The sequence below is a fragment of the Thermaerobacillus caldiproteolyticus genome (assembly GCF_013761245.1).
Lineage (GTDB): Bacteria > Bacillota > Bacilli > Bacillales > Anoxybacillaceae > Thermaerobacillus > Thermaerobacillus caldiproteolyticus.
In genome coordinates this window covers 172661-230331 of record NZ_JACDUT010000001.1, presented here as the reverse complement: position 1 = coordinate 230331, position 57671 = coordinate 172661, and the positions used below count along the sequence as shown (strand labels likewise).

The following is a 57671-nucleotide window of genomic DNA, read 5'->3' as shown; positions in this document are numbered from 1 at the left end:
CGCTGCTTAATGTTTATATATAGGAATTTTGTACGTTTTTCCGATTTGTAGCGAATTCGCCTTTGTTCCGGGATTCAATGCTTCGAAATCTTTGATTAATTGTTCGATGGAAACGGGAAGGGGAGCATTTTGTTGCTTTTCCGCGATAGATAAAAGGGTGTCTCCTGCTTTGACCGTCACCGTTTGATAGTTTATGTTCATTTTTGCTCTTAATTTCGGTTCATGGATGTGGAGCGTTTTTATTTTAGTGGTTGTCGGTAACGTTCCTTTTATTAAATCGTGGGAAACCACGTATAGACATAAGCATAAGACAAGAAAGAGTACGAATTTTTTCATTTTTGTCCTCCAAAATCGTTCTTGTTATAAGTATGTATGCTTGTCCGAGCGAAATATGTCTTATGTGCGAGGCAATCGTTAGATAAAACACCAACGTCTTTACTGAAAATTAACATTGTCTTAATAAAGGCATAAAAATTGTCAGCTACAATGAGCTTGTAGTGAGGCAAAGAAAAATATATGGAGGGTAAAAGGATGCTAAAAAGAAATGTAAAATTAGCTATTGCTGCACTATTCATTACGGGGTCACTTGCTGGATGTGGAACATCTAACAAGACTAACGAAGAAAATGCCGGTACAAAAGATACAAAACAAGAAGCGTATTCCGGTACTATTACATTAGCGGGATCTACAGCCCTTCAGCCACTTGCCGAAGAAGCAGCCAATGAGTTTATGGGGAAATATCCAGATGTTTCTATTACGGTACAAGGTGGTGGAAGCGGTACGGGGGTAAACCAAGTAGCAGCTGGTGCGGTACAAATCGGTAACTCCGATGTTCCATCAGCGGAAAAATTAGAAGATAAAACAAAAGCAGGAGAATTAGTGGATAATAAAGTAGCGGGTATCGCGTTCGCCTTAGTTGTAAATAAAGATGTAAAAGTAGATTCCTTAACAGTACAACAAATTCAAGACATCTTTTCCGGAAAAATCACAAACTGGAAAGAAGTTGGCGGGAACGATGAAAAAATTAATGTCATTAATAGACCTGCCTCCTCTGGTACACGCGCTACATTTGAAAAGACATTAATGAAAGATGTGAAAATCAACGATAGCATTGGTACGGTACAAGACTCTAACGGTGCAGTCGAACAAGCGATTAACTCGACACCAGGTTCGATTAGCTATGTAGCGATGTCTTATTTAGTCGGAGACAAAGCGAACGCGTTAACGACATTAAAAATTGATGGAGTCGAGCCAACGGTAGAAAACATCAAATCACAAAAATATCCATTCTGGTCTTATGAATATATGATCACAAAGGGCGAACCGAAAGATGCGGTAAAAGGGTTTGTAGATTATGTAAAGAGTGAGGAGTTTGCTCCGAAGGTAAAAGAAATGGGCTATATTCCAATGTCTGAATTAGAGTAATTTTATGTTGGGCTGGCTATCGTTAGCCAGTCTTCTTCATTGAAAGCTTCGAGGTGGTGAATTTGATGATGAAGGGGAAAAAAAAGCTCAATTATTGGAAAAGCGAATATATCGGAAGAACGGTTGTTACGTTTTGCGGTTTGTTAATTGTGTTTATTACGCTTTCGATTATTGCGTTTATTTGTAGTAAAGGGATTCAATCGTTTACCCAAAGTCACATTTCTTTAAAGGAAATGTTGTTTTCAACACAATGGCAACCAAATCATTCTGAACCGAAATATGGAGCGGTGATCTTTATTGTCGGTTCCACACTCGTGTCGCTTGGGGCCGTCATTTTGAGCACTCCTATTGCGATTGCATTAGCGATCTTTGTCAATTATATTTCACCGAAATTGGGGTCGAAAGTGTTAAAACCCGTATTAGAATTGCTTGTCGGGATTCCGTCTGTCGTCTATGGATTATTAGGAGTGACGATTCTTGTTCCTTTGCTCAGAGAGTGGTTTGGTGGAGTAGGATTTAGTTTGATTGCGGGCATTATTGTGCTAAGTATTATGATTTTGCCAACGATCGCAAGTATTGCTTCAGACGCGATTGCTGGGGTTCCATTTGCCTATTTAGAAGCATCGTATGGACTAGGATCAACAAGATGGCAAGCGATTAGTCGAGTGATGGTTCCAGCAGCTCGAAAAGGAATTTTAACGGGAATTGTATTGGGATTAGCAAGAGCATTTGGCGAGGCGTTAGCAGTTCAAATGGTGATTGGAAACACCGTAAAATTGCCTTCTGGATTATATAGCCCAACGGCCACATTAACAGGAATTTTAACGATGGATATGTCAAATACGTTAAATGGGACAGCTTGGAATAACGCGTTATGGACATTAGCGATGATTTTGCTGTTTATTTCCTTTTTGTTTATTTTATTGATTCGAGTTATTGCGCAAAGAGGTGAAAACTAAGATGAAGGCAAGAACGGTTGACGCCATTTGGACGGGAATTTTATATACGATTGCTATCTTTGTCGTTGCTTTATTAGTATTTTTGATTGCAGCCATTATTTCAAAAGGATGGGGATTTTGGGATCCTAACTTTCTCTTTGGAAAGCCGAGCAATACGCAGGCAGGGGGAGGAATCGGTCCTCAATTATTTAACTCCCTTTACATGCTAGTTATTACATTGCTTATTTCGGTTCCATTAGGTCTAGGAGCGGGAATTTATTTGGCCGAATATGCCAAACAGGGGAGACTGTTAAACTTTATTCGATTATGTATTGAAACGATGGCGTCTCTTCCTTCCATCGTTGTCGGGTTGTTTGGACTTTTAGTATTTGTTACGTTGACCGGTTGGGGATATACGTTAATTGGCGGTGCTTTGGCAATCACCATTTTAAACTTACCTAGTTTAACAAGAGTTTGTGAGAACGCTATTTTGGATGTTCCCCATAGTGTGAAGGAAGCGAGTCTTGGATTAGGGGCGACGAGATGGCAAACGCTAGTAAGAGTCATCATTCCAGCAGCGTTACCACAAATCATTACTGGAGTGATTTTAGCAGCAGGAAGAATTTTTGGAGAAGCAGCAGCGTTGATTTATACGTCAGGTTTGACTACTCCGTTCTTAAATCCTTCTGCTGATTTATCAAGCAAGTTACATCCGTTGAATCTTTTTCGCCCTGCTGAAACCCTTACCGTACACATTTGGAAACTAAATTCGGAAGGGATTGTTCCAGATGCAAAGTTAATTGCAGCAAAATCAGCGGCCGTCTTAATTATCATGGTTCTTTTGTTTAATATTATCGCCCGCTTTATCTCTATGCTATTACAAAATTATTTTGCGGGAAGTAAGCGGAAAACAAAAAAAAGAATGAAGGCTGCTGCTTAATTGAAGAAGGCCAATAAGCTACAAGTCGTAGCTTATTGGCCTTATCTTTATTCACGGTGAATTTTTGCTGAGGGAATTTCTTTAATAGCTAAAAATAGCACGGTAATGGAAACAAACCAATGAATGAATGGAGCATACGGAACAACAGCTTGCAGCGCTTCCATAATCGCAAAAAAGACAGTTGATAGCGTCACTGCATAAGCGGACATCACCCATGTATGACGATACGTAATTTTTTTGTCGAGTGTGCTTCGCAAAATAAGACCGATGAAGGCAAGAACGGAAACACCGACAAATTTACTGGCACTTGTAAAAAGATACAAAAGGAGAAACGTTAAAGGAACAAGAACAGGCAGTAATGATTGGAGCGTTTCGATAAACGTATGAACATCTTGATTCGTTAATGTTATTTCAGGCAACATCGCATAACTGTAATATTGTGTTTGGTTGTTCGCGACGAGTACCGCCTCATGTTTCAGCAATCCGATAGCATTGCCAGAACGCTCAACCTCTTCTTTCGTAACTTGTCCAGTGCTATCAAAAACGATGGTCAATCCGTGCTCGTCGATGACAATGGGCTGAGTCGCTGAAGAATGGAGTTCGCCGTTTTCAATCGTAAAAGCTGGAATTTCGTTTTTAAGTAACGAGCTTGTATAGCGAATTCCTTCAAGAAAGCTTGTTGTAAAATGATAGGTAAGCGGCAAGGTGAAAATGAGCGCCAGCAAGAATACATATAAAATCGCTTTTCCGATTTTTTGAAAACGAAATCGTGCAATATCCTTTGGAGAATATAAGCTTTTCCATAACTGTATAAACATATTCATCTCTTACACATCCTTCCCTGTCCTCCATGCTCATTGTATATTGTCTAGCTCAATAATTCAACTTCAAGAAAAAAGACTAAACTCCTACACGCGAAAATGATAAATCATATATCGCTATTGAATATGGTCGATCGATTGTCAAAGAGAAAGAACCCTCCTAAGATAAGATGTTCTATCTCAGGAGGGAAATGACGCTTAGACTTTAAATGTTTGGAGCACCTCATTTAATTGTTTAACTAATTCGTTTAAAGATTGGGCTGCATGCGAAACCTCATCCATAGAGGTACTTTGCTGCTGTGCTATTGCGGCCACATGTTCCATATTTCCGGCAATCTGTTGAGAAATCGAAGCTATTTCCTCCATATTCGTAGACATTTGTTTCGTTTGTACACTGACTTGGTGGACAATGGTGGAAACCTCTTTCGATTCTTTCGAGACATTTGTCACAGCCTGTACAATATCCTTAAAGGCTGTATCTGTTTGATGAACCATTTTGATTCCGCCTTGTAACACTTCAGCGCCGCGGGCCATCGATTGAACAGTTTGTTCCACTTCATGTTGGATTTCTTCAATAATTTTTTGAATTTGTTTAGCTGCTTGTCCACTTTGAGCAGCTAGCTTTCTTATTTCGTTGGCCACCACTGAAAATCCTTTTCCATGTTCTCCAGCCCTTGCTGCTTCGATAGCTGCATTTAAAGAAAGCAGGTTCGTTTGACTAGCAATTTGACTGATTAAGTTCACGATTTGATCAATTCGCTTCGATTTTTGACCGAGTAAATATACTATTTCTGCTGTTTCGCCTACGGTTTTTTGCACTAAATTCATTTGTTTCACGGTTTTGTCCACTAATTCATTTCCTATATATGCTTGATGATTGGCTTTGTTCGTCGAGACTTCCACGTCTGCCATGGAAACGGCTGCTTGCTCCATTCCTCTAGCGATTTCATGAAAAAATTGCGAAATTTGAATCGCGGAATTGGCCTGTTTCTCTGTTCCGATCGCCACTTCACTTATTGCTATCGCAATTTGTTCAGAAGCCTGCTTCGACTCGTGTGCTGTGAGACGCAATGTCTCAGAGGAGAGCGTTACATGTTTAGAACTGGCATCCAAATGTCCAATTAGAGTAGTAAGGCTATCAACCATTTGATTAAAGCCGTAAGCCAATGCCTGAATATCTTTACTTGAACCAGTTAATTGTATCCTTGTTTGTAAATTGCCTTGTCCTACTTGTTGCATGGAGTGTTTTAAAAAAGCAATCGGTTTGATAACTTGACGAATGATAAAAAAGCCGATGAGACTTGCAAAAAATATTGTAATAAGAGAGATTTGAATACTTATACGTCCATAGTCAAAAACCGGTTGCAAATACTCTTGTTCTTTAAGAGCTAAAACATATAATTCTCCATTTAGATCCATTGAATAGGCATAAGATAAAGTGAGTCCTTGAAAGTGAAAAATCCCTCGTTTTTGTCTATACATTTTATCGATTACTGAATGAGGTAAAGAAGGTAAAGGACTATCAAATCCTGCCAGCTTTTTGATTGCTTTTTCTTTTGTAATTGTAAACTGCATCGGTTGTAACTGAAGGGCTTTAAATTTCTGTTGGTTTAATGCTAACACATAGGATAACTTTTTATTAAATTCTTCATTCGTAGCCGTTGCCTTTAACATAGAAATTTTTTCGATCATTACTTCAGTCGATAACTGCATTTGTTGCTCTACTGCTCGAATGACAATCTGTTTGTTTTTTTCGTAGCCGACATAAGCAATCATTGCGGAAGATATACATGTAATAAAAATAATGACCAGCACTAATATTGTTTGCAGATTCAATTTGTTTATAAAAGGAAGATGAGAAAAGGTGTAGGGACGTTTTGTTTTTGCTTTCTTTTTCGTTGAACTTTGCAGAACAAAAAAACTTCTCAATAAGCTTAATGAGACTGACCATGATCGTTCTCGTTTTTTCATTTTTTACTCTCCTTTGAGCTTCCTGAGCCATGTATGTAATGGTATTACTTCCAATTTATTCGATGATTTTTATGTTTTTGTTAAGCCAATGTATGAAAAGTGTTAATATAGTGTATGGAAATTGTTAAGCTTCTCTATAAACTTCATTGACCGTTTTCCATTGTATATGTTAAAATCGGAAATACCTAAAGGGTACGGTTTCAGCGATAAATGCAGCTAGAAATTGGGCGAGATGTCCCTTTTTTGAGGAGAGGTCTCGTTCAAATGGGCTTCATCGGGACAACTTTAATACACCGCTGGAGTTAAGCTGAGAGCGGGACAAATGGAACACCAAAATAATTTATGTAACTTGGACCCTTAGCTCAGCTGGTTAGAGCGGACGGCTCATAACCGTCTGGTCGCAGGTTCGAATCCTGCAGGGTCCATCCAAATCTCTATGATGATGAGTTCTACGCTTTCATATGGCTGTCCGATCATTTTTAGGACAGTCTAATTTTTATGAGTGAAAAAGCAAATAAATTGAAACATTGTGGCAATTTTGATAAGCTAATTTTAAACGAACGCAAAGATAGATATACTATCTTGCGTTCGAATACATAAACGATGATAAAGGAGGAGTTTGTATGGCATTTGAATTACCGCAATTACCTTATGCATATGACGCACTTGAGCCACACATTGACAAAGAAACAATGAACATCCATCACACAAAACACCATAACACATATGTTACGAACTTAAACGCAGCTTTAGAAGGGCATGCAGATTTACAAAACAAAACGATCGAGGAATTGCTCAGCAATTTGGAAGCACTTCCAGAAAGCATTCGTACAGCAGTTCGCAACAATGGTGGCGGACATGCTAACCACTCTCTTTTCTGGACAATTCTTTCACCGAACGGCGGTGGCGAGCCAACAGGCGAATTAGCAGAAGCGATCAATAAAAAATTCGGTAGCTTTGCAGCATTTAAAGAAGAATTTACGAAAGCAGCAACAACTCGTTTCGGTTCTGGTTGGGCATGGCTTGTTGTGAATAACGGCGAGCTTGAAATTACAAGCACACCAAACCAAGACTCACCTCTTATGGAAGGGAAAACACCAATTCTTGGCTTAGACGTTTGGGAACATGCGTATTACTTAAGATATCAAAACCGTCGTCCTGAATACATTGCAGCATTCTGGAATGTCGTGAACTGGGACGAAGTGGCAAAACGCTATAGTGCGGCGAAATAATCAATGAGAAATCAAAGATGGCTTCATAAGTGAGGCCATCTTTTTTTAGCATATCAGAATTTATAATTTTTTAAGGAGAAGCATCTAGCTCGGTTCGCAACGTATCTCCTGCTTGAATCCACTTCTTCGCTGCACCGAGTCATCGCAGGCGCGGCATCTGTAAATAACCTTTCTCCGTCGTTTTGTCCAGCTCTCTTATGACAAAATCACCTTTTCCTTTGAGGTGCAATGTTCTTTTCGGAAACACCCAGTCCTTCTAAGTAACCTTGGTATTTCTGCTTTTCTTCATAAGAAAGCGTATAGGATGGCGAAAATTTGCCAAACTACCCTTTAGATGAAAAGGGGAGTTTATAATGGCAATAGTAAAAAAAATGATTGGAAATGTTCATGTGAATCGGGAATTGCTTTTATTGTTATTCATTGGCGGCTTTTACTCTCTGAGCGTGTCGCTTTCCAACACGTTCGTTAATATCTATTTGTGGAAGCAGTCAGGAGAATTTCGTGATTTAGCGTTATACAATCTAGCAGTTGTTATATTGCAGCCTATCACGTTCATTGTAGCAGGGCGATTGGCGAAAAAAATTGACCGCATTATTGTGCTGCGTCTCGGTGTTTCGTTTTTAGCGATTTTTTTTGTGACTGTGTTACTGGTCGGAAATCGAGCACACGATTATTTGTTGCTGCTTGGGGCATTGCTTGGGATCGGGTACGGATTTTACTGGCTGGCGTTTAATGTGTTAACATTTGAAATTACGGAACCAGATACACGTGATTTTTTTAACGGGTTTCTCGGAATTTTATCTTCTGTTGCTGGGATGATTGGTCCAATAATTGCTGGCTATATTATCTCTTCGTTCGTCAAATTCAAAGGATATACGCTTATTTTCTCCATTTCGCTTGGACTGTTCATTGTTGCGATCATCTTAAGCTTTTTTTTGCATCGCCGAGGAGCGGAAGGAAATTATTTATTTCTTCGCATTTTAAAAGAAAGAAGCTATAATAAAAATTGGCGACTCATTACGAATGCTCACTTTTTCCAAGGATTACGAGAAGGAACGTTTGTTTTTGTCATCTCCGTATTAGTTTATATTACGACGGGAAGCGAACTAGCGCTCGGAACGTTTGGATTAGTCAATTCAGCTACTTCATTTGTTGTTTATTATCTTGCTTCTCGTTTTATTGAACGGAAACATCGAAAAAAAGCGATTTTATGGGGTGGTTTGTTATTATACGGAGCGATTTTTTTAATTGTTTTTGATGTTTCATACATGCGGCTCATATTATACGCAATAGCGATTGCAATTGCGTATCCGATTTTATTAGTTCCATACTCTTCACTTACCTTTGATGTTATAGGAATAAGTTGGAAATCAACGCAAATGCGGATTGAGTATATAGTCGTTCGCGAGTTGTTTTTAAATAGCGGCCGCATCGTATCGATTCTTTCCTTTTTCGTGGCCGTTACCTATTTTGACACAGAGAAGAGTCTTCCTGTTTTAATGCTATTGCTTGGAGCGGGACATGCGATGATTTACTTCTTTGTTCGTCGCATTCATTTCGTGGCCAAAAAGGCGAATGAACCAGATTCATCATTTATTCGTCCAAAGTTAGCAAACGAGGAAGGGGGCTCCCCAGTGTAGGAGTCTCCTTTTTCCATGTCGATTTTCTAGAAAAATGGCGTTGTTTCTTTTAAAATAAAAATAAATGTAGTAAACGGGCTGTGGAGAAATAGGAGGTTTTTATCTTGAAGAAAAGGAAAAAAGCGCAAGTACCGTTTCGCTTAAATATGTTATTTTTCTTTGTGTTTTTACTCTTTTCTGCGCTTATTTTGCGCCTAGGCGTTGTGCAAATTGTATACGGTGAACAATATCGGAAAGAAGTAGAGCGGACGGAGGATGAAATTGTCAGCACTCCTGTACCGCGCGGAAAAATTTATGATCGCTATCATCGAGTCATTGTCGATAACGTTCCACTCAATGCGATTACATATACGCGCACGAAAACGACGACTCCTGAAGATACGCTTAAGGTGGCTCGTCAATTGGCGAAATATATCGATAAACCGGTCGAGAAGGTAACTGAGCGCGATATGAAAGATTATTGGATTTTAACGCGACGGGATAAAGCAGAAAAAAAAGTAAGCAAAAAAGAGCGAAAACAGTTTGCAAAACAAGGATTATCGGAAAAAGAAATCGACCAAAAAGTGTACAAGCTTACATTGGAGCGAATTACTCCTGAAGATTTAAAGGAGATTACAAAAGATGAACTTGAAGTCATTGCCATTAAACGAGAATTGGATAGCGGTTATGCATTAACACCGCAAATTGTCAAAAACAAAGGAGTAACCAATAAAGAATACGCAGTAGTGAGCGAACATTTGGAGGAGCTTCCGGGCGTAAGTACAACAACAGATTGGGAACGACATTATGTATATGGAAATACATTTCGTTCCGTTCTCGGTAACATCACCAAAGATGATGAAGGGCTGCCGCGCGAACGTCTAGATCATTTTTTAGCGCGCGACTATAGCCGAAATGACCGCGTCGGCAAAAGTTATATCGAGGCGCAATACGAAGATGTGTTGCATGGGAAAAAAGCGAAAATCAAAAACATTGTAGACAAATCAGGGAACGTCATTTCGACGGAGCAAATTTATGAAGGCCAACGTGGGAAAGACCTCGTTTTAACGATTGATATTGAACTTCAACAGCGCGTCGAAAAAATTATTGAAGAGGAGCTAAAAGCAGCGAAACGAAGCGGTGGAACACCATTGTTAGATCGCGCTTTTGTTGTGATGATGAATCCGAAGACGGGCGAAATTTTAGCGATGGCAGGAAAGATGTTTACAAAAAATGAACAAGGGAAAGTCGAACTGAGGGATTATGCACTTGGTACGATGACATCCGCCTATGCGATGGGCTCTGCCGTTAAAGGAGCAACCGTATTAACTGGATTCCAAACAGGAGTGCTTCACCCGAATACGTATATTAGAGACGAGCCGTTATATATTAAAGGAACTCCGGTGAAAAAATCATACCAGACAATGGGCACAATTAATGAGTTAACCGCCTTGCAGCGTTCCTCGAACGTCTATATGTTTAAAACGGCCATTGCGATCGGCGGCGGCAAGTACCAGCCGCATGCACCGCTCTCGATTGATCCTGATGCATTTACGACGATACGGAAATATTTCAGCCAGTTTGGTCTAGGAGTGAAAACTGGGATTGATTTGCCGAATGAAATTATCGGATTTCAAGGAACAAGTAAACTTCCGGGATTTTTATTGGACCTTGCGATTGGACAGTATGATATGTATACGCCGCTTCAACTGGCACAATACGTCTCGACGATTGCCAATGGGGGCTATCGGATGAAGCCACAAATTGTCAAAGAAATTCATGAACCAAGCAACGACGAAAAACAATTAGGTCCAGTTATTAGCGAGTTCGAACCTGTTGTATTAAATCGCATTGACATGAAAACAGAATACATTAAGAGAGTGCAAGAAGGATTCCGCCGCGTGATGCAGGAAACAGGTGGAACAGCAGCAGCCTTTTTCGCTGACGCCCCATATAAACCGGCTGGAAAAACTGGAACAGCGCAGGCATTTTATGATGGACCTATAAAAAGTAAAAGAAATGCAGAAACCTATAATTTAACATTGGTAGGTTATGCCCCTTACAATGATCCGGAAATTGCTTTTTCCGTCGTTGTTCCTTGGGCGTATCAACACGAACCGCACTATCCGATTAACAACAAAATTGGCAGAAAAATTTTAGATACTTATTTCGAATTGAAAAAAGAGCGGATGAATCATGATTCCGAGCAAACCGATTCCAATTTATCGACTGAACAATCAAATGAACAATAACAAGTAGGACAGTTTAACCGCGAACTAGCTTAAGTACGGCATGAGTTCGATTTTCAACCGGAACTCATGCCGTATTTCATTTATATCATTTTTTGTTAACTAGCTTATTGAACTTCGTCGACGGTTGATAGAGAATCCAATGGCATTTTCCTGTTCCATTTCAAATGATCGAAGAAGGTTTTGAGAGACAAGGTTCTGGCAGTTGTTCTTCTAGATCATATAAACAAATGCAAGAAGAGACTGCGTTTCTTTTCGATGGTACAAGATGAAAAAAGCAAGATACGTGCTTACTTGGCAAGCCATCATTTCATAGTGAAAAATCTTTCACTGATATGTTTCATTCCATTTTTGTTCCGCGCTTATCCTTTACACTGATTATGGTAATGGAACAGAAGCGTTTCCATTTTCAGCTCAAAGGGAAAATGTATGTTATGGGTTATGCAGAGATCTTCACATACAGCTTCTTCTTCGTCTGTAATCGAAAGATGCTCATTTACAAAAGCTTAACATTTATTTAAAACCTTATTAATAGTTCCATAGTAATCTATAAATGTATACCTAATGACTGTTCTTGCAGTTATTTGATATTTGTTGTTGGCATCTCGATAGTTGACATTTTTATGTTAGAACAACGGTGACTGTGAAGAAATTCACATAACAGGCCGTAAAGAGATTTATTCAGAACTGTACGGGTGTGAAAGTGCTCTTAGTTCGCATGGATGAAGGAGGGCGTTTTATGGAATTAACGGTTATAAAGGAAAAAGTAGAACCGCAAAAGATTGTTGAAGTGGGGACAGAAAAGGCGGTTGTCTATCGTACGAATCAATTAAACTTATGGTATGGGGAACACCACGCCTTAAAAGAGATTAATTTGGATATTTATGAAAATGAAGTCATGGCGATTATCGGTCCTTCCGGTTGTGGGAAATCCACATATATCAAAACATTAAACCGGATGATTGAATTAGTGCCAAATGTTCGAACATCTGGAGAAATTACGTATCGCGGGCGCAACATTTTTGATCCTTCCTATCGCGTTGAAGAGTTGCGTACACAAGTCGGAATGGTTTTCCAAAAGCCAAATCCGTTTCCGAAATCGATCTATGACAATGTCGCTTACGGACCGCGTATCCATGGAATTCGCGATAAAAAGATTTTAGATGAAATTGTTGAAAAAAGTTTACGTGGAGCGGCGATTTGGGACGAAGTGAAAGACCGTCTGCATGATCATGCTTACGGGTTATCAGGTGGGCAACAACAGCGTCTATGTATCGCCCGCTGTCTCGCCATTGAGCCAGATGTGATTTTAATGGACGAACCGACTTCTGCGCTTGATCCAATTTCGACATTAAAGATTGAAGAGCTCGTTCAAGAATTAAAGAAACGTTACAGCATTATTATCGTTACCCATAATATGCAACAGGCAGCGCGTATTTCTGATAAAACAGCGTTTTTCCTCAACGGAGAAGTCATTGAATGTAGCGACACGGATCAGCTGTTTTCCAATCCAGCTGACAAGCGTACAGAAGACTACATTACCGGGCGATTTGGTTAAGTCAAGAAAGCGAGCGAGAGGAGACAAAGATGATTGTGCGCGAAAAATTCCAGTATGATTTGCATACATTGCGACAAAAATTGCTTAAAATTGGTCATTTGACAGAAACCGCATTACGCGAGGCACTCGAGGCGCTGCAAACAAAGAACGTAGATCAAGCATTGGCCATGATTGAGCGCGATAGCGATATAGATGTGCTTGAAGAAGAAATCAATGACTTTGCGATTTTGCTCATTGCCAAGCAACAGCCGGTCGCGATTGATTTACGAAGAATTATTGTCGCGATTAAAATTGCAACGGACATCGAGAGAATTGCGGACTTTGCGGTCAATATAGCAAAGGCAAGCATTCGTATTGGTGATCAGCCATTTCTCATCAATGTCGAAAAACTTGTGCGTATGCATCATATCGCGCTAGAAATGGTGTCATTAGGGTTAAAATCGTACTATGAGGAAGATGTTGCGCTGGCAAGACAGCTCGCTGAAATGGATGATGAAGTGGACCATTTATACGGACAGATGATGAAAGAATTGTTGCAAATGACGCAAACGAGCAAAGAGGCACTTTCGCAAATGACTCAGCTTTCGTTAGTGGCTCGTTATATCGAACGAATCGCTGATCATGCAACGAATCTTGCTGAACATGTGTTTTATCTTGTCAAAGGAAGACATTATACGCTGAACGATTAATAATTAGGCTGCTTTCGTAAAAGAAAGCAGCCTAATTTGTTTTTCCTGTAATGATGTTGCCGATGTTTTCATAGCTCATATCGCTACGTACTTCATATGTACCAATGCGAATCTCGTGTGTCAATTGATGCTGTTCTAAATAGTTCATAAACGCTTTCGCACTCGGAATAATCTGTGCAGCTTCTAGTTCTTTTGCAAATTGTGCCGGAACATCTCCTTTTTTAATGACGAGCCGATATATATGAACAGTTTTCAACTGTGATGACATCGCTGGAGATGGAGAGGAAGGTTGTTTAGATCGCTTAGACATTTCTTTGAGATGTTCATATTCCTTTTTCGGGATTGCGACGAGCCCTTGATCATTAAGCTCGGAGTTGAGTTGAGATTTTGTCAATGTATGCGGTTGACTATAGTAAACGGTGCCGATAATCGCCGTAGCAAGTAACAGTCCGATGGAAAATGCCCGAATTACCGCTCGATTCATCGAGTCATTCCCCGCAATATCATTTTCACTTCTTCCAAGGTGAGTCCGCTTTCCCGGGCAATTTGCTCATAAGAAAGTCCTTGCTTATAAAGAGCCAGTATGCGCTCTTTCTCCGAAGAAAAGGAATTTGCAGGCCATTTGCGGGCAATTTCCACCACTTCTTCCTCGTTCATTAATAATTCTTCCTCTAGCACCTTTAATCGTTTTTTTATTTGATACGTTTCTTGGGCAAGCGAAAGCGTCAAATGATCGAGCTGCTCTTCTATGTTTTTCATGTGATCTTTAGCAAAAAAAGAAAAAATAAAAAGAACGAACGCGATGCCGATGAGTGCGATCATCGTATATTCCATCATCTATTATCACCCTTTTTCACTATATCACAGCTTTGTTTCACAAATAAATACAAAAATATACACATTCTCACAATGAAGAGCGAAATAAAATCGTGTCTTGAAAAATATGATGGTAATAGTGATTGGCACGGAAAATGGTCAAAAAGGAGTGAATCGTTAATGAAAGGTGTGATTATGGCAGGAGGGAAAGGAACGCGCCTGCGCCCGCTCACGTGTCATCTGCCAAAGCCGATGGTTCCGCTTGTCGAAAAACCAATGATGGAATATACAATCGAATGGCTTAAGCGTTTTGGAATTACTGACATTGCGGTGACAATTCATTATTTAAGGGATTGCATTAAAGACTATTTTGGGGATGGGCGGCGTTTCGGTGTACATATTTCCTATTTTGAAGAACAGGAGCCGCTCGGAACGGCCGGGAGTATAAAAAATGCCTCGAGCTTTATTGATGATACGTTTATTGTCATCAGCGGTGATGCCTTAACCGATTTTCATTTATCGGAGGCGCTCGAATTCCATCAACAGCGGGGCGCTCTTGCGACGATTCTTATGTCCCGTGAGCGTGAGCCTCTCGATTACGGAGAAATGATTATTGATCAAGCAGGACGGGTAAAACAGTTATTGGAAAAACCTAGATGGGATGAAGTATATAGTGATTTTGTGAATACAGGAATTTATATTTTTGAGCCGGAGATTTTACACTATATCGAGGCCGATACTCCGTCTGATTTCAGCAGTGATGTATTTCCGCACTTATTACAATATGAAAAGCCGCTCTATGGCTACGCGGCAAAAGGATATTGGCTCGATATTGGAACGTTTCAACAATATCGTCAGGCGCATATTGACATATTAAATAAAAAAGTAAATGTTTCATTGAAAGGAGAAGAATTATTTCCGCATGTATGGGTCGGTGAACACGTGCAAATTGAAGACGGAGCTATGATTATAGGGCCCGCTTTTATTGGCGACGGAGCAGTCATTCGAAAACATGTAAAAGTGGAACCGTACTCTGTTATTGGGGAACATGTACAAGTAAATGAATATACGTCGATTAAACGCAGCATTATTTGCAGTCATGGATATATTGGGAAACACTGTGAACTGCGCGGGAGCATCGTCGCTAACGGGACGTATATGGCGAATAGCGTCGAACTATTAGATGATTCCGTCATCGGAAGTCGCTGTGTGGTTCAATCGCATGTTCGCGTAAAACCTAACGTAAAAATTTGGCCGAAAAAAGTGATTTTCGAAGGAGCTACTGTCCATTCTTCTATTTTTTGGGGAAAACAAATTCGTCGGTCTTTATTTACGGATTATGGAATTTGCGGTATTGCAAATATCGAAATCTCACCTGAGTCAGCTTCGAAATTGGCTTGTGCCTATGGAAGCACCTTGCCGCTTAAAAGTAAGGTGATCGTAGCTAGTGACGGTCAACCATTTGCCGATATGATAAAGCAATCGATCATTCAAGGATTGCATTCCACAGGGATTAACACGATAGATTGCCTCGATCCCATCACGGCCCCGATCGTCCGCTATCAACTGTCGCAATCTTCATATGATGGGGGGATTTTTATTTCGATAAACGAACAGGAGAGAAAAGTATATATTGATGTTTATGATCAATATGGATATCCAATCGATCGAAAGCAAGAACGGAATATTGAAATGACGCTGGCCCAAGAACAACTTCGTCGCGTGCCAGTGGAACAACTAGGAGAAAGTGAGTATCATCAACGTGCCTTTTCGCGATATACAGAAGCGCTGTGTAAGCATATTTACGTTCCACTTAATGGTTGCAAAGTAATTCTTGCTGCCAATGCACATATTCATCATATTGCAAAAGAACTAGTTTCCCATGTCGGTGAAGGGATGATCTCGATTCATGATACGAATATCGATTCTATACGTGAATATGTACGCACGATGAACGTCAAATTTGCTTTTGTTATCCAAAACAACGGAGAACAATTTACTGTTATAGATGAAAAGGGAGATGTTTTAACAGAGATGCAGCTTCTTTGCATGTATACAATGACGACGTTATTATTTCAATCTGGCATGATCGTTCCTATTCCGAACTATGCCCCTTCTTCATTAGAAACAATTGCAAGAGAGCTAAACGGGAACGTACGGCGAATGAATGGAAAACGGCGAGACATGCTGCTTGCCCTTTCCCACCCCTTTCATTTTTGTTATGATGCGTTATATGCTTTTATTCAACTTTTTCAACTTTTATCATTTGACACACGTTCGTTATCTGAGCTTCTTGCTTCGTTCCCACATGTTCATTGGTTGTATGATTATGTATCATGCTCTTGGAGTGCGCGCGGGATAGTGATGCGGAAACTGATTGAAGAAGCGTTGGAAAAAAGAATCGATATTGATGGCGGCATTAAAGTGTATCACTCCGATGACAGTTGGGCATTTATTTTACCGAAGCTCGATGAACCGGCATTTACGATTTATTCACAAGCTTCTGATTTTCAAAAGGCGAAGGAGACGATGGCATATTATATAAACAAAATACGACAATATCAAAATGCATAAATTAAATATGGAAATTGCCGCGAAAAAGTGCTATCATAGAAAAGTCTGATTATAAGTTTATCAAAGTTTGGAGGGAATAATAATGCGCGTAAACATTACATTAGCTTGCACAGAATGCGGCGAACGTAACTATATTACGACAAAAAATAAACGCAACAATCCAGATCGTCTTGAGCTAAAAAAATATTGCCCAAGAGATAAAAAGGCAACTCTTCATCGTGAGACGAAGTAAGCAGTAGGAACGAATTTCCTGCTGCTTTTTTATTAATCATGAAGAAGGTGTGAGCTATGGAAGATAAAAAGACAATACGCCAGCAAATGAAAGCACGATTACAACAATTAACTGATGAACAAAAACAAGCATATGATAAAGAAATCGCTAGAAATTTATATGCTCTCCCGCTATGGCAAAACGCAACCACCATCGGAATTACCATTTCAAGAGGAATAGAAGTCAATACAAAACCAATTATCGAAAAAGCATGGCAAGCTGGAAAAGCGGTTGCTGTGCCAAAATGTGACCCGGTCACAAAAACGATGAGGTTTCGAGAAATTTGTTCGTTTTCTCAATTGGAATCGGTTTATTTTGATTTATGGGAACCGATAGCAGCAGTGACCAGGGAGGTGGCGGCAGACGATATCGATGTAATGATCGTTCCAGGGATTTGTTTTTCAAGAAACGGCTATCGAATCGGTTACGGTGGGGGATATTACGATCGATATTTACAACATTTTTCGCAAACAACAATTTCTTTAGCGTATACATTCCAAGTGATTGACGATATTCCATCTGAGCCGCATGATATTCCTGTACAACAAATTATTACGAATGATGAGGTTATTGTGTGTGATGAATGAATGGGTATATGTTGCAGCTATTATTGCTGTAGCGATTGGTGGTTGGTGGATTCGTTCTCTTTCAGTTTCTGGGGCTGTGGCGACTGTCTTCGTCGGACTTGCGGTTGTATTGGGTTTTTCTTGGAAAGGATTGTTGATATTAGGGGCATTTTTTGTTAGCTCCAGCTGTTGGAGTCAATTTCAACAGAAGAGAAAAACAAAAATGCTTGAAAAAATTGAAAAAGGCGCGCAACGCGATTATATACAAGTATTAGCCAATGGAAGTATTCCTGCGGCGCTTAGTCTTCTTTCTATTTATTTTCCTTCTCCACATTGGTTAGATATGTTTATCATTTCAATTGCTGCAGCGAATGCGGACACGTGGGCGTCGGAAATCGGTAGTTTAGGTCGTCGCCCTCCGCGGTTGTTGACGACATGGGAGAAAGTAGAAGCAGGAACATCTGGGGCAGTCACAATGCTGGGAACATGTGCTGCGTTAGCCGGAGCGTTTTTTATTGCTGTAGTAGGCTCGTTTTTATGGCCGAATATACCGGTTGTCACAGTTAGCTTTTTTGGATTGCTAGGCAGCTTTTTTGACACATGGTTCGGTGCGGTTTGGCAAACGACATATCGCTGCCAAATATGTGGAATAGATACAGAGAAAAAGGAACATTGCGGACAAAAAACCGTGCGAATAAAAGGCTATCGCTTGATCAATAATGATGTTGTCAATTGGTTGTCCATTCTATGTTCAATAATTGTTTATCTATTTGTCACGAAGTTGCCATAAATGATAGCGAAAATGGAAAAGAATTTGGTTGGATACAATGTAGGCAGGATGCGTTAAAGTGAAGAAAGGTGGAACTTGATGGCAAATCGTGTCAATCGCGTTACGTTAATCAGGACGGGTTTTGTTGGATCAAGTTATGCTTTTGATTTACTGAATCAAGGGGAACGGAAGAACTTGTGCTCATTTGATATAAGGTAAGGAACAAGCATAAGGTCGATAGGTTTAAATTATGGATTGTCGTTTGTTCCTTCCCCGACAAAAAATTGGATTTGGTGATGACAGTGAGAGAGAGAACCAAAAGCCAGGAGAAACGCGCTTAGATTTAGTTCATAAAAATATGTACATTTCCTGAACGATTGTTTCTCAGGTAACGGAGAGGTTGATGTCTTTTTCCTTGTAGCGACGTATGCTACGTGGAAATTTCCCGGATTACCAAAAGTGAGGGGGAGCGGTTCTGGAACGATTTTAGATACGCTGCGGTTTCGCTATTTGTTGGGGGAAGATTTTCAAGTTGGCGCGCAAAATGTGTACGCCTATATGATTGGAGAGCATAGGGAGAGTTACCGGCTTGGAGCCATGCTGATATTAGCGGAAGATTGGTGCTAGATTTAGTGCGTGAAAGAGAAAAATTACAAAAGGGGAGTTTTAGAATAATCGTTTTACACTGTCCGCGATGCCGATTGAACGATAATTACTATTGGGGCTTGTTTGGTTGACAAGGGCGATTTTACAAAATGACAATTCCTTGTTCACTTGTTTCTGCTTATTAGATGAAGAATTATGGACAAAGTGATCTTTATATCGAAGTGCTAACGATCGTGAATGATAGAATTTCAGTTAGCAGGCGAGGAACAAGCGAATTTTGTTCATTCCGCAACAGTGCCAAAGCAGATTATGAAGCCATTTTTCAATGAATAGATGCCACCGATTAACGGTGTCTTTTTTCTTGTTAAGACTTGGCCTATTTCATAATTTGTAAAACGATTGGACAAAAGAATAAAGAAGCACTGATAAAGTAAAAGGAGGAAACAGGGATGAATCGATTCGTTTATTCCATCGTAGCCGTTGTGACAGGGCTGCTTCTTTATCGTTATCGTTATCAAGTCATTAATTCGATATTCCGTATTCGCTTGTTACAAAAGGGGCTTGTTCGTTTCGCAATGAACATTCCGTTCGTTCGTAATGCAATTGTTTCCCAAGTATTCCGATAATTATGGTACAATGATGAATACATGGGATCTCATTTGTTTTGATCTCGATGATACACTCATCGATTACGAACGGACGTTTCAAGCAGCAATTCATCATTGTTTTACAACCTTTTTCGGGCAGCAATTCGATTTTTCCTCTTGGTTTATCACCTTTAAGCAATGTTGTGATCGATACTGGAACGATTATGCATGTCGACGTTTGACAAGGACTGAATATCGGCGTCTCCGCTTTTTGGAGACAATGAGCGTATATAATAGAAAAGCAGATCATCAAATGGCTGATGCGTTCCAAGATTATTTCGATCAAGTGGTCGGACGTTTTTCCGTTCCAGTTGATGGGCTTATACCTTTATTGCATTGGCTGCGTAATCGTTCTGTTCCGCTTGGTGTTATTACCAATGGAACGGGTCGAATTCAGCGGGAAAAACTGTATTATGCTGGCCTCCACCCATTCTTTTCTGATGAGGCGATCATTATTTCAGAGGAAGTAGGAATGAAAAAACCAGATCGAGCGATTTTTTCTTACGCAAAACAACAACTCGCACCGCATTGTGATCAGCCGTTATTTATTGGTGATTCTTGGGAACTTGATGTTGTCGGAGCATTGCGAGCAAACTGGCAAGCCGTTTACTTTAATCCCCGCCAGAACGCTCCGACAACGTTTCATCAGCCGGTTGCGGTATGTAACAATGTTAACGAGCTGCTGGTTCTATTGCGGGAACCACCTGACGAAGGAAAGGGGTAGGAGAGATTGAATGGACATATGGAGCTTTTATATTGGCAACTTGTGTATTCATTTGTAAGGCGACAATATCGAATCATTAAAGTATCAAATGGCCCCAATGAAATTTGGTTAGAGTCATTTCATCATCAAAACATCCCGCTCATTCGAATTGTTCGCTATGACATTGATTGGAGCAGTTGGCTGAAACGTGATATCGAGTATGCGTGGCGCGTGGCGGAACAGGTAAAAAGGAGATATATGAAGCGAACAGTTCAAGTGCTGAACATTTATATTTCGACATATCCTCCTGTTGATGATTGGGAATTTCTTGTTGAAAAACCGTTGCCGTTTTCACGCGATGCTCGTGCCGCTTTACGAACCGTTTTTATTCATTCAGCAAATGTACCGCATTCGCTTCAACAAATAAGCGAGCAAATTCGGGAACCGATCACATTGCCTTCGCTTGAGAGGGATGAGGACCCGTTTCTTGCTGCGGAACATATAAAACGCCAAGCGCTGCAGTTAACAAGTGAACAACAAGAAAGAGAGAAGCGCTTGTTTGAATATGGAAGGCCCATTTTTACATACGCATTTATTGCCTTGCAAGTATTCATGTTTTTGCTTCTTGAATGGAAGGGTGGCAGCACCAATCCAGCTGTGTTAATTGAATATGGAGCGAAGTTTAACCCGCTCATTCAAGAAGGAGAATGGTGGCGCTTTTTTACACCGATTTTTTTACATATTGGTTTTTTACATTTGTTCATGAATACGTTTGCTCTTTATTATTTAGGAACGATGGTGGAACGCCTATATGGTTCATGGCGCTTTTTTGTCATCTATTTAACTGCGGGGTTTTTTGGAACGCTCGGTAGCTTTTTGTTTACCTCTTCTCTTTCTGCTGGAGCTTCGGGCGCGATTTTCGGATTGTTTGGTGCGCTTCTTTATTTTGGAACGGTCTATCGCCATCTTTTTTTACAAACGATCGGAATGAATGTCATTAGTTTAATTGTGATTAATTTAATATTTGGCTTGGTGATCCCGGGGATCGATAATGCGGGGCATATCGGCGGATTAATTGGCGGATTTTTAGCAGCGGGTGTTGTTCACTTACCCCGTCATCGAGCATGGAACAAACAGGTGGTTTCCCTGTTCTTCACGTCATGTATTGTTGCTGCTGCATTATATGTTGGATTCCGATAATCAAAAAGTTATGAAATCGTTTGAACGAGTTGAATTTTTTCCCCGTTTTTCGTTTCTGTTAAAACAATTAAGTGTGAATAGTCTTTGCTGAGCAAAATGAGCGGTACAGTGCTTCCGATCGGAGAGATGACCGAACCGTCTTCCCGTTTAATGCCCAAGAAATAATTTCTATATAGTCCTTCCCAAAGTTTTCCGATAATTTCTTGGGTCTTTTCGAAAGAAAGGTCGGGAAATGGCTGTTCATTGTAAACAATTAACTCTGGTAAGTATAAATGATAGTAGTTTTTTTCTTGAATCGAAAAATGATTGAACAATGTTTCGGCCGTATATTGAAGAGATTCATTCGTCGTTTTGGTTAAAACGCTTTGCCACTCTTTTTCTTCTGATGTTCTCGGGCGGCGGAAGGAAGTTAATGGACTATATGGGGAATCGATGACATATAGTTGATCGCCGCTCATTTTCTGACTGCTTCCAATCGTACTGCCCTTATGAATTTCTCCATAATGAAACGAAATTGCTTGAAAGAAGTGACTATCTTTTGTGCGAACGTCCTTTTTTTGCAGCAATGTTTGACTATTTTGTTTCCATTCCGATAACGTTCCGACTAAGCGCCCGTCGGCGAAAAGAAGAGAAATGTCTTGACGTAGATATACTTGTCTGTCTAAAGTGGAAGATACCATCCAAAGAAGTGGGTATTTCCCATTTTGTTTTGGGGGTTGGAGCTTGAGATTCGTTGTTGCTTTAGTGAATCGTACCGTCGGATCAAGAGGGAAAAAGATAATTGTTTCTTTTGTTGGTTGTGTTAAGGAAAAGGGAAACATGTATACAAATAGAAAAAATGCTGTTATCATCGTTCCGATTTGCCATATTCGTCTCATACTGCGCCTCCATCTATTTGGACAAGTTTTTCACCAATGTATGCACGCGCCTTGAAAAATATGTATGAATTTATTTTCCGTTGTCAAAGATGGAAGAGAAAACGGTTTTGTGGAGGGCAGGTGAAAGACGATGGCAAATGAAGCGACGCGACGGACGGTTTCAACGATTTTACAAGAGAATGTCTCTTACCTACGTGAACGACTCGGTGCAGGAAAAAGCTTTGATGTCATTCATTTAGATGTAGAGTATGCGGGGCGCTCCATGGCATTATTTATGATTGATGGATTTGTCAAAGATGATATTTTGCATTATCTGATGCGATTTTTAGCTTCGCTTGACGAAGAAACATTAACATCCCACCCGCTTGAAAAATTGTTTAAAACCTATGTTCCATATGTAGAGTTAGAAAAAACAAACGATTTAGATCGGGTTGTCGATGCGGTGTTGGCTGGCCCCACTGCTTTAGTTGTTGATGGGATCGATTATGTCATTTTAATTGATGCCCGTACCTATCCTGTTCGGGGGCCGCAGGAGCCGGATATTGAGCGGGTTGTCCGTGGCGCGCGTGATGGATTTGTCGAGACGATCGTCTTTAATACAGCACTAACACGGCGGCGTGTGCGTGACCGTTCATTGCGAATGGAATATTTGCAGGTCGGGCGTCGTTCAAAAACCGATATTTGCATTTGCTATATTGAGGATATTGCTGATCCTGAAATTGTCAAAAGTGTAAAAGAGGCGATTTTAAAAATCGATACAGACGGCTTACCGATGGGAGAAAAAACGGTGGAAGAATTCATTTCGGGGCGGCATTGGAATCCGTATCCAATCTTCCGTTATACGGAGCGCCCCGATACGGCGGCATCACATTTATATGAGGGACACGTCTTAGTGATTGTGGACGGCTCGCCAAGCGTATTAATTATGCCAACGACATTTTGGCATCATTTGCAACACGCGGAAGAGTACCGAAATAAACCAATTGTTGGCGCTTACTTACGTTTCGTCCGTTTTTTAGCAATTTGGGCTTCTATTTTTCTTCTGCCGCTTTGGTACTTAATGATGACGGAACCAGAGCGATTGCCTTCCGCTCTTTCTTTTTTGGCAAAGGCGAAGATGGGAGATATTCCATTATTTGCGCAAATTTTGATGATTGAGCTCGGTATTGACATGTTAAGAATGGCAGCGATTCATACGCCGTCTTCTTTGGCAACTGCGCTAGGATTAGTGGCGGCCCTTATGATCGGCGGCGTAGCGGTTGAGGTCGGTTTATTTTCCAACGAAGTAATTCTCTATTTTTCTATCGCTACAATCGGAACGTTTGCGACACCAAGCTATGAAATGGGCTTGGCTAACCGCTTAGTGCGAATGGGGTTGCTCGTTATGACAGCTCTGTTTGGTGTTTACGGTTATGTTATTGGAATTATGTTATGGCTTGTGATGCTTGCACGCATGAAGTCATTCAATGTTCCTTACCTATGGCCGTTTATTCCGTTTTCGTATCGGGCGATGCGTGATGTGCTTATTCGTTCACCGATTCCACTAAAAAATCGTCGACCGACCGTGCTGCATCCGCGTGACCCTGATCGGTAGCAAACAGGCTATCTCGTAATGATAAAGAGATATCCTGTTTGTTTTTTCATTTCTTGACGCTATCCCGATTTCTTTATACATTTATAATGTGTACATAACCGAAAAAAGATATGCGATAACATAGTGTAGGTGAAAAAATGAAAACGGTTTACGATGTACAGCAACTGTTAAAAAAGTTTGGTACGATTATTTATGTTGGAGATCGTTTAGCCGATCTAGAATTAATGGAAGAAGAATTAAAAGAATTATATCAGTCACAACTTGTCGATGTAAAAGACTATCAAATGGCGCTTCTCATTTTGCGTCACGAAGCGCAGTTGGAACGCGAAAAACGAATGAAAAAAGGATGAGAGAAGATGGCGGAAAAATGGTTAGTTGGTGTGGACTTAGGTGGAACAACAGTGAAAATAGCGTTCGTGACTAGTGATGGGGAATTGATTCATAAATGGGAAATAGACACAAACAATTCCGAAGATGGGAAATATATCGTTCCTGATATTGCGAAATCCATTGAGCGAAAGTTGGAAGAATGGGGACAAACAAAAGATAAGTTGATCGGTATTGGGATGGGAGCACCAGGGCCGGTTAATACAGAAACCGGAGTTATCTATCAAACGGTGAATTTACCATGGAAAAACTACCCACTGAAAGAGCGATTAGAATCGGAAACTTCACTTCCGGTCGTCGTTGATAATGACGCGAATATCGCTGCTATTGGTGAGATGTGGAAAGGGGCAGGAAACGGGGCAAAAAATTTAGTTTGTGTTACGCTTGGTACGGGGGTAGGCGGCGGTATTATTGCCAACGGTCAAATCATCCGCGGTATCAATGGGGCAGGAGGAGAAATCGGGCATATGACTTCTGTTCCGGAAGGAGGAGCACCTTGTAATTGCGGTAAGACCGGATGTTTGGAAACAATCGCGTCAGCGACGGGAATCGTTCGAATCGCCAAAGAGAAGTTAGCAAAAGATGAAAAGAAAAGCGTGTTACATCTCCGCACCGTGACTGCCAAAGACGTCTTTGACGCGGCGAGAGAAAACGATGAACTAGCATTGGAAATTGTTGATTATGTTACATTTCACCTCGGCTTAGCGTTAGCGAATGTAGCGAATGCTCTCAACCCAGAAAAAATCGTTATCGGCGGTGGTGTATCAAAGGCTGGGGATATTTTAGTCGAACGCGTTCGCAGATACTTTGACCGCTTTGCCTTTCCACGCGTAGCTGAAGGGGTAACAATTGCGATCGCTACGCTTGGTAACGACGCGGGAGTCATCGGCGGGGCATGGTTAGCAAAAACCGCTTTTTTACAGTAAAGTAGGGACAATTTTGCCCCTATTTTTTTGTAACCTTTTTTGCTTTGATTCGTCTATAAATGATGTACAAGACGGTGGCTTACGACAATTACTATTCTATCTTCCTACTTTTGAAAAAAGGTTGCTTTTTTGTAAAAAAAGTATTAAGATTGATGTTGGTTAATTGAAGATAAACCTAATTTATGTAAAAAATCAATATGTTACCAAAAAAGTGTATATGGTTCAGCTCTCTTTTGGAAAAAGGAGGTTAGAGAGACCATGAATCGAGCAACATTGAAAAAGTATCGTCTTTTGTTCATTGCAACGGTTCTGCTATGGCTGAAAACATATATTGTCTATAAAACTAGCTTTGATATAGAAATCGAGTCATGGAAACAAGAATTTATTTTATTTATTAATCCGTTAAGCTTCTTGCTTTTTGTTTTTGGTTTTTCTTTATTCATGAAGGAAAAAGCTCGCAATCGTTATATCGTGATCATGAGCTTTTTAATTACTGTCTTGTTGTATGTCAACGTGATGTTTTATCGGTTCTTTAATGATTTTATTACGCTCCCGGTCTTGTTTCAAACAAGCAATATGGGGGATTTAGGGAACAGCGTGTTTGAGTTGTTCCAGTTTAGTGATTTGCTTATGTTTGTTGACGTTGCATTTTTAACGTGGCTTGTATGGAAAAAGCCGTCCTTTGTTCCATTTGAGCCGATTGCGAAAAAGGAACGCCACGCTTATTTCTTAGCATTAGTGGTAGTCGCTTTATTGAACCTTGGTCTTGCTGAAACAGAGCGACCGGAATTATTAACGAGAACGTTTGACCGTAAAATGTTAGTGAAAAATATTGGAATGTATAACTATCTTGTTTATGATGCTGTCCTCCAATCGAAGTCAAAGGCGCAACGTGCATTGGCGGATAGCAGCGAGTTAGCAGATATTGGAAACTATATTCGCGCTAATGAAAAAGCACCAAATAAAGAGTTGTTTGGCATCGCGAAAAATCGCAATGTTATTATTGTCTCCATGGAGTCGTTGCAAAGTTTTGTGATTAATAACAAAGTAAACGGGCAGGAAATTACGCCGTTTTTAAACGACTTTATTAAGCAAAGTTACTACTTTGATAATTTATACCATCAAACCGGGCAAGGAAAGACATCGGATGCCGAGTTTTTGATTGAAAACTCATTGTATCCGCTAGGTCGTGGTGCGGTGTTTTTTACACACGCAACTAATGAGTATAATGCGACGCCAGAGATTTTGAAAAAGCATGGGTATTATACAGCTGTGTTCCATGCCAATAACAAAAGCTTTTGGAACCGCGATATTATGTATCAATCATTAGGATACGACCGTTACTTCTCTTTAACAGATTTTGATGTCAACGAAGAAAATTCTGTTGGTTGGGGCTTAAAGGATAAATATTTCTTTGAACAATCATTGCAGTATTTAAAAACATTGCAGCAACCGTTCTATACAAAGTTTATTACATTAACCAACCACTTCCCATTTGAACTTGAGGAAGAGGACCGATTAATTCCAGAGTATACGTCAGATGACCGTACAGTGAACCGCTATTTCCCGACGGTTCGTTACATGGATGAATCGTTGAAAGCGTTCATTGAAGGCTTGAAAAAAGAAGGGCTATATGACAATTCAATTATCATTTTATATGGCGATCATTATGGTATTTCTGAAAACCATAATGAAGCGATGGCACAATATTTAGGAAAAGAAAAGATTACGCCGTTTGATCATATACAATTACAACGCGTACCGCTTATTATTCATATCCCGGGTGTAACGGATAAGCATCCGGAAGTCATTTCCAAAGTATCAGGACAAATCGATGTTAAGCCAACTATTCTTCATCTACTAGGTATCGATACGAAAGACGATATTCACTTCGGTCAAGACTTATTCGCGAAAGATAAGATGGAATTTGTAGTATTGCGCGATGGTAGCTTTATTACAAAGGACTATATTTATAAAGACAACATTTGTTATGACAAAAAGACAGGATTAAAAACCGATATGTCTCATTGCGAGCCTTATATGGAAAAGGCAAAACAAGAATTGGATTACTCGGACAAAATCGTGTATGGTGATTTGTTGCGCTTTTACAACGATTAAACTGCAATGGGCGAGAAGTAAAACTAATGAAAAAACTGGCGTATAGGTAGCTAAGTGTAGTACCTATGAAGCCAGTTTTTTTATGTTCTCTCTCATTTTCTCCGCGAACATTTCATATGTTGGAGATAGATACAGCGGAGAGGGGAGACACAGTTGAATATACGTGCACGTCTTGGTGATACATTGACCATGTATAGCGAATGGTTTTCCGTTCCTTATGAGTTGATCGTTGATGCTAATCTCCACTTAACCGGGAAACAGCTTCAGCAAGGGGATGTCGTTATCATTCCCGGGTATGAGACCATTGACACGTTAGAGAATCTTGCTCGGTTTACTTCTGTACATGTGGAAGCGCTGAAACGAATGAATGGTGCGGCGTTTACGAATGGACAATTTCAAATTCCAAAGCGAATCGATACCCCTATTGTGAATGGAAAAAGACAGTATGATTTTGCAGCCTTGCAACAAGATATCGAGTGTTTATGTGATCATTATCCATTCATAAGAAAACGTGTGATTGGGAGCAGCGTATTAGGATTACCTTTGATTGAATTAAAAATCGGGCAAGGGTCGACGCATATTCATATCAATGGATCTTTTCATGCCAATGAATGGATTACAACTGCAATTATTATGACGTTTGTCAACGATTATTTGTTGGCGTTAACAAACGGGCGGCCCTTACGCGGTCATCGCATGCTCGATTATTATAAAAAAGTGACGTTATCGATTGTGCCGATGGTGAACCCGGACGGTGTCAATTTAGTATTGAATGGGCCGCCAGAAGCAGAATCATACCGTGATGAAGTGATCCGTATAAACAGCGGAAGTCTTGATTTTTCGCAATGGAAGGCAAACATTCGCGGCATTGATTTGAATAATCAATTTCCGGCTAAATGGGAAGTAGAGCAAGCACGTAAAATCCCGAAGGCGCCTGCTCCACGCGATTTTCCGGGAGTTGCCCCATTAACGGAACCAGAAACGAAAGCAATGGCTGCATTGACAAATGAAAGTGATTTTGCGATGATTTTGGCGTTCCATACACAAGGAAAAGAAATTTATTGGGGATATGAAGGATTCGAGCCGAGCGAAGCAGAAAAAACAGTCAATGAATTTGCAAACGTAAGCGGATATAAAGCAATACGTTATATTGATAGCCACGCTGGTTATCGTGATTGGTTCATTCAAACATGGAGGCGACAAGGATATACCATTGAATTAGGAGAAGGAGTCAACCCATTACCCATCGAACAATTTTCCGAAATCTACAAAGATAGTCTCGGTATTTTTCTAGCGGCATTGTATATGGCTTGAGGAAAAGAAGAAAACCAGTTTATAATCAAAGTAAAAAATAAAGGAGCAGAGAACATGGCAATCGTTGATGTTACTGTTATTCCTATTGGCACCGCTAGCCCTAGTGTGAGCGAATATGTTGCAGAAATACAAAAAGTATTAGAGGCGTATAAACGTGATGGGAAAATTGATTTCATGCTTACACCAATGAACACGATTATTGAAGGAGAGCTTTCGGTATTATTTGAAGTTATTCAAGCGATTCACGAAGTTCCGTTTTCTAGAGGAATACAGCGCGTAGCGACTAACATTCGCATTGATGACCGTCGCGACAAAGAGCGCCATATGGCGGATAAACTGGCTAGCGTGCAAGAAAAATTGCGATAAAAACAAAACAAGAGGCTGTTTAAGCCTCTTGTTTAGTGAGTACCAGTTGGAAAACCGTGATGCCATACAGTCATGACTGTAAACCAACCAAATACAGCAGCTGCTCCTAATCCGAAAAGTAAGCCAAGTATATTTTTCTCACGCAATGAACGCACGATTCCGTAAAGCGCTAACAATGTTACTAATGAAAAAATAATCACTAATCCCATTATATTTACCCCCTTTGCGAAATAGTACACAAGTCGGCTATGTAGAAATAACGAATTCTTTTCCATTTTAATCTTTTTTTATTGATTTGTCGAGGTCAAAAATGTGGACTGTAACATTGTAGGCAGCCGCTACTTTCATTAAGAGCTCCTCGTGATGGCGACCGATAAAATAAATCGTTTCTTTTTCGTTCTTTTCTTTAGCAATGAGATATTCATCGAGTTGGAGAATCATCATTTCGATTTCTGTTTGGTCACCATCAATAACCGAAAAGGCAGTGACAGCATTTTGGTAAATATACGCACGACCTTCTTCTGAGATGAATCCATAGTCATTAAAAAGATCGGTAAATTCAGTATTTTCCACTTCGATGAGACGTTCAATGTCCGTCCGTAAGTGAGAAGGAGGCTCAGTTGCAATAAGCCATTCTTCATCTTGGTCAATGACGTTGCTGTTATTGGTGAGTTCTGCCGAAAACGGAATTGCGTATCGTGTAATCATCGTATCCCTCTTTATCTTTTTTATTTCATTGTAGCATAAAGGGCAGCATTAGGATAAAATGGTGGCTATAGAGAAGTGAGTAAATGGAGGGATTTTTATGAAGTGGGAACGTATTCCGCTCGGACCATTACAAACGAACGCCTACATACTGTCTCATTCTGATGGTACATGCGTGATTTTTGATCCGGGTAGCGAAGGAGAAAAGCTTGTTCACTATATAGAGCAGCAAGGTTGGACGCCGCTGGCAATTTTATTGACACACGCTCATTTTGACCATATTGGCGCCATTAACGATGTGCAAAAAAAATGGAAAATTCCAATTTATATTCATGAACAGGAAAAAGAGTGGCTTGCGGATCCTCTTCTGAACGGTTCGGCGTATTTTATCGGCGAGCAAATTAAAGTGAATTATGCGCCACAATGCTTGAAACAAGAACAAACGCTAAAAATCGGAAATTTTACGTTTGAGCTGCTCGAAACGCCAGGGCATTCACCGGGAAGTATTTCTTACTATTTACGAGAAATGGAAGTGATTTTTTCTGGAGATGTATTGTTTGCGGGCAGTATCGGTCGCACGGATTTGCCGGGTGGCAATTACGATCAGCTTATGCGTAGCATTCATGACAAACTGCTTGGTTTACCGGAAGAAACCATTGTTTTACCGGGGCATGGTCGTGAAACAACCATCGGAGCGGAAATGGACTCGAATCCGTTTTTACATGGATTTTAAGAAAAGCGACGTCGTCGCAAACAGCTCTTGAAGCAGCTGTTCTTCGAGTGCGGAAGTGCTTGCGATTCCAGTGAGGAGATGATTGGTACAAAAAAGAAAAGTGGAGGCGTTCCGCCTAATCGCGACAGGCAAATGTTCTCTGCTTGTTCAGAGGGCTCTGTCACCCCGGAGGGCTGGTTTGCCTCCAGTGATCTCGAGCATTATGTTTTAATTATGATTTGTGCAAGTTTTGTATGGATAAATTGTTTGGTTGCCGGAGTAAGGCAATACGAAAAGCAGTGCCAAACGCGCAACGCCGTAAGAAAAATATTTTTCCAATTGAGAAATGATTTGCATGAAACGAAACGGAGAAGGTTATTTTAACAAGCGTTGCGATCCAAGCTGGGCAATGCAGAAAACTAGAAGTATCGCAGTTAGATTTTGGAGCTATGGCATAAGGAAGCTGGACAGCTTGAAAAATAGAGGCGACAAGCTCAAGTGCAATAGTAGTTTCTAGAAACCATTGCGAGTCATATATAAAAAACCCTTCTCAATTGAGAAGGGTTTTTTGGGGGATGTTCTATCCATATAATGGGAGGGGATATAGTTAAGCTACTATCATAACAATATAACAACATTTTTACTATGTCAATAGTGAAAACGTGATTAGGGGAGAAATTTGTCATGGGCCATGATATTTATACAGCTATTCGGTCAATGCCGCAACAACGTATGTCATATGCGGATTATATGAGGTTCACGTTGTATGATGAAAAATATGGATATTATATGCGGAACCGCATCAAAATTGGTCGGTTCGGTGATTTTATCACAAGCAGTCACCTTTCAAATGTATTTGGTAAACTGTTCGCCTCCTTGTTTATTCGCTTAGTGGAAACAGAGGAGATCCGTCCGTGTATTTGTGAGTTAGGGGGAGGCGATGGTAAATTCGCTCGCGCGGTTTTAGAGGAATGGAAAGAAACATCTTTAGATACTTACGAAACATTAACATATGTCATCATTGAAACGAGTCCATATCAGCGCAAAAAGCAAATGGAAACGCTTGGGGGTTTTAGCGAAAAAGTTGTTCAATATAAAGACATCAGCGAGTTTCAGCAATATGTTTCTCGATTTTCCGGCATAGTTTTTAGCAACGAATTTTTCGATGCTTTTCCAGTTCATGTAATTACAAAAGAAAACGGGAAATTATACGAGCTATTTGTAGCGCTTCATCATGGACAACTTATCGAAGAAAAACAACCGCTGCAAAATGAGGATATTCTTTGCTATTTACGCGAGCGGAACATTTCTTTGGTGGATGGACAGCGCTTTGAAGTGCCATTAGCGATGAAATCATTTATTATGGAAACGGCGTCGTTGTTTGAATCATGTGTCATGTTTACAGTCGATTACGGATATAGCGATGAGGAATGGCAGCTTCCGGCGAGACGGCATGGGAGTTTGCGCGGGTATTATCAACACCAATTAGTGCCGAATCCGCTTGCTTATCCCGGCGAGATGGATATAACAGCGCATGTTCAGTGGAATGCACTTCGGATGTATGGGGAACGAGCTGGATGGGAATGGGTGACAACGATGCGACAAGACCGTTTTTTATTGGCAGCAGGAATATTACACTATTTAGTGAACCATCACGATGTGAATCCATTTTCTGAGAGAAGCCGTCAAAACCGCGCGATTCGTTCGCTTATTACCGATGAGGGGATGAGCGTTGCCTTTCAAGTCATGGTGCAACAAAAAGGGATAAAAATAAATTGGGAGAACATATGGATAGAACCGAATTTTTTGTAAAACAAAAAGCGATGAACTGTCCATCGCTTTTTGTTTTGTTTCACCTCGACGACAGCGCTTCCATCCTGCTGCGCGTTAGCTCTGTTGGGCTTAAATCTCTGTGGGGGAAAAGCGAGAACTCCCCCCATCATCCCCGCTTTTTGTGTTACTCTCCCACTCCTAGGACCATCATAAACGTTGTCCAGTACGTAAACGCAGCGAAGAAAATGGTTAAGTATGCTCCAAAAATGTAAATATACATTCTTTCCGTTAATTTTAAATAGCCAAGCAACAAGAAAAATACTGTCTGACCAAAGAAAATTAACGAAGTCGTATGCATATGACCAAGATAAAACATTACCGCAAAAATGCCTGTCCAGAACGCTAAGACACGGAACATCCGGTCCATTATGTATCCCTCCTTTTTGCGCAAATCGTTGCCTTTACTTATTATAATGCACATTTTATAGCAATGTAAATAATTGCTTTTTACTTTGTCAGCATCGCGCGATACGAACAGCAATCACAGCCGCTTATCATATTTTCAAGTTCCATCAACTCGATTTTGTCAAATAAAACTTCGATCATGCCTTGTAAAAATGCATGATGCATGTGACAAACCATTTGCGGCTGTTGAAGCGCAATTTCTTTAAATGGGCAGTTAAAAATGTGAAGATATAATTTTTTTTCATTGTCATCGTATTCAGAGGTCAGATAAAGTCCAGCTGTTTCCGATGCTTCTTGCAATATCGTGATTTTCTCAGAGAATGAAAGCTGTTCAGGAATTTGATCGTGTGCAAGACGTTGTTTTATTAATTCTTTTCCAAAGGTTTTACCCGTTTCGTATAGAGCTTGCTTCCCTGCTTCTCCTAGTTTCGTCAGCGCTTGAATGGCCATCTTGGAAAGCAATTGGTAGTCACGAAACGGAAAATGAAGTTGAATGACATCGTTAGATAGGCGATAAAGGCGACTTGGTCGACCGCCTTTACCTGTTTTTTGTGTTTCGGAGACGAGCATATTCACATCCTCGAGTTTCGCTAAGTGAAGACGGGCGACGTTCGGATGAATGTTGAACGCTTCAGCAATTTCTTGCACGGATACTTCTTTATGTTTTTTGGTGATATATTCATAAATATGATAACGAGTTGGATCAGCCAATACGCTTGTGATTTTTAGTGTTTGTTCCATAAATTCTCACTCCTAGACGAATGGTTGCTACATTTATTATAATACAGCGATTTTAGCACTGGCACTGTAACGATCGTAAAAATTTCATAAATTGTTCAATTTTATGGCTTTGCGCAAAAAGATGAAAAATTTTTGATATTTAAGAAGGAAAATGAAAGAAATATGTCGAAATCATTATCCAGAAAGGAGGGACAAAACAAGCAAATGAACGAAATTGAACAGCTGGCTGACCGTTTAATCAAAGAAGCTAGCGTGTTGAAAGCATCTGATATTCATGTTGTGCCGCGACGGGAAGATGCTGTCATTCAATTCCGTGTGGATGGAGTTTTGTCCAGAAAGGAAATCCTCACAAAAGAAAAATGTGAGCGATTGGTTGCCCATTTTAAATTTTTAGCTGGGATGGACATTGGTGAGCGGCGCCGGCCGCAAAGTGGTGCAATGGAGATCAAGCAAAATGACATGATAGTTAGCTTGCGGTTATCAACGTTGCCGACAGTTTACGATGAAAGTCTCGTCATTCGTCTTCTCCCTCATGACTCTTTTCTTCCTTTATCACAACTCTCTCTGTTTCCAAACACAACAAAAAAATTGTTATCCCTTCTCCATCATTCCCATGGATTAATGATTTTTACAGGGCCGACTGGTTCAGGAAAAACGACTACGTTATATACATTGCTGCGCGTATGTCAAGACAAGTGGAATCGCAATGTCATTACGCTTGAGGATCCTATTGAAAAGAAAACCGACCACGTTTTGCAAGTACAAGTCAACGAAAAAGCAGGAATAACGTATGCGACTGGCTTAAAAGCGATTTTACGTCATGATCCCGACGTAATTATGGTCGGGGAAATTCGCGACGCAGAAACAGCGAGAATTACGGTTCGCGCTGCCTTAACGGGTCATCTTGTATTATCTACCTTGCATACGAACAATGCACTTGGAGCGATTTATCGACTACGCGAATTCGGTATACCGTGGCAAGACATTGAGCAGACATTGCTTGCCGTTGCAGCGCAGCGTCTTGTAGACATAAGGTGCCCGCTCTGCCAAGAAAACTGCTCCCCATTTTGTCGAAACAAAAGAAAAGTGCGGCGCGCGGCCATTTATGAGCTGCTGTATGGCAAGGCATTAATGAAAGCCATTCAAGCGGCACGAGGGGAGAAAGTGACATACCGTTATGAAACGTTAGACGATGTAATAAAAAAAGGGATCGCGCTAGGATTTTTATCACCACATCTTCTTATGCGTGAGGGGATTAAAGAAAATGTTTAAGAAAAATTGGTCGTTACAACAACAAGGAGTATTTCTAGTACGACTCGGCAACCTTCTTGACAAAGGTTATTCGCTGTCTCAAGCAATCGAGTTTTTAGAAATTCAAGAACCGCTTTCTCATCGTCATGATCTGCAACGCTGCCTTTCTCGACTCCGCTCTGGTTTTCCTTTCTATAAATCATTAGAGCCGCTCCATTTTCATACCGAGGCGATAGGATATTTATTTTTCGCGGAACAGCACGGTGACCTTCCTCGAGGTATTACAGAAGCAGGCCGTATGCTTCTTCATAAATCTGCTTATTTGCAGCGCCTGCGCAAAGCAAGCAGCTATCCGCTTTTTCTCCTTTGCTTTATGATGATGATGTTGACCATGATTCAACATGTACTACTTCCTCAATTTATTCATCTTTCTTCTTCTTTTCCTATCCATCGCTTTTCTATTTCTCGTCTACTTGTACAAACTGTTTCTTTTATCCCTTCTCTTTTTATTTTTGTCTGTATCACCATTCTTGTTTTTCTTCTTGTTTATTTTGCTTGGTTCAGAAAATTATCAACGATGGCGCAAATCAATATATGGATGAAAATTCCGCTTGTTCGTACGTTCATGAAACTTTATTATACGCATTTGTTCGCTTTACAGTTCAGTCACTTATTACACGGAGGTCTTTCTATTTATGAGTCGCTGCAAGTATTTGAGCGGCAAGAAAAAGTACCATTTCTACGCGAAGAGGGGAGATGGATGAAGGAACAGCTTGTCAAAGGAACTCCGTTAGACACGATTATCGCTTCCCGGCCTTGCTATGAACAAGAGTTAACGCTCGTTATTCGACACGGCCAATCAAACGGAGAATTAGCGAACGAATTATTTCATTACAGTCAATTTGTTTTTCAAGCAATGGAAGAACGAATCGAAAAGTGGATGCGTCTCATTCAACCTATTTTGCTTTCTTTGATTGGATTACTTGTCGTTTGTATGTATTTAGCCATTTTATTACCGATGTTTGAAACGATGAATGAATTATAACATGGAGGGATCATGAATGAACGAAAAAGGATTTACGTTGATAGAGATGTTAATCGTGTTAATGGTCATTTCCGTTCTATTGCTCATTACGATTCCGAATGTCACGAAGCATAACAGCATGATTAATAATAAAGGGTGCGAAGCGTTTATCAAAACAGTTCAAGCCCAAGTCAAGGCCTATGAGATGGAGAAAAATGCGATTCCTACATTACAACAACTCGTCGATGAAAAGTATATTAAATCGAATCAATGCCCAAATGGTCATAAAATTCAAATCGATAGCAACGGGGAAGTAAGTGAAAGTGGTTCGTAAAAACGGATTTACCCTCATCGAAATGCTTCTTGTATTAATGATCATCAGCGTGTTCACCGCTCTCAGCATTCCTCATATCGAAAAGGTAGCGGAGGTAAAAAGAGAAAACTATATGATTGAGCAATTGACGGAAGATATATTGTACGCGCAGCAATATGCAATGGCTCACAAAACGGCTGTGCAGGTCATCTTTGACCAAGGGCAAGCGCACTATCACATCATTGAAATGGGTGAGCGTCAACGAGTTTTAATCGAGCGATCTCTTCCGGATAAATGGATCTTTGAATTGGCCACTCTACAGATGCCTCTCGCTTTTTTAGCGAATGGAAATGTGAATAAAGCAGGGACGGTATTCATTAAAAACAATACGAGGGGATACAAAATCGTATTTTTACTTGGAAAAGGGAGGTTTTATGTCCAAAAAATGTAGTGGATTTACGTTCATCGAAGCTCTCGTCTCATTAGCCCTTTTACTTTTCGTGACCGCTTTTTTATTGCCGTCTTTTACCCACATCATGATTGAACGCGAAAACACAGTGCTAAAAAGTAGAGCGCAACAATTATTACAAGCCGCTTTACGTGAGCAAGAAGATGAAGAGCAAGGAGAAAAAACCGTCACAGACGGTCGAATTACTTATGTCATCCAGTGGAATAGCGAAGAGGAAGGCATGCGGAAAGCGTGTGTGCATTGGCAAGATTATGTTGGTCGCAATATGGAAAGGTGTGGGTATGCCAAACGATGAAAAAGCGAAATCAAGGTTTTACGTTTATCGAGATGATCATGACGTTATCGATCGTCTTGCTTGTCGTTGCTTTCCTTCCGTCTTTATTAGATATACATTGGTTAAAAAGTGAACGCGGAAGTTCTCAACGATTGGAATGGCAATTATTTGTTCAACAATTGAAAAATGAAGTTCGCGAATCGAGACAGTTGGAATGCAATGGAACAACATTAATATTGTATAAGCAGGCAGGAGAGCAAGTAAGCTTTGAAAAATACGGACAATCCTTGCGAAGACGGGTCAATGGCCGCGGAAACGAAATTGTCTTACAATCGATTTCCAATGTGCAATATGAAGCGACAAATAATGGTGTCCGCGTTGCCATGACCACTATGGAAGGAAAGCGTTATGAAGCGTTTGTTACAACATTTTTTTCTATTCAGGTGAAGGAACAATGAAAAATGAAAAAGGAATGATTTTCCCTATCACGATGCTTGTCTCGTTTCTTTTTCTTTTCACTTTTGTTCGTATGCTCGAATTATATAAAACGGAAACGGAAATGGCGAAATATGAACAGCAATCGTATGAGGTCGATTCCGTGATGCAAATGGCGGTAACCGACGTGAAAAGACAGCTAGCAGTGATGTGGCCAACAGATACGTCAAATAGAGGAACATTGACGTATCCGAATGGAGTAGCGAATTACGAGTGGAAGCAGATGAGCGAACATGAGATGAAAGTAACAATTTTTGCCACTTCCCATGATGGAATTCACTATGGTGCTGAGTGCATTATTTCTCTTCCAGAACTTGAATTAATCGAATGGAAAGAGAAATATTAAATGGTTTAAATCAACAATGGATATAGTATGTTTGATAAAAAAATGAGGAACGATGGGTGAAGCGCATTTTTTATGGGGACATGGAAAATAATTCGGGCGTTTACAATACAGATCATTCATACCAGTTAATATATTAAAGAGGGTGCTGGAAAACCGATTAAACGCAGTTTCGCCAAAGACGGTGAGGCATTTTGTCGTATGAAAAAGAAGTTTTTACGAAGGTTGCCGTCTGATAAAAATCATTGTGACAACAGAGGCGGAGGCATCTTCACTTCAAAGACAATTGCGGTTGGATAAAACAAACAGGCATTTTGCATGTGAATGGGAAGAACTTATGCGAAGGCTTGCCGGCGATGAGATAAGTCCGTTACTTACACAACATCATCAGAGAGAGCTTCAGGTGTTATGAAAAAAGCGCCTACGTTATTATGAGAAAGCGCATCATATCATTGATACGACAGGAAAGTCAATTGACCACATTGTGGATGTGGATGAAATCGTTACAGTGATTGAAAACAAAATGATATGGAAATACTAGTGAAAAAAGAGGATGGTGACAATCGATGTCGACCAACGATTATGTGAAATTTGTCACCCAACAATTTGTCACTTACATGGATCAACCAAAAGAAGAGAGAAAGAAAAAACGCGTGCAGAGAAAACAAGAAAAGCCAGCGCTTTTATATCGGTGGTTCGGGATGATTCCGTTTTCGCTTCGCCTGTTGTTTCGGCGAAAATCATAAAACTTGAAGGGATATCTCCATTGGCGGAGATATCCCTTCTTTTTCTCTAAGAGCGCGGCTGTAGATAAAATAGGCCGCCATTAATGACGGAAACAATAATTCTTGGCTTATATTGCTCCTCCAATGCTTCTTTTTCAATGTAATAGCATTCCGGTTTTTCTTCCATATCCTCATAAAAATGGTCGAGAAGTGCTAAATCCTCGTCCCATCTTTCTTTTGCTTCCTTTGCCCATGCGTGATCATCCTGTTCAATACGATGTTTGATATATTGCTCTAAACGCCCCAGTCCGCTTTGCGGTTTAATGAGCGGGGAGATTGTAAAGCAGTAATCAGGTATTTTGGGAGTAAGAACAAGCTGCTGCAATCGTTCTTGAAATTGTTCGACAATGGTTCCGCTAATTAAATGAACTCCGAGCGATAGCAGTTGATCTCGCTTTCGGTCGCATTGATACGAAATTTTTACATTCAATCCAAGCCATGGATGAAGCGGAACAAATGATTGACCCGAGGCTGTTATTTGTTCGTATAGGCGAATATAGCTGCCGCGTTTTTGTGCCGATTGAAAAATTTGATGTAACCGTGGCGAACCGAAGTGTAGACGTTCTCCATCAAGAGAGCTTGTTTTTTCCGTTTGTTTTGTGATGAGCGTCAATTTCATCGGTGCAGGGGTTCCACCCGTTCGTTCAATGTAGTGCCAATAAAATGGACGGTTCATTAGCTCTTTATCCAACTCAATAGATAGTTGAACGGTCATATATCCTTCGTCGTTTTCGACGATGTCACATTCATTGGCTTGAAAATATCGTTCAAGAAAATGATGAATCTCATGTTGCTGCATAATGTTCCCCACCTTTTGCGAGCTGATCGGCAAAATCAATCATGGCTGTTAAATTTTCTATTTTAATTTTCATTTCTCCTTCACTGCGCGAGTGGAAGAAAATGTCATGTAAGTAGTCTTCAAAATCATTCATATTCATTTTCGCTAAAATATCGTCTAATTCGCCAACGACTCGTTCAAATAAGTGAATTTTTTCATAAAGCAGTTTTAACATGTGTTCCTCGATCGTATCCTTAACGGCAAAATTATAAATATGGACATCGTTCATCTGTCCTAATCGGTGTACACGACCGATCCGTTGTTCAAGGCGCATTGGATTCCAAGGTAAATCATAATTAATGACATGGTGACAAAATTGCAAGTTAATGCCCTCGCCTCCTGCTTCAGTAGCGATGAGAACTTGAGCACGGCTTTTAAACAATTCTTTCATCCAGTCTTTTTTTCCGCGTTTAAACCCGCCGCGAAACGGAACGGACGAAATGCCCTGCTGTTTTAAAAACCACTGCAAATAAAGCTGAGTTGCGCGATATTCCGTAAAAATAATGACTTTATCATTAATGTTTTGAATGAGCTCTAGCGCTTTTTCGGCTTTGGAATTTGTGGTGACTGCATTCATTTTTTCTAGTAGTTCTTGAAAGTAGGCAGGAGCATCTCCGTCATATTTGTCCATCATATTTTTGAGGGTGAGAAATAGCGCTTCGCGGCTGCTGCATGCTTCGCGAAGCATCGTAATAAGCGAAAATTGACTACCTAACGATTTTGTATCATAGTATTTCAAAGCTTGGACGGCGTTATATAGTTCGCGTTCTTCGTTGGAAAACTCAATCATCACTGTCTCAACGTGTCGCTTTGACCATTCGATGCCTGTATCAGCACGTCGATTGCGAATCATCACTTTATTGACAAGCGCTTTTAAATGCTCATCTGTTTGCAATGACCGTTTTTTTTCATACATTTCTGTAAAATACGCCGCATTTCCTAAATGTCCGGGCTTTAATAGTGAAACGAGGTTAAAAATTTCTTCGATTCGATTTTGGATCGGTGTTGCTGTCAACAATAAACAAAATTTCTTTTTCAAATTTTGTACAAACTCATAGTTTTTTGTCTTATTGTTTTTCAGTTTATGGGCTTCATCAATAATGACCATATCGTATTGTTGTTGATAAATGATTTCACGGTGCGGACTCTTTTTCGCTGTATCAATGGATGACACGACAACATCACACTGCTCCCATACGTAGCTTTTTTTCTGCTGTACGGCAGGAATAAAGAATTTTTCATTTAGCTCCATCGCCCATTGTGATACGAGAGAGGCAGGCACAAGAATAAGTACTTTTTTAACAAGACCACGAATCATATATTCTTTCAAAATCAACCCCGCTTCGATCGTCTTTCCAAGCCCGACTTCATCAGCCAAAATGGCTTTTCCGTTCATTTTTTCAACGACTTGTCTAGCGACCTCCAGTTGATGTGGAAGTGGTGTAAGGTGTGGTAAATGTTTCGGAGCTTGCAAGCCATCGAAATCGGGAACGCTTAAATGTGTTGCTGCTTCTAAAGACAATTGATATAGCTCCCAGCTTGTCCAAGGTCCATCTTTCTCAACTCGTTCAAGAAATCCTTTCTTCCAAGATGTATCAAATTCTATATCGATCATGGTCAACCATCTCCTTTATATTAACGAACATTATATTTTTAATTAATTCAAATGTTCATTATTTAACTAATGATTGTATAAAAATAACAATAAAAAGTTCGTTTATTTTTTGTTTTTTTCACATATTTTTGTTGCTCTTATCCGTTCATTAATGGTAGTATAATAATAAATTAGAAAGTTAAAAAAATTATTACGCTATGCTTTACATAGTGTACCCATTTTCTTGAAAATTATATATCGGCGAATGAGAACAAGGGGAGAGACTACGTTGATGTAGCGCCGAAGGAGCAAGCGGAAGACGCGAATCTCTCAGGCAAAAAGACTCTTGTTTGACGCATCTCTGGAGAGTGTTTACGTTCGTGAACCACCCAAGAGGAAACCTATTATGAAATAGGGAAACTTTCAGGTGCTAGGACAGAGACCTTCATTAACGCATATGGGGGTAGTCTGTCCTTTTTTATTGACTCATGACAGGAGGAAAACGTATGTTAAAACGCACACCTTTGTTTTCTGTGTATGCGAGATACGGTGCAAAGACGATCGATTTTGGCGGATGGGAGCTGCCCGTTCAATTTTCCAGCATTAAAGAAGAACATGAAGCAGTACGTACACGAGCCGGTTTGTTTGACGTATCTCATATGGGAGAAATTGAAGTAAAAGGGAGCGACAGCTTTGCTTTTTTGCAAAAAGTGATGACGAACGATGTCGCCAAATTAACAGAGGGCCGTGCTCAATATACCCTCATGTGTTACGAAAACGGCGGGACGGTTGATGATTTATTAATTTATAAAAAAGCAGATGACTACTATCTTCTTGTCGTCAATGCGGCCAATATCGAAAAAGATTTTGAGTGGCTTAACCAGCACGCATTCGGTGACGTCGAGCTTGTCAACATTTCCACGGAAATTGCTCAGCTTGCTTTGCAAGGACCGCTTGCGGAACACGTATTACAAAAGCTGACTGAGGTTGATTTATCACAAATCAAGTTTTTCGGATTTAGAGATGACGTTGAGTTTCAAGGTGTTAAGTCGCTCGTTTCCCGAACTGGATATACGGGGGAAGACGGTTTTGAAATTTATTGCCGAGCTGGAGATGCAGTAACGCTTTGGAAGGCGATTTTAGAAGCGGGAAAGGAAGAAGGCGTCCTTCCGTGTGGGCTTGGTGCGCGCGATACGCTTCGCTTTGAAGCGACACTCCCGCTTTATGGTCAAGAACTTTCTAAAGACATCACACCGATTGAGGCAGGGCTTGGCTTTGCCGTCAAAACGAATAAGGAAGTTGATTTTATTGGCAAAGATGTATTGAAAAAACAAAAAGAAGAAGGAACACTACGGAAGTTAGTTGGCATTGAAATGATCGACAAAGGCATTCCGCGTCATGGATATCAAGTATTTTCCGGAGATGAGGAAATCGGTGTTATTACTACAGGAACACAATCGCCGACATTGAAGAAAAACATTGGATTAGCATTAATTAAAACGGAATTTTCAACTCTTGATACCGAAGTGGAAGTTGATATTCGCGGCAGACGCTTAAAAGCGAAAGTGGTGGAGACACCATTTTATAAGCGTGCGAAATAAAGGAAAAGGAGAGAATGTGCTATGCTTCATCGTTATTTGCCGATGACGGAAGAAGATAAACAAGAGATGCTGAAAGTAATTGGCGTTGACTCGATAGATGAACTGTTTTCCGATATTCCAGAAAGCGTGCGCTTTAATCGTGACTATCATATTAAAAAAGCGAAATCAGAACCGGAATTAATGAAGGAGTTAACAGCACTTGCTGCAAAAAATGCCGACATTAAACGTTATACTTCGTTTCTTGGCGCAGGAGTATACGATCACTACATTCCTATCATTGTCGACCATGTTATTTCCCGTTCGGAATTTTATACAGCCTATACACCGTATCAGCCGGAAATTTCACAAGGGGAATTGCAAGCGATTTTTGAATTCCAAACGATGATTTGTGAATTGACGGGAATGGATGTCGCCAACTCTTCGATGTACGATGGCGGTACCGCGCTTGCCGAAGCGGCATTGTTAAGTACAGCGCATACGAAAAAGAAAAAAGTGCTTCTATCGAAAGCCGTTCATCCAGAATATCGCGACGTTGTGAAGACGTACGCGAAAGGACCGGGGCTTGAAGTCATTGAGCTTCCAATTCAAAACGGTGTGACTGATCTTGAAGCGTTACAAGCCGAAATGGATGACCAAGTTGCCTGTGTTATTGTCCAGTATCCGAACTTTTTCGGACAAATTGAACCGCTAAAAGACATTGAACTGATTGCTCATGCAGGAAAAAGCATGTTCGTTGTCGCAAGCAATCCGCTTGCCCTTGGCATATTAACCCCGCCGGGCAAGTTTGGAGCAGACATCGTTGTTGGTGATGCTCAGGTCTTCGGAATTCCAACGCAATTTGGCGGACCGCATTGCGGATACTTTGCCGTAAAATCGGCGCTTATGCGAAAGATTCCGGGGCGCCTCGTCGGCCAAACGACCGATGAAGAAGGACGCCGCGGTTTCGTCTTAACGCTGCAAGCGCGTGAACAACATATTCGCCGCGATAAAGCCACATCGAATATTTGCTCCAACCAAGCGTTAAATGCTTTAGCTGCTTCTGTTGCAATGACAGCACTCGGCAAAAAAGGCGTAAAAGAAATGGCAACGATGAACATTCAAAAAGCGCATTATGCGAAAGCGCAGTTGGTTGAACATGGCTTCGACGTGCCGTTTACGGGACCGTTCTTTAATGAGTTCGTTGTCCGCCTTGATCAGCCTGTCAAGGAAGTCAACAAGCGCCTGCTTGAAAAAGGGATTATCGGCGGATACGATGTCGGACACGATTATCCGGAGCTGGAAAACCATATGCTAATTGCGGTAACAGAATTGCGGACAAAAGAAGAAATTGACACGCTTGTGAAGGAATTGGGGGATATTCATGCGTAAAGATCAACCACTTATTTTCGAACTCAGCAAACCTGATCGTATCGGTTATAGTTTGCCGGCACTTGATGTTCCTGAACTGAACATCGAGAAAGTGATTCCAGCCGATTACATTCGTACGGAAGAACCAGAACTTCCGGAAGTGTCTGAACTTGATATTATGCGCCATTACACCGCGTTATCGAAGCGTAATCACGGCGTCGATTCCGGCTTTTATCCGCTCGGATCTTGTACGATGAAGTACAATCCGAAAATCAACGAAAACGTCGCCCGCCTGCCTGGATTTGCGCATATTCATCCGCTTCAGCCGGAAGAAACGGTACAAGGAGCGCTTGAGTTAATGTATGATCTGCAAGAGCATTTAAAAGAAATTACCGGCATGGATGCCGTAACATTGCAACCGGCGGCAGGGGCGCATGGAGAATGGACTGGCTTAATGATGATTCGTGCATATCACGAAGCAAACGGCGATTATAAGCGCACAAAGGTCATTGTTCCGGACTCCGCGCACGGAACAAACCCAGCTTCGGCTACGGTGGCAGGTTTTGAAACGATTACGGTGAAATCAACAGAAAGCGGTTTAGTCGATTTAGAAGACTTAAAACGCGTCGTCGGCCCAGATACAGCCGCACTTATGTTAACGAATCCGAACACACTTGGCTTATTTGAAGAAAACATTTTAGAAATGGCACAAATCGTTCATGAGGCCGGCGGAAAACTGTACTATGATGGTGCGAACTTAAACGCCGTATTAAGCAAAGCAAGACCGGGGGATATGGGTTTTGACGTCGTGCATTTGAACCTTCATAAAACGTTTACCGGTCCTCACGGCGGTGGCGGTCCAGGTTCTGGTCCAGTCGGCGTCAAAGAGGATTTGATTCCATTTTTGCCAAAACCGGTCGTCTCAAAAGGAGAAAATGGCTACTATCTTGACTACGACAGACCGCAAGCAATCGGTCGCGTAAAACCATTTTACGGCAACTTCGGCATTAACGTTCGTGCGTATACGTATATTCGCTCCATGGGTCCGGACGGCTTAAAAGCGGTTACGGAATACGCCGTATTAAATGCCAACTACATGATGCGCCGTTTAGCCGAGTATTACGACTTGCCATATGATCGTCATTGCAAACACGAGTTTGTCTTGTCCGGCAAACGGCAAAAGAAATTGGGTGTGCGTACGCTTGATATTGCAAAGCGGCTCTTAGATTTCGGCTACCATCCGCCAACGATTTATTTCCCGCTCATTGTCGAAGAGTGCATGATGATTGAGCCGACGGAGACAGAATCAAAAGAAACGTTAGATGCTTTTATTGATGCGATGATTCAAATCGCTAAAGAAGCCGAAGAAAATCCAGAAATCGTTCAAGAAGCACCACATACTACCGTTGTCAAACGGTTAGACGAAACTACCGCAGCGCGCAAGCCAATCTTGCGCTATCAAAAACGGTAGAAAATAGAAAAAGCGATTCATCCCATTGTGGGTGAATCGTTTTTTGTAAATATTATCGAGGAATATGGCGAGCTTTACAGTCGATAAACCGAACAGTATAAAAACTTATGTGTTGTGAAGACAAACTAAAAAATAAGAGATCCACCATAACCCGGTGAATCTCTATTTTTTCTTCACTTTCCCTGTCCATTGTTTAAAGCCGCCTTTTAAATGGTAAAGGTCGCGATATCCTTTTCGGTAAAGTATTTGGGCGGCACGGCCACTGCGCAGTCCGCTTTGACAGTATAAATAAATCGGTTGATCTTTTCGTAATTCTTTCATACGCAGACGCAATTGCGTAAGTGGAATATTACGTGCTCCTAAAATATGGCCAGCTGCATATTCATCCGGCTCGCGAACATCGATTAGTTGCGCTTTGCGATAACCAGCACGAAACTCCTCTTCCGTCAGCGCTTTCACCATTTTTCGCTGCATGAGATATGTCACGACGGAATAGACAATAATCGCACCGAGGACAATGAGTAGTACTGTCACGAGTGTAGCCCCCTTTTTCTTCATTCGACAACTTCTATTATATAAGCGTTATCTTTGAGAAGCAAAGCATTTTCCATAGCTCTTTTAAATTCCTTGGAAACGTAGTATCTTTCATCATAGAGGAGCCTTCTTTCTTAAGAGTAATAGCTTATTACTATTAGCAAGAAGAGAATCCTCTTTCTTTATTTTTGTTTGTCATTCACCCCCGATAGCGTTTTTCTTTCCATGATTCGTTTTGTTTGTTAAACTAGTAAGCGCGAATTCAAAGATAAAGAAGGGTTGAAAGATGGAAAAAGAAAGATGGCGATTTATTGACTCTGGTTATTGTTCTCCAGCGTTTAATATGGCGCTTGATGAAGCGCTGCTTGATTGGCATAGCGAAGGAAAAATTCCGCCGACGATTCGGTTTTACGGTTGGAATCCGCCGACATTGTCGATTGGATATTTTCAAAAAGTCGAAAAAGAGATTGATATGGATGCGGTTAAAAAACATGGACTTGGTTTTGTCAGAAGACCGACAGGCGGACGTGGCGTTCTTCACGACAAAGAATTAACGTACAGCGTCATCGTTTCCGAGGAACATCCTGACATGCCGAAAACGGTGACAGAAGCCTATCGCGTTATCTCCCAAGGTATTTTAGAAGGATTTCGCCTGCTAGGATTGGACGCCTATTTTGCTGTTCCGAAAACAGAACAAGAAAAAGCGGACTTGAAAAATCCGCGTTCCGCTGTTTGCTTTGATGCTCCATCTTGGTACGAGCTTGTTGTCGAAGGAAGAAAAGTGGCGGGAAGTGCGCAAACAAGACAAAAGGGCGTCATTTTACAGCACGGTTCGATTTTGCTTGACCTAGATGAGGAGCTATTGTTTAGTCTGTTTAAATATCCAAATGAACGTGTGAAAGAGCGTCTGCAGCGCAATTTTAAACATAAAGCAGTCGCAATCAATGAATTAACGGATCGAAAAGTAACGATCGAAGAAGCCAAAGAAGCGTTTTATAAAGGCTTCGAGCAGGGGCTTGACATCATTTTGGAGCCATATGTGTTATCGGAAGAAGAAATAGAGTACGTCAACGAGCTCGCTAGAAAAAAATATGAAAGCGACGAATGGAATTTTAGACGATAAAGTGCGGTATGAAGCGGCATTCATTTTTCTCCTCTTTCGGCAACCTTGAAAATGTTTCATTTGTCGGCAAAAAGGATGGAATTTTGGCGATTCCCTCCTTTTTTCGCCATTTTCTATTGTTTTTTTGATTTGACAAAATGATAAATAATTGACCTAAAACACAATATATAGTATGTATTATTAAAAAAATCATACTATATATTGTTTTTTTGTTGATTTCTTTTAGGACGATATGGTAACTTAAACTAGACAGAATATGCAGGCAGAAATATGATGTAGAATTAGAAAGAAGAGGAGAGATTGGAAAATGACGGTGGTGTCTTCGGAAAAAATGAGTATTAATATTGAAAAACTGAATGAGGATATTCGCCTTTTTCCACAAGTACATCCGATTACTGAGGATATGCATATCACCCATAAAGGCGTTTCCCGTTTAGTGATGTTAGACCGCTATTCCTTTAAAGACACAGAAAAGTTGACGCTAAGTGTCGGCGACTTTGTTGTGCTCACCGTAAAAGAGGATCCGAAATTTCCAGCCCGCGGACTCGGCTTTATTGTCGATATTGATTGGGAAAGTAAAAAGGCACAAGTGCTCGTTGAAGAAGAGTATCGGAATGTATTAGAAGGAGAAGAAGCAGAAACAGGCATTGTCGTCCGCTCACTCGATACGATTGATAAGCCGCTTGAAATTTTTTATGAACAAATCGCGAAACGGAATGCGACAGGTCTTTCCGCTGTCGAAAAAACAGAAGAAAAACGAAAAGAATGGTTTGAAAAATTTTATCAAGAACTTGTCAATTTGAATTTTGTTCCGGCGGGGCGCGTGCTTTACGGTGCCGGATCAGGTACGGAAGTGACGTATTTTAATTGTTATGTGATGCCGTTTGTCAAAGACTCGCGCGAGGGAATTTCCGAACATCGCAAACAAGTAATGGAAATTATGAGCCGCGGTGGTGGCGTCGGTACAAACGGTTCGACATTACGTCCACGCAACACATTAGCGCGCGGTGTTAACGGCAAATCGTCCGGATCCGTCTCATGGCTCGATGACATTGCCAAGCTTACCCATCTTGTTGAGCAAGGTGGCTCCCGTTAATTAGCGCCAAACGGCGGGAGTAAAATCTCGTGAATTGCTGGGATACCCTAAAGCCAACTTGACCACAACGTAGCTGGCAACGGCAAGCGTGACGGTGTAAAAACAAGTTGGATGTAACAATGGGCGATCAGCAGCCAAGCATCTCTGGAAACGGAGATGAAGGTTCAGAGACTATCGAAACTTCCTAAGACATCAGTTAAGGAAGGAGTAGACTAAACGTGCGGTAACGCTCGTTTAGGGCACGAGACAAAGAGATTTATTCTCTTTGATGATATAGTCCGATCTCTAGTGAAAGCTAGAGAGCTAGGCAGAAATGACCTAGCCCACTTGTACGGAGTGAGTAACAAATTGCGTGGCGCACAAATGATTATGCTTGCTGATTGGCATCCGGACATTATTGAGTTCATCGTTTCCAAAATGCAAAATCCGCGCATTTTGCGTTATTTAATTGAAAATATGGAAGATGAGGGAATTAAAAAAGCGGCACAAGATAAATTAAAGTTTACGCCACTGACTGAGCAGGAACGTGCGATGTACCAAGGAATTGTCAACTATAAAAACATACCGGGTTATGGCGGATTCAGCGAACAAATTATTAAAGAAGCCGAAGAAAAATTGCGTGCAGGCGGCACATACAGCGTACATAACCCGGACTTTTTAACAGGTGCCAACATTTCCGTTTGCTTAACGAAAGAGTTTATGCAAGCCGTTGAAGAGGATAAAGAGTACGAACTGCGCTTCCCGGATGTAGAGACGTACTCGGAAGAAGAAATGCGCATTTATAACGAGAAATGGCATGAAGTCGGCGATGTTCGCGAATGGGAAAAAATGGGCTATCGTGTGCGCGTCTACCGTAAAATTCGTGCAAGAGAGCTTTGGAAGCTCATTAACATTTGCGCAACATATTCAGCTGAACCAGGCATTTTCTTTATCGATAACGCCAACGACATGACGAACGCAAGAGCGTACGGACAAAAGGTGGTTGCGACAAATCCGTGTGGTGAATGATTTGCCTCACGTTAAAAACTGCGGAATGAAGCAGGAACCCTGAGATGGGAACCTGAACCGAAGGCTGAGCCTAAAAACTCAGTCAGGGGCAACGCATAGGAGCTGAACCTTCAACAATAACCTCTTCATAAAGTTATGACAGGTTCAATTTATGTAATTAGAAATGTGATAAATGGAAAATGTTATGTTGGCCAGACTATCCAAAAAACAGAAGATAGACTTAAACAACACTACTCAATAGGAATCAAATACAACCAATGAAAAGCAGCGAACATAAACCTGTTATTACTGAAGAGGAAAAATTGAAGATTGCACAACTGTATCGGGATGGACTGTCAACAAAAGAAATAGCTGCAATGCTGAATAGAAGTGAAAGAGGTATAAGAAGATACAGGGGTTATTGTTGAAGAATATAATGCTGTCAGAAAAAATCTGACCACTTAAAAGCTGACTATCTAAGAGCTTTTAAGTGCCCACGAGGCCGCAGCATTAGACGATATGTCTAATGAAAACGTATGCTGAACTAACGGGAAATGAACCGTTAGAACTATCGGATAAAAAGCCGATAGGGTAACAGAACTGGAACAACCACTCGCGCCGTATTCCGTGTGCAACTTGGCAGCGGTGAATTTAGCGAATATGGTCGACAAAGAAAAGAAAGTCGTCGACTACGAAAAGCTAAAACGCACCGTGGAAATCGGCGTGAGAATGCAAGATAACGTGATTGACGCAACCCCTTATTTCCTTGAGGAGAACAAAAAGCAAGCGCTCGGTGAACGCCGCATCGGTTTAGGTGTCATGGGATTGGCGGACTTATTGATTTATTGCGAAAAAGAGTATGGGTCTGAAGAAGGCAACCAACTTGTCGATGAAGTGTTTAAAACGATTGCGACAACCGCGTACCGCGCGTCGATTGAGCTGGCGAAAGAAAAAGGCAGCTTCCCGTTCCTCGTTGGTGAAACGGAAGAAGAAACGCAAAAATTGCGACAAGCATTTATTAACACTGGCTATATGAAAAAGATGCCGGAAGATATTCGTCAAGACATTTTAAAATATGGCATTCGCAACTCACACTTGCTGACTGTGGCTCCGACGGGTAGCACTGGTACGATGGTCGGCGTTTCAACAGGATTAGAGCCTTATTTCTCATTCTCTTACTACCGCAGCGGCCGTCTTGGCAAGTTTATCGAAGTAAAAGCGGATATTGTTCAAGAATATTTGGACAAACATCCAGAAGCGGATCCGAACAACTTACCGCATTGGTTCGTGACAGCAATGGATTTATCGCCGGAAGCGCATGCCGATGTGCAATGCATCATTCAACGCTGGGTTGATTCAAGTCTTTCCAAAACCGTTAACGCGCCAAGAGGCTATACAGTCGAACAAGTCCAAAAAGTGTACGAGCGCCTATGGAGAGGCGGCGCAAAAGGCGGTACGGTTTATGTAGACGGCAGCCGCGATGCGCAGGTATTAACGTTGAAAGCGGAAGAAAACACGTTTGAAGAACAACTTGAATTAATTCCAGAAGAAAAAGGACAAGAAACAAAACGTGCTGTTGTGTTGGTTGATACGATTCAAGATTTGCGGGCAACAGATGTCACGATCGGCTCTGAAGTCGGCAACATTTGTCCGGTTTGCCGTGAGGGTACGGTTGAAGAAATCGGCGGCTGCAACACATGCACAAGCTGCGGTGCGCAGTTGAAGTGTGGACTGTAGTTTAACATAATTCCGAAAGAGTCAAAGGATTATTTACTCGGAAAAGGAGCTATCTCATGGCTTATGAGACAGCTCCTTTTTTATTGTTAGTTGAATAACATTAAATATTCTGAGAAATTAGTTCCTTCATTTAGATAGTTTTCTGCGAGAATTTTTAATGGCTTAAAGGCTATCTATAGAAGGAATTTTTTCTGATGTGGCGAAACCTTTTTTGCTGAATGCAGATTTCTTTAAAACAAAAGAATCAAGTGCGATTGTGTTGTTTTATCAATTGGTAAGCGCTTAGTACTACTATATAAAAGAGAATGATTGGATTTCATTTTACGAAAGAGGGGATGGTTTTGAATGATATTGAGCAGATATTGTTTAAAGTTTAGTCAATTAAGTCAAGTTCAAAATGGACACAGCCCCCCTGCGAAAGGGCAATGTAGGGTAGTCGCCTTAGTGGAAATATTGAAAATACGTATGTCTGAAGATTGGCATTTTTACAATCGAATAAATGGCGAGTGCTATGATTTGATAGAATCTCAGTTTTCACAATCAATCCAATATGGCAATACACGTATTCAAACATTTTACTAATAATAAAATGGATGATCATGGAGCTAACTAGTTAAGGTGAATGAGTTAAACGTATCGGAGTAGTAAAGGACTTCAAGCCCGATAAAAGAACATGTTTCATGACCGTGAATGCGGTAAACACAAGATTGTGAAGGAGATCCTGAAAAGCTTTCGTGACTATATGGGGATTCTGGGTTAACGTCTCTATTTAGTTAAAAATAGAATAAATATGATAAAAGGATTGTGCTGGCACAATTCTTTTGTATTTGGAGGTTGGAACAATTGAAAGAGTTACAGTTAGAAAAAAACAGAAGTCATTACCGCTGGTTTGTGTTGTTTTTAGCCACATGGATTCAAGCAGCGGCGTCCCTTATCACGCAAGGAATTGGGCCATTGTCTACCTATTGGAAGGAAGTGTACGGTTTTTCGGAAACTCAAGCATCTGCTTTAGTTTCAGCGGTTAATATCGGTCCAATTTTATCGATGATGTTTCTTGGAAAAATGATTGATCGAAGCGGGGAGCGCTGGATATTAGGAATTTGTGCGGTGTTGCTTGGAATGACGATGGGAGGTTCCTTAGTAGCAAAGAATTTCGACATTTTATTCTTACTTTTAATCATTGTAGGGATTTGGTACGGCGCGTCACAACCGGGAGGAAGTAAACTTATTACTCACTGGTTTACAGCGCAAGAGCGAGGAATCGCGATGGGAATTAGGCAGGTGGGAATTCCTTTTGGAGGGGCATTAGGCTCTGCTATTATTCCTTGGCTAGCTACCAAGTATCATGTAAGTGTAGCTATTTTATTTCCAGTTAGTTTGTCGATTATTAGCGGTCTGTTGTTTCTTTTATTATATCGAGATATACAAGGCTCAGATCATGTGAAAGACAAAGAACAGCGTGTTCGCTGGCATGAAATCATCAAAGATAAAAAGTTATCCTCTGTCTTTTTAGCGGGAATATCGCTTGTTTCTCTTCAGTTCATTTTAGTTGCTCATTTTATGGCGTTTCTTATGAATCAGATTGGCATGTCATTCACTCATGCCGGGATGTATTTATCTTTAGTTCAACTATCAGGAATGATCGGAAGAATTGTTATTGCTTGGATTAGCGATAACATGTATAAAGGAAATCGAATTCGTCCTTTGATTATGTGTATTTGCCTTACAGTGGTTTCTATCTTTTTTCTCTTAGGATTGAACGAGAATACTCCACAATGGTTAATGATTATTGTAAGCATCTTATTAGGATTCTTCGGCATGGGATGGTACAGTTTATACATTGTTTATATTTCTGAAAATGCCTCAGAAAATCAAATTGCCTATACGGTCAGCATTGGATTGACTTTGAATCAAATCGCGATTGTATTTGCACCTTTTTTATTTGGTGTTATCGTTGATTTTCAGCATGATTATCATTGGCCATGGTTTATACTGGCTGTACTAATCGCGTTAGCTGGAGTGAATTTATTGAAATTTTCGAAAGAGGATTATTTGAAAAATATTAATCAATCCTTGTAAGCAGATATCGTTCAAAAATGGATGGAAAAGTTTTTGTAACTATGAAAACAATGATTTTCATTCGTTTTTTTATATCGAAATTTGTATCTGCTCAGAGTGGTTATCATGTATTGGCGCTTTCTGAGCAATCATCGCTCTCTATGTGGAAGAAGAGGGGAGAGGAGGAGGAAATTATCCTCCTTCTTGATTATTCTCCGAGCGGCAAGGAAACGATCATGGTTGTTCCTTTTCCTTTTGCGGATTCCACTTCAATTTCCCCGTGATGCATGGAGACGATTTTTTTCACAATTGAAAGGCCTAAGCCGCTTCCGCCACCTGAGCGGTTTCGCGATCGATCCGCTTTATAAAAACGCTCAAAAATATGCATTTTTTCCTCTTCTGACATCCCGATGCCTGTGTCGGAAATCACCACTTTTACGATCTGATCGTTTTTCTCAAGCCGGATGGAAATCGATCCGCCTTTGGGCGTGAATTTGATGCTGTTATGAAGCAGATTCATCCATACTTGATCGAGCAAGTCTTTGTCTGCTGTAATCTCCGTTTTGTCAAGCGAAATATCGATCTCCATCTCTTTTTCAAGCCATTGCGGTTCGCAGGCTAATACGATGTTTTTCAGTTGCTGATCAAGACGATACTTTTTTGGTTCGTAAGGATGATGATTTGATTCAAGAGAAGTGAGTTTTAAAAGGTTATCGCTTAATTTTGATAGTCGCTTGCTTTCCGCTTCAATAATATTGAGATAATGAAGCCGCTGCTCTTGGTCAAGCTCTTCATTCTTTAAGGCGTGAGTAAAACCGATAATCGAAGTAAGCGGTGATTGAATTTCATGCGATACATTTGATACAAATTCCTGGCGCATTTGTTCCATTTCATTCAATTCGTTAGCCATTCGGTTAATACTTTCGATGAGTTCACGAAAGAAATGAGGTGACTCGTCGGGTACGGATAAGCTCACATTGAAATTCCCGTTGGTAATTTGTTCGATTGTCTCTGTAATGGAATGGAAAAATTCGAACTGCTTTTCCCTCCATCGCGCAATCTTCGCAATGAGACGTATCGCTGTTCCTAGGATGGAAAGACCTAGTATAAAGTTTACGAGTTCCCGAAGATAATCAGAAGGTTGATAGCCGAGCTGGGCATACAAAAAGTTGGTGATGAAAAACGCCGCCGTCCAGCAAAGGACTAAAGAAATGAGAGCGGCGGAAAATCTGAATATAATAGCACGTAGGATCGTGAACTTCTTCATTTTTTTTGCACCTCTAAGCGGTAGCCCAGCCCGCGCACGGTATTAATTTTAAAACCGTACTCGGGGTCAGAAAAACGTTCGCGCAAACGTTTAATATGGACATCGACTGTCCGCTCGTCCCCTTCATAATCGTATCCCCAAATATCTTCGATTAATTGTTCTCTTGATAATGTTCTTCCCGGATAGCTTGCCAGCTTAAATAAAAGCTCAAACTCTTTTTTCGGGATCGTCAAAATGGAATCGTGGAAGGTAATCGTGTATGTTTTACGATCAAGATTCAAGTTTCCTGCTTGTACGGTCTGTGAAGCTGCTATTCGGTAACGCTTCAGTAAAGCTTTCACTCTGACAATCAGTTCAATCGGCTCAAACGGCTTGACCAGATAGTCATCAGCTCCAAGTTCAAACCCTTTCACTTTTTGGGATGTTTCACCTTTTGCGGTTAACATCAGGATAGGGATATCGGCAAACTGTCTCAGTTCTCGGCACAACTCCCAGCCATCCATAGTAGGCATCATAATGTCGAGAATAACCATATCAACTTTCACAGTTTCAAACAAAGAGAGGGCTTGTGCGCCATCAGCGGCTTCATAGATTTCAAAACCCTCTTTCTTCAATAGTACCGCTAATAATTCACGAATATGATCATCATCATCAACAATCAATATTTTTGCCATTTTTCTCATCCTTTTGCTACATTTTCGAATTTCTCTTCGCTGACCATTAATTGCTGATTTGCGAATTTCCGATATAAAGCGTGGGTGGAGAACAGTTCTTCATGAGTGCCGATTCCGGTTATTTCTCCTTTTTCCATAAAGAGAATTTGATCGGCGTTCACAACTGTCGATAGTCGATGGGCAATTACTAACGTAGTCCGCCCTTTCATTAGATTTTGCAAAGCTTTCTGAACGGCCATTTCTGACTGGCTGTCCAGATTGGAAGTAGCTTCATCGAGCAGCAAAATGCTCGGGTTCCTTAATAAAGCCCGCGCAATCGCAATTCGCTGACGTTGTCCGCCTGAAAGCTTTATCCCTCTTTCGCCCACCTCTGTATCGTATTTTAATGGTAATTCTTCAATAAAAGGAGAGGCGTACGCCATATCCGCAGCTTGTTTTAATTCTTGTTCGCTGACTTCTCGTTCTAATCCGTAGCAGATGTTCTCACGGATGGTGCCGGCAATAAGCGGGCTTTCCTGGGACACGTAGCCGATTTGCCGGCGCCATGAGGATAAGGAAAACGCATGGAGCGGCTCATCCCCTAATGTAATCGTGCCATCTGTCGGTTCATAATATCGTTCCAAGAGGGAAAAGAAGGTAGTTTTTCCGGCGCCACTTGGGCCTACAAGTGCAGTAAGCTTTCCGGGATGGATTGTAAAGTTTAAGTTTTTCAAGACTGTTTCCCCATTTTCATAAGCAAAGCTCAAATTCTTCACATGAATAGGCTGGTTCACGTTTTTCACTTCTTTTCCCGACTGATAGTCTTCTTCAGGCTCGCTAAGTGTGGTCACAATCCGCTGGGTTGCTCCCATCGCTTTTTGCAGCTGCGTAAAAAATGTGCTAAACGCGGTAAGCGGCATGACCATTTGAAAGAGATATAAAATATAAGCAACCAAATCACCCGCGGTCATCGTTCCTGTTGAAACACGATATCCGCCAAAACCAAGAAGGATCACAAGTAGAGCCATCAAGACGAACATCATCAGCGGCATAATCATCGCTTGAACTTTCGCTTCTTTCAATCCGTAGAGAAATAAGCTCGTGATTCCTTTTTTTCCTTTTTCATATTCGATCGGTTCTGCATTCGATGATTTTACGAGCCGAATTTCTGACAATACTTGTGTTACCAAAGCGCTAAATCCTGCTGTTTCATCCTGTAATTTTTTAGAGATTTTAAACATCTGTCTTCCTAACGGCAGCAAAATTCCCACTGTTAACGGAATTAAAATAAACATAATAAGTGTCATTTTCCAATCTAAGTATAACAGTAAAATAATCGCCCCGATAATCGAAATGACTCCATTGAAGAAATTTGCTACATGCTCTGTAATTAAGCTTTTTACAACTGCTGTATCGTTTGTTACCCGGCTGACTGTTTCGCCAGTACGATGACGATCGTAATAAGGGATTGACAATACCAGTAGTTTTTTCCAAAGCTGCTCCCTTAATCCTGAAACGATTTTTTCCCCTGTATAATTGATTAAGTAAATCGAGAAGCCGCTGAAAATCATGCGGGCAATAAAAACTCCAATTAATAGTGCGATGGTCATTTTGTTTAAAGTAGCTAATGTAAAACCGTCCACTAATTTTTTGGTAAACATCGGAATAATTAAGCTAACAATTGTGGACGTCAAACTTAAGAAAATAGCTGTGATCATTACTGCCTTTGACGGTTGAGTTGTTTTGATCAACTGAATAAAAGACCGAAAATCGGCTTTGTCCTGTAGTTGTTTTTCCATCTCTTCATCATCACTTCCTTTCTGATGCAATGAACTTCTCTGCATATTATCTTACATAATTTTTGTGAATGGAATATGAACGAATAAAAGTATGCTCTATCACACATTGAATTCCAGCTACGATTCGTGAGGGAAAGTGCGTCTGTAGGGGATGCAGAGGGAGATTACAATGATTTAGGGAAGAGTATCTGTCACGATATTTTGGGGCTTTTCGTTCATACTAAACCATAAGCATGAACGAAAATGAGGTGAAGTGATGAAACCGTTTATTCCACAGCTTGTTTATTTTGAACCAGAAGCGCTTCATTATCCGCTCGGAAAGGAGCTGAAAGAGAAATTTGAAAACATGAATATTGAAATTCGCGAAACGACGTCGCATAATCAAGTGCGCGGCATTCCAGGAGAGAATGAGTGGCAAAAATATCGGAACGCGAAATCAACGCTTGTGGTCGGTGTCAGACGAACTCTCAAATTTGATACATCGAAACCATCGGCTGAATATGCGATTCCGCTTGCGACAGGATGCATGGGTCATTGCCATTATTGTTATTTACAGACGACGCTTGGCAGTAAACCGTACATTCGCGTCTATGTCAATTTGGACGATATTTTTGCCCAAGCACAAAAATATATAAGCGAGCGCGCTCCTGAGATTACGCGCTTTGAAGCGGCATGTACATCTGATATTGTCGGTATCGACCATTTGACGCATTCGTTGAAAAAAACGATCGAATTTATTGGGGAAACCGAGTATGGAAGGCTTCGCTTTGTGACCAAATATGAGCATGTCGACCATCTGTTAGATGCGAAACATAATGGGAAAACTCGGTTTCGCTTCAGCGTCAATTCCCGGTATGTCATTAAAAACTTTGAACCGGGAACATCATCGTTTGAAGCACGGCTGCAAGCGGCAAGAAAAGTGGCTAATGCCGGCTATCCGCTTGGATTTATTGTCGCACCGATTTATATGCATGACGGGTGGGAAGAAGGGTATTTCGAATTGTTTCAACATCTCGCACACCAATTGAAAGGCATCGAT

At 40.8% G+C, this 57671-nt stretch carries 57 protein-coding genes, 1 tRNA gene, 3 pseudogenes and 1 riboswitch (1 of these 62 cut by a window edge); of the genes and pseudogenes, 45 read left to right on the top strand and 16 right to left on the bottom strand.

What is annotated here, in order from left to right; genetic code table 11:
* Window positions 1-6: 6 nt before the first annotated feature.
* Window positions 7-336, bottom strand: a complete 330-nt coding sequence (locus tag HNR31_RS01210; protein ID WP_181554423.1) for a LysM peptidoglycan-binding domain-containing protein — start codon at window positions 334-336, stop codon at window positions 7-9.
* Window positions 337-531: 195 nt separating this feature from the next.
* Here HNR31_RS01210 and HNR31_RS01205 point away from each other — a divergent pair, with 195 nt between their 5' ends.
* The 3 genes from HNR31_RS01205 (at window position 532) to pstA (ending at window position 3303) form a co-directional block, all read left to right on the top strand.
* Window positions 532-1425, top strand: coding sequence for a phosphate ABC transporter substrate-binding protein PstS family protein (locus tag HNR31_RS01205; RefSeq protein WP_181554422.1), 894 nt, complete (start codon window positions 532-534; stop codon window positions 1423-1425).
* Between the two features lie 68 nt (window positions 1426-1493).
* A complete protein-coding gene (gene pstC / locus HNR31_RS01200) occupies window positions 1494-2384 on the top strand; it encodes a phosphate ABC transporter permease subunit PstC (RefSeq protein WP_181554854.1) in 891 nt (296 codons plus the stop codon).
* 1 nt (window position 2385) lies between these two features.
* Window positions 2386-3303: a phosphate ABC transporter permease PstA gene (pstA, locus tag HNR31_RS01195; RefSeq protein WP_181554421.1), complete on the top strand. Its 918-nt coding sequence runs from the start codon at window positions 2386-2388 to the stop codon at window positions 3301-3303.
* A gap of 47 nt (window positions 3304-3350) precedes the next feature.
* Here the strand turns inward: pstA and HNR31_RS01190 are convergent, their stop codons facing one another.
* Both HNR31_RS01190 and HNR31_RS01185 read right to left on the bottom strand, forming a co-directional pair.
* Window positions 3351-4127, bottom strand: a complete 777-nt coding sequence (locus HNR31_RS01190; protein ID WP_181554420.1) for a DUF1189 domain-containing protein — start codon at window positions 4125-4127, stop codon at window positions 3351-3353.
* A 195-nt stretch (window positions 4128-4322) separates the two neighbouring features.
* Complete coding sequence (locus tag HNR31_RS01185) at window positions 4323-6095, bottom strand: methyl-accepting chemotaxis protein (protein WP_181554419.1); 1773 nt, start codon at window positions 6093-6095, stop codon at window positions 4323-4325.
* Between the two features lie 351 nt (window positions 6096-6446).
* Here HNR31_RS01185 and HNR31_RS01180 point away from each other — a divergent pair.
* From HNR31_RS01180 to phoU, 6 genes are all read left to right on the top strand, one after another.
* Window positions 6447-6520, top strand: a tRNA-Ile gene (locus HNR31_RS01180).
* A 198-nt stretch (window positions 6521-6718) separates the two neighbouring features.
* The gene (sodA, locus tag HNR31_RS01175) at window positions 6719-7327 is read left to right on the top strand and encodes a superoxide dismutase SodA (protein WP_181554418.1); all 609 of its coding nucleotides are present in this window, start codon (window positions 6719-6721) and stop codon (window positions 7325-7327) included.
* A 353-nt stretch (window positions 7328-7680) separates the two neighbouring features.
* On the top strand, window positions 7681-8967 hold the full coding sequence (locus tag HNR31_RS01170; protein WP_181554417.1) for an MFS transporter: 1287 nt from the start codon (window positions 7681-7683) through the stop codon (window positions 8965-8967).
* A 104-nt stretch (window positions 8968-9071) separates the two neighbouring features.
* Complete coding sequence (locus HNR31_RS01165; RefSeq protein ID WP_181554416.1) at window positions 9072-11198, top strand: peptidoglycan D,D-transpeptidase FtsI family protein; 2127 nt, start codon at window positions 9072-9074, stop codon at window positions 11196-11198.
* Window positions 11199-11934: 736 nt separating this feature from the next.
* A complete protein-coding gene (gene pstB, locus HNR31_RS01160; RefSeq protein ID WP_181554415.1) occupies window positions 11935-12753 on the top strand; it encodes a phosphate ABC transporter ATP-binding protein PstB in 819 nt (272 codons plus the stop codon).
* A 29-nt stretch (window positions 12754-12782) separates the two neighbouring features.
* On the top strand, window positions 12783-13442 hold the full coding sequence (phoU, locus tag HNR31_RS01155) for a phosphate signaling complex protein PhoU (protein WP_181554414.1): 660 nt from the start codon (window positions 12783-12785) through the stop codon (window positions 13440-13442).
* A 31-nt stretch (window positions 13443-13473) separates the two neighbouring features.
* On the opposite strand, the gene HNR31_RS01150 is transcribed toward phoU, so the two are convergent.
* Both HNR31_RS01150 and HNR31_RS01145 read right to left on the bottom strand, forming a co-directional pair.
* Window positions 13474-13926, bottom strand: coding sequence for an aminodeoxychorismate lyase (locus HNR31_RS01150; RefSeq protein WP_181554413.1), 453 nt, complete (start codon window positions 13924-13926; stop codon window positions 13474-13476).
* Window positions 13923-14279 (bottom strand): DUF6115 domain-containing protein, encoded by a 357-nt coding sequence (locus HNR31_RS01145; protein ID WP_181554412.1) that lies wholly within the window; start codon window positions 14277-14279, stop codon window positions 13923-13925. Before HNR31_RS01145 ends, HNR31_RS01150 begins: the two co-directional genes overlap by 4 nt.
* 159 nt (window positions 14280-14438) lie before the next feature.
* Between HNR31_RS01145 and HNR31_RS01140 the strand changes: the two genes are divergently transcribed.
* The 8 genes from HNR31_RS01140 to HNR31_RS01105 all read left to right on the top strand — a co-directional run bounded on the left by HNR31_RS01140 (window position 14439) and on the right by HNR31_RS01105 (window position 21594).
* Window positions 14439-16832 (top strand): sugar phosphate nucleotidyltransferase, encoded by a 2394-nt coding sequence (locus HNR31_RS01140; RefSeq protein ID WP_181554411.1) that lies wholly within the window; start codon window positions 14439-14441, stop codon window positions 16830-16832.
* Between the two features lie 82 nt (window positions 16833-16914).
* Window positions 16915-17064, top strand: a complete 150-nt coding sequence (rpmG, locus tag HNR31_RS01135) for a 50S ribosomal protein L33 (RefSeq protein WP_111644233.1) — start codon at window positions 16915-16917, stop codon at window positions 17062-17064.
* A 56-nt stretch (window positions 17065-17120) separates the two neighbouring features.
* On the top strand, window positions 17121-17690 hold the full coding sequence (locus HNR31_RS01130) for a 5-formyltetrahydrofolate cyclo-ligase (RefSeq protein WP_181554410.1): 570 nt from the start codon (window positions 17121-17123) through the stop codon (window positions 17688-17690).
* Entirely contained in the window at window positions 17683-18459 is a 777-nt protein-coding gene (locus HNR31_RS01125) for a DUF92 domain-containing protein (protein ID WP_181554853.1), read from the top strand. The genes HNR31_RS01130 and HNR31_RS01125 overlap by 8 nt, the downstream gene beginning before the upstream one ends.
* 438 nt (window positions 18460-18897) lie before the next feature.
* Window positions 18898-19065, top strand: a complete 168-nt coding sequence (locus HNR31_RS18515; RefSeq protein WP_233414401.1) for a hypothetical protein — start codon at window positions 18898-18900, stop codon at window positions 19063-19065.
* Window positions 19066-19493: 428 nt separating this feature from the next.
* The gene (locus tag HNR31_RS01115) at window positions 19494-19670 is read left to right on the top strand and encodes a hypothetical protein (RefSeq protein ID WP_181554409.1); all 177 of its coding nucleotides are present in this window, start codon (window positions 19494-19496) and stop codon (window positions 19668-19670) included.
* Window positions 19671-19683: 13 nt separating this feature from the next.
* Entirely contained in the window at window positions 19684-20415 is a 732-nt protein-coding gene (locus tag HNR31_RS01110; protein ID WP_181554408.1) for an HAD family hydrolase, read from the top strand.
* Window positions 20416-20421: 6 nt separating this feature from the next.
* Complete coding sequence (locus HNR31_RS01105; protein WP_181554407.1) at window positions 20422-21594, top strand: rhomboid family intramembrane serine protease; 1173 nt, start codon at window positions 20422-20424, stop codon at window positions 21592-21594.
* Between the two features lie 8 nt (window positions 21595-21602).
* Here HNR31_RS01105 and HNR31_RS01100 read toward each other — a convergent pair whose 3' ends face one another.
* On the bottom strand, window positions 21603-22472 hold the full coding sequence (locus tag HNR31_RS01100; protein ID WP_181554406.1) for a hypothetical protein: 870 nt from the start codon (window positions 22470-22472) through the stop codon (window positions 21603-21605).
* Window positions 22473-22602: 130 nt separating this feature from the next.
* On the opposite strand from HNR31_RS01100, the gene HNR31_RS01095 reads away from it, so the two are divergent.
* From HNR31_RS01095 to HNR31_RS01070, 6 genes are all read left to right on the top strand, one after another.
* Window positions 22603-24066 (top strand): spore germination protein, encoded by a 1464-nt coding sequence (locus HNR31_RS01095; RefSeq protein ID WP_181554405.1) that lies wholly within the window; start codon window positions 22603-22605, stop codon window positions 24064-24066.
* Window positions 24067-24203: 137 nt separating this feature from the next.
* Window positions 24204-24416, top strand: a complete 213-nt coding sequence (locus HNR31_RS01090; protein WP_181554404.1) for a YqgQ family protein — start codon at window positions 24204-24206, stop codon at window positions 24414-24416.
* 6 nt (window positions 24417-24422) lie between these two features.
* Window positions 24423-25379 (top strand): ROK family glucokinase, encoded by a 957-nt coding sequence (locus HNR31_RS01085; protein ID WP_181554403.1) that lies wholly within the window; start codon window positions 24423-24425, stop codon window positions 25377-25379.
* A gap of 258 nt (window positions 25380-25637) precedes the next feature.
* On the top strand, window positions 25638-27497 hold the full coding sequence (locus HNR31_RS01080; protein ID WP_181554402.1) for an LTA synthase family protein: 1860 nt from the start codon (window positions 25638-25640) through the stop codon (window positions 27495-27497).
* A gap of 153 nt (window positions 27498-27650) precedes the next feature.
* A complete protein-coding gene (locus tag HNR31_RS01075) occupies window positions 27651-28811 on the top strand; it encodes a M14 family metallopeptidase (protein ID WP_181554401.1) in 1161 nt (386 codons plus the stop codon).
* Between the two features lie 54 nt (window positions 28812-28865).
* A complete protein-coding gene (locus tag HNR31_RS01070; RefSeq protein WP_181554400.1) occupies window positions 28866-29177 on the top strand; it encodes an MTH1187 family thiamine-binding protein in 312 nt (103 codons plus the stop codon).
* A gap of 32 nt (window positions 29178-29209) precedes the next feature.
* Here the strand turns inward: HNR31_RS01070 and HNR31_RS01065 are convergent, their stop codons facing one another.
* Window positions 29210-29386, bottom strand: a complete 177-nt coding sequence (locus HNR31_RS01065; RefSeq protein ID WP_181554399.1) for a DUF2759 domain-containing protein — start codon at window positions 29384-29386, stop codon at window positions 29210-29212.
* Between the two features lie 67 nt (window positions 29387-29453).
* Window positions 29454-29885, bottom strand: coding sequence for a hypothetical protein (locus HNR31_RS01060; RefSeq protein ID WP_181554398.1), 432 nt, complete (start codon window positions 29883-29885; stop codon window positions 29454-29456).
* 97 nt (window positions 29886-29982) lie between these two features.
* On the opposite strand from HNR31_RS01060, the gene HNR31_RS01055 reads away from it, so the two are divergent.
* A complete protein-coding gene (locus HNR31_RS01055; RefSeq protein WP_181554397.1) occupies window positions 29983-30615 on the top strand; it encodes an MBL fold metallo-hydrolase in 633 nt (210 codons plus the stop codon).
* Between the two features lie 663 nt (window positions 30616-31278).
* Window positions 31279-32406, top strand: a complete 1128-nt coding sequence (locus HNR31_RS01050) for a class I SAM-dependent methyltransferase (RefSeq protein ID WP_181554396.1) — start codon at window positions 31279-31281, stop codon at window positions 32404-32406.
* A 145-nt stretch (window positions 32407-32551) separates the two neighbouring features.
* On the opposite strand, the gene HNR31_RS01045 is transcribed toward HNR31_RS01050, so the two are convergent.
* Both HNR31_RS01045 and HNR31_RS01040 read right to left on the bottom strand, forming a co-directional pair.
* On the bottom strand, window positions 32552-32794 hold the full coding sequence (locus tag HNR31_RS01045) for a DUF2626 domain-containing protein (RefSeq protein WP_181554395.1): 243 nt from the start codon (window positions 32792-32794) through the stop codon (window positions 32552-32554).
* 80 nt (window positions 32795-32874) lie between these two features.
* The gene (locus HNR31_RS01040) at window positions 32875-33573 is read right to left on the bottom strand and encodes a helix-turn-helix transcriptional regulator (RefSeq protein ID WP_181554394.1); all 699 of its coding nucleotides are present in this window, start codon (window positions 33571-33573) and stop codon (window positions 32875-32877) included.
* A 204-nt stretch (window positions 33574-33777) separates the two neighbouring features.
* Between HNR31_RS01040 and comGA the strand changes: the two genes are divergently transcribed.
* The 8 genes from comGA (at window position 33778) to HNR31_RS01000 (ending at window position 38488) form a co-directional block, all read left to right on the top strand.
* Window positions 33778-34845 carry a competence type IV pilus ATPase ComGA gene (gene comGA, locus HNR31_RS01035; protein WP_181554393.1) on the top strand — a complete coding sequence of 356 codons (1068 nt, stop codon included), beginning with the start codon at window positions 33778-33780 and terminating at the stop codon, window positions 34843-34845.
* Complete coding sequence (gene comGB / locus HNR31_RS01030; RefSeq protein WP_181554392.1) at window positions 34838-35869, top strand: competence type IV pilus assembly protein ComGB; 1032 nt, start codon at window positions 34838-34840, stop codon at window positions 35867-35869. Before comGA ends, comGB begins: the two co-directional genes overlap by 8 nt.
* Before the next feature lie 16 nt (window positions 35870-35885).
* Complete coding sequence (gene comGC / locus HNR31_RS01025; RefSeq protein ID WP_181554391.1) at window positions 35886-36182, top strand: competence type IV pilus major pilin ComGC; 297 nt, start codon at window positions 35886-35888, stop codon at window positions 36180-36182.
* Entirely contained in the window at window positions 36166-36612 is a 447-nt protein-coding gene (gene comGD, locus HNR31_RS01020; RefSeq protein ID WP_181554390.1) for a competence type IV pilus minor pilin ComGD, read from the top strand. Before comGC ends, comGD begins: the two co-directional genes overlap by 17 nt.
* Complete coding sequence (gene comGE / locus HNR31_RS01015; protein WP_181554389.1) at window positions 36596-36925, top strand: competence type IV pilus minor pilin ComGE; 330 nt, start codon at window positions 36596-36598, stop codon at window positions 36923-36925. The genes comGD and comGE overlap by 17 nt, the downstream gene beginning before the upstream one ends.
* Complete coding sequence (gene comGF, locus HNR31_RS01010) at window positions 36922-37362, top strand: competence type IV pilus minor pilin ComGF (RefSeq protein ID WP_181554388.1); 441 nt, start codon at window positions 36922-36924, stop codon at window positions 37360-37362. The genes comGE and comGF overlap by 4 nt, the downstream gene beginning before the upstream one ends.
* Window positions 37359-37745, top strand: a complete 387-nt coding sequence (gene comGG / locus HNR31_RS01005) for a competence type IV pilus minor pilin ComGG (RefSeq protein ID WP_181554387.1) — start codon at window positions 37359-37361, stop codon at window positions 37743-37745. The genes comGF and comGG overlap by 4 nt, the downstream gene beginning before the upstream one ends.
* Before the next feature lie 563 nt (window positions 37746-38308).
* Window positions 38309-38488, top strand: coding sequence for a YqzE family protein (locus HNR31_RS01000; protein WP_181554386.1), 180 nt, complete (start codon window positions 38309-38311; stop codon window positions 38486-38488).
* Window positions 38489-38534: 46 nt separating this feature from the next.
* Here the strand turns inward: HNR31_RS01000 and HNR31_RS00995 are convergent, their stop codons facing one another.
* Window positions 38535-39326 (bottom strand): YqhG family protein, encoded by a 792-nt coding sequence (locus HNR31_RS00995; RefSeq protein WP_181554385.1) that lies wholly within the window; start codon window positions 39324-39326, stop codon window positions 38535-38537.
* The gene (locus tag HNR31_RS00990) at window positions 39313-40980 is read right to left on the bottom strand and encodes a DEAD/DEAH box helicase (protein ID WP_181554384.1); all 1668 of its coding nucleotides are present in this window, start codon (window positions 40978-40980) and stop codon (window positions 39313-39315) included. The genes HNR31_RS00995 and HNR31_RS00990 overlap by 14 nt, the downstream gene beginning before the upstream one ends.
* A gap of 244 nt (window positions 40981-41224) precedes the next feature.
* Window positions 41225-41315, top strand: a riboswitch (glycine riboswitch).
* Between the two features lie 150 nt (window positions 41316-41465).
* Between HNR31_RS00990 and gcvT the strand changes: the two genes are divergently transcribed.
* The 3 genes from gcvT to gcvPB are packed head-to-tail and all read left to right on the top strand — an operon-like array spanning window position 41466 to window position 45378.
* Window positions 41466-42560, top strand: coding sequence for a glycine cleavage system aminomethyltransferase GcvT (gene gcvT / locus HNR31_RS00985; RefSeq protein WP_181554383.1), 1095 nt, complete (start codon window positions 41466-41468; stop codon window positions 42558-42560).
* A 21-nt stretch (window positions 42561-42581) separates the two neighbouring features.
* Window positions 42582-43928 (top strand): aminomethyl-transferring glycine dehydrogenase subunit GcvPA, encoded by a 1347-nt coding sequence (gene gcvPA, locus HNR31_RS00980; RefSeq protein ID WP_181554382.1) that lies wholly within the window; start codon window positions 42582-42584, stop codon window positions 43926-43928.
* Window positions 43921-45378, top strand: coding sequence for an aminomethyl-transferring glycine dehydrogenase subunit GcvPB (gene gcvPB, locus HNR31_RS00975; protein WP_181554381.1), 1458 nt, complete (start codon window positions 43921-43923; stop codon window positions 45376-45378). The genes gcvPA and gcvPB overlap by 8 nt, the downstream gene beginning before the upstream one ends.
* A gap of 162 nt (window positions 45379-45540) precedes the next feature.
* On the opposite strand, the gene HNR31_RS00970 is transcribed toward gcvPB, so the two are convergent.
* Entirely contained in the window at window positions 45541-45912 is a 372-nt protein-coding gene (locus HNR31_RS00970; RefSeq protein ID WP_181554380.1) for a rhodanese-like domain-containing protein, read from the bottom strand.
* A 286-nt stretch (window positions 45913-46198) separates the two neighbouring features.
* On the opposite strand from HNR31_RS00970, the gene HNR31_RS00965 reads away from it, so the two are divergent.
* From HNR31_RS00965 to HNR31_RS00935, 8 genes and pseudogenes are all read left to right on the top strand, one after another.
* A complete protein-coding gene (locus tag HNR31_RS00965) occupies window positions 46199-47035 on the top strand; it encodes a lipoate--protein ligase family protein (RefSeq protein WP_181554379.1) in 837 nt (278 codons plus the stop codon).
* 307 nt (window positions 47036-47342) lie between these two features.
* Window positions 47343-48128 (top strand): annotated as a pseudogene (locus tag HNR31_RS00960) (ribonucleotide reductase N-terminal alpha domain-containing protein); the annotation flags it as partial.
* A gap of 354 nt (window positions 48129-48482) precedes the next feature.
* A pseudogene (locus tag HNR31_RS00955) lies at window positions 48483-49136 on the top strand (vitamin B12-dependent ribonucleotide reductase); the annotation flags it as partial.
* 138 nt (window positions 49137-49274) lie between these two features.
* Window positions 49275-49400, top strand: a complete 126-nt coding sequence (locus tag HNR31_RS19225; RefSeq protein WP_181554377.1) for a GIY-YIG nuclease family protein — start codon at window positions 49275-49277, stop codon at window positions 49398-49400.
* Window positions 49397-49546 carry a helix-turn-helix domain-containing protein gene (locus tag HNR31_RS19220; protein WP_181554376.1) on the top strand — a complete coding sequence of 50 codons (150 nt, stop codon included), beginning with the start codon at window positions 49397-49399 and terminating at the stop codon, window positions 49544-49546. Before HNR31_RS19225 ends, HNR31_RS19220 begins: the two co-directional genes overlap by 4 nt.
* Before the next feature lie 175 nt (window positions 49547-49721).
* Window positions 49722-50855 (top strand): annotated as a pseudogene (locus HNR31_RS00940) (vitamin B12-dependent ribonucleotide reductase); the annotation flags it as partial.
* A gap of 345 nt (window positions 50856-51200) precedes the next feature.
* Window positions 51201-51437: a YunG family protein gene (locus tag HNR31_RS19430; RefSeq protein ID WP_458296328.1), complete on the top strand. Its 237-nt coding sequence runs from the start codon at window positions 51201-51203 to the stop codon at window positions 51435-51437.
* Between the two features lie 261 nt (window positions 51438-51698).
* Window positions 51699-52934, top strand: a complete 1236-nt coding sequence (locus HNR31_RS00935) for an MFS transporter (RefSeq protein ID WP_181554375.1) — start codon at window positions 51699-51701, stop codon at window positions 52932-52934.
* A 187-nt stretch (window positions 52935-53121) separates the two neighbouring features.
* Here the strand turns inward: HNR31_RS00935 and HNR31_RS00930 are convergent, their stop codons facing one another.
* Genes HNR31_RS00930 through HNR31_RS00920 form a run of 3 tightly spaced genes read right to left on the bottom strand, consistent with a single transcriptional unit; the run spans window position 53122 to window position 56632 of the window.
* Entirely contained in the window at window positions 53122-54180 is a 1059-nt protein-coding gene (locus tag HNR31_RS00930; RefSeq protein WP_181554374.1) for a sensor histidine kinase, read from the bottom strand.
* A complete protein-coding gene (locus HNR31_RS00925; RefSeq protein WP_181554373.1) occupies window positions 54177-54854 on the bottom strand; it encodes a response regulator transcription factor in 678 nt (225 codons plus the stop codon). Before HNR31_RS00925 ends, HNR31_RS00930 begins: the two co-directional genes overlap by 4 nt.
* A 5-nt stretch (window positions 54855-54859) precedes the next feature.
* Window positions 54860-56632 carry an ABC transporter ATP-binding protein gene (locus HNR31_RS00920; RefSeq protein WP_181554851.1) on the bottom strand — a complete coding sequence of 591 codons (1773 nt, stop codon included), beginning with the start codon at window positions 56630-56632 and terminating at the stop codon, window positions 54860-54862.
* A gap of 256 nt (window positions 56633-56888) precedes the next feature.
* Between HNR31_RS00920 and splB the strand changes: the two genes are divergently transcribed.
* Window positions 56889-57671, top strand: partial view of a spore photoproduct lyase gene (splB, locus tag HNR31_RS00915; RefSeq protein WP_181554372.1) — the 5' portion only. Its footprint extends 243 nt past the window's final position; 783 of the gene's 1026 nt are visible here — the first part of the coding sequence; its start codon is at window positions 56889-56891; its stop codon lies beyond the right edge, outside the window.

Coding starts and splice junctions, on each gene's coding strand:
- HNR31_RS01210 (WP_181554423.1), bottom strand. CDS start 336: ATGAAAAAATTCGTACTCTTTCTTGTCTTATGCTTATGTCTATACGTG.
- HNR31_RS01205 (WP_181554422.1), top strand. CDS start 532: ATGCTAAAAAGAAATGTAAAATTAGCTATTGCTGCACTATTCATTACG.
- pstC (WP_181554854.1), top strand. CDS start 1,494: ATGAAGGGGAAAAAAAAGCTCAATTATTGGAAAAGCGAATATATCGGA.
- pstA (WP_181554421.1), top strand. CDS start 2,386: ATGAAGGCAAGAACGGTTGACGCCATTTGGACGGGAATTTTATATACG.
- HNR31_RS01190 (WP_181554420.1), bottom strand. CDS start 4,127: ATGAATATGTTTATACAGTTATGGAAAAGCTTATATTCTCCAAAGGAT.
- HNR31_RS01185 (WP_181554419.1), bottom strand. CDS start 6,095: ATGAAAAAACGAGAACGATCATGGTCAGTCTCATTAAGCTTATTGAGA.
- sodA (WP_181554418.1), top strand. CDS start 6,719: ATGGCATTTGAATTACCGCAATTACCTTATGCATATGACGCACTTGAG.
- HNR31_RS01170 (WP_181554417.1), top strand. CDS start 7,681: ATGGCAATAGTAAAAAAAATGATTGGAAATGTTCATGTGAATCGGGAA.
- pstB (WP_181554415.1), top strand. CDS start 11,935: ATGGAATTAACGGTTATAAAGGAAAAAGTAGAACCGCAAAAGATTGTT.
- phoU (WP_181554414.1), top strand. CDS start 12,783: ATGATTGTGCGCGAAAAATTCCAGTATGATTTGCATACATTGCGACAA.
- HNR31_RS01150 (WP_181554413.1), bottom strand. CDS start 13,926: ATGAATCGAGCGGTAATTCGGGCATTTTCCATCGGACTGTTACTTGCT.
- HNR31_RS01145 (WP_181554412.1), bottom strand. CDS start 14,279: ATGATGGAATATACGATGATCGCACTCATCGGCATCGCGTTCGTTCTT.
- HNR31_RS01140 (WP_181554411.1), top strand. CDS start 14,439: ATGAAAGGTGTGATTATGGCAGGAGGGAAAGGAACGCGCCTGCGCCCG.
- rpmG (WP_111644233.1), top strand. CDS start 16,915: ATGCGCGTAAACATTACATTAGCTTGCACAGAATGCGGCGAACGTAAC.
- HNR31_RS01130 (WP_181554410.1), top strand. CDS start 17,121: ATGGAAGATAAAAAGACAATACGCCAGCAAATGAAAGCACGATTACAA.
- HNR31_RS01125 (WP_181554853.1), top strand. CDS start 17,683: ATGAATGAATGGGTATATGTTGCAGCTATTATTGCTGTAGCGATTGGT.
- HNR31_RS01115 (WP_181554409.1), top strand. CDS start 19,494: ATGAATCGATTCGTTTATTCCATCGTAGCCGTTGTGACAGGGCTGCTT.
- HNR31_RS01110 (WP_181554408.1), top strand. CDS start 19,684: ATGAATACATGGGATCTCATTTGTTTTGATCTCGATGATACACTCATC.
- HNR31_RS01100 (WP_181554406.1), bottom strand. CDS start 22,472: ATGAGACGAATATGGCAAATCGGAACGATGATAACAGCATTTTTTCTA.
- HNR31_RS01095 (WP_181554405.1), top strand. CDS start 22,603: ATGGCAAATGAAGCGACGCGACGGACGGTTTCAACGATTTTACAAGAG.
- HNR31_RS01090 (WP_181554404.1), top strand. CDS start 24,204: ATGAAAACGGTTTACGATGTACAGCAACTGTTAAAAAAGTTTGGTACG.
- HNR31_RS01085 (WP_181554403.1), top strand. CDS start 24,423: ATGGCGGAAAAATGGTTAGTTGGTGTGGACTTAGGTGGAACAACAGTG.
- HNR31_RS01080 (WP_181554402.1), top strand. CDS start 25,638: ATGAATCGAGCAACATTGAAAAAGTATCGTCTTTTGTTCATTGCAACG.
- HNR31_RS01070 (WP_181554400.1), top strand. CDS start 28,866: ATGGCAATCGTTGATGTTACTGTTATTCCTATTGGCACCGCTAGCCCT.
- HNR31_RS01065 (WP_181554399.1), bottom strand. CDS start 29,386: ATGGGATTAGTGATTATTTTTTCATTAGTAACATTGTTAGCGCTTTAC.
- HNR31_RS01060 (WP_181554398.1), bottom strand. CDS start 29,885: ATGATTACACGATACGCAATTCCGTTTTCGGCAGAACTCACCAATAAC.
- HNR31_RS01055 (WP_181554397.1), top strand. CDS start 29,983: ATGAAGTGGGAACGTATTCCGCTCGGACCATTACAAACGAACGCCTAC.
- HNR31_RS01050 (WP_181554396.1), top strand. CDS start 31,279: ATGGGCCATGATATTTATACAGCTATTCGGTCAATGCCGCAACAACGT.
- HNR31_RS01045 (WP_181554395.1), bottom strand. CDS start 32,794: ATGGACCGGATGTTCCGTGTCTTAGCGTTCTGGACAGGCATTTTTGCG.
- HNR31_RS01040 (WP_181554394.1), bottom strand. CDS start 33,573: ATGGAACAAACACTAAAAATCACAAGCGTATTGGCTGATCCAACTCGT.
- comGA (WP_181554393.1), top strand. CDS start 33,778: ATGAACGAAATTGAACAGCTGGCTGACCGTTTAATCAAAGAAGCTAGC.
- comGB (WP_181554392.1), top strand. CDS start 34,838: ATGTTTAAGAAAAATTGGTCGTTACAACAACAAGGAGTATTTCTAGTA.
- comGC (WP_181554391.1), top strand. CDS start 35,886: ATGAACGAAAAAGGATTTACGTTGATAGAGATGTTAATCGTGTTAATG.
- comGE (WP_181554389.1), top strand. CDS start 36,596: ATGTCCAAAAAATGTAGTGGATTTACGTTCATCGAAGCTCTCGTCTCA.
- comGF (WP_181554388.1), top strand. CDS start 36,922: ATGAAAAAGCGAAATCAAGGTTTTACGTTTATCGAGATGATCATGACG.
- comGG (WP_181554387.1), top strand. CDS start 37,359: ATGAAAAATGAAAAAGGAATGATTTTCCCTATCACGATGCTTGTCTCG.
- HNR31_RS01000 (WP_181554386.1), top strand. CDS start 38,309: ATGTCGACCAACGATTATGTGAAATTTGTCACCCAACAATTTGTCACT.
- HNR31_RS00995 (WP_181554385.1), bottom strand. CDS start 39,326: ATGCAGCAACATGAGATTCATCATTTTCTTGAACGATATTTTCAAGCC.
- HNR31_RS00990 (WP_181554384.1), bottom strand. CDS start 40,980: ATGATCGATATAGAATTTGATACATCTTGGAAGAAAGGATTTCTTGAA.
- gcvT (WP_181554383.1), top strand. CDS start 41,466: ATGTTAAAACGCACACCTTTGTTTTCTGTGTATGCGAGATACGGTGCA.
- gcvPA (WP_181554382.1), top strand. CDS start 42,582: ATGCTTCATCGTTATTTGCCGATGACGGAAGAAGATAAACAAGAGATG.
- gcvPB (WP_181554381.1), top strand. CDS start 43,921: ATGCGTAAAGATCAACCACTTATTTTCGAACTCAGCAAACCTGATCGT.
- HNR31_RS00965 (WP_181554379.1), top strand. CDS start 46,199: ATGGAAAAAGAAAGATGGCGATTTATTGACTCTGGTTATTGTTCTCCA.
- HNR31_RS19225 (WP_181554377.1), top strand. CDS start 49,275: ATGACAGGTTCAATTTATGTAATTAGAAATGTGATAAATGGAAAATGT.
- HNR31_RS19220 (WP_181554376.1), top strand. CDS start 49,397: ATGAAAAGCAGCGAACATAAACCTGTTATTACTGAAGAGGAAAAATTG.
- HNR31_RS19430 (WP_458296328.1), top strand. CDS start 51,201: ATGATATTGAGCAGATATTGTTTAAAGTTTAGTCAATTAAGTCAAGTT.
- HNR31_RS00930 (WP_181554374.1), bottom strand. CDS start 54,180: ATGAAGAAGTTCACGATCCTACGTGCTATTATATTCAGATTTTCCGCC.
- HNR31_RS00925 (WP_181554373.1), bottom strand. CDS start 54,854: ATGGCAAAAATATTGATTGTTGATGATGATGATCATATTCGTGAATTA.
- HNR31_RS00920 (WP_181554851.1), bottom strand. CDS start 56,632: ATGGAAAAACAACTACAGGACAAAGCCGATTTTCGGTCTTTTATTCAG.